General features: G+C 71.2%; 55 protein-coding genes, 1 tRNA gene, 1 pseudogene and 1 riboswitch. Of the genes and pseudogenes, 37 read left to right on the top strand and 20 right to left on the bottom strand.

Annotation, left to right across the window (positions count from 1 at the left end):
- Positions 1–199 precede the first annotated feature (199 nt).
- The 6 genes from AB0H93_RS34695 to rpmB form a co-directional block, all read right to left on the bottom strand.
- Positions 200–1,684: a diguanylate cyclase gene (locus AB0H93_RS34695; protein ID WP_358578887.1), complete on the bottom strand. Its 1,485-nt coding sequence runs from the start codon at positions 1,682–1,684 to the stop codon at positions 200–202.
- 87 nt (positions 1,685–1,771) lie between these two features.
- Positions 1,772–2,452 (bottom strand): 5,6-dimethylbenzimidazole synthase, encoded by a 681-nt coding sequence (bluB, locus tag AB0H93_RS34690; RefSeq protein ID WP_358578812.1) that lies wholly within the window; start codon positions 2,450–2,452, stop codon positions 1,772–1,774.
- A gap of 140 nt (positions 2,453–2,592) precedes the next feature.
- Entirely contained in the window at positions 2,593–2,832 is a 240-nt protein-coding gene (gene rpsR, locus AB0H93_RS34685) for a 30S ribosomal protein S18 (RefSeq protein ID WP_358578810.1), read from the bottom strand.
- Positions 2,833–2,835: 3 nt separating this feature from the next.
- On the bottom strand, positions 2,836–3,141 hold the full coding sequence (gene rpsN, locus AB0H93_RS34680; RefSeq protein ID WP_132492928.1) for a 30S ribosomal protein S14: 306 nt from the start codon (positions 3,139–3,141) through the stop codon (positions 2,836–2,838).
- 191 nt (positions 3,142–3,332) lie between these two features.
- Positions 3,333–3,500 (bottom strand): 50S ribosomal protein L33, encoded by a 168-nt coding sequence (gene rpmG, locus AB0H93_RS34675; protein ID WP_132492926.1) that lies wholly within the window; start codon positions 3,498–3,500, stop codon positions 3,333–3,335.
- Positions 3,500–3,736, bottom strand: a complete 237-nt coding sequence (gene rpmB, locus AB0H93_RS34670; RefSeq protein WP_358578807.1) for a 50S ribosomal protein L28 — start codon at positions 3,734–3,736, stop codon at positions 3,500–3,502. Before rpmB ends, rpmG begins: the two co-directional genes overlap by 1 nt.
- Before the next feature lie 97 nt (positions 3,737–3,833).
- Here rpmB and AB0H93_RS34665 point away from each other — a divergent pair, with 97 nt between their 5' ends.
- From AB0H93_RS34665 to AB0H93_RS34625, 9 genes are all read left to right on the top strand, one after another.
- Positions 3,834–5,090, top strand: a complete 1,257-nt coding sequence (locus tag AB0H93_RS34665; RefSeq protein ID WP_358578804.1) for a GTP-binding protein — start codon at positions 3,834–3,836, stop codon at positions 5,088–5,090.
- A gap of 65 nt (positions 5,091–5,155) precedes the next feature.
- Complete coding sequence (locus AB0H93_RS34660) at positions 5,156–5,407, top strand: type B 50S ribosomal protein L31 (RefSeq protein ID WP_358578802.1); 252 nt, start codon at positions 5,156–5,158, stop codon at positions 5,405–5,407.
- Positions 5,408–5,499: 92 nt separating this feature from the next.
- On the top strand, positions 5,500–5,652 hold the full coding sequence (gene rpmF, locus AB0H93_RS34655; RefSeq protein ID WP_132492918.1) for a 50S ribosomal protein L32: 153 nt from the start codon (positions 5,500–5,502) through the stop codon (positions 5,650–5,652).
- Between the two features lie 136 nt (positions 5,653–5,788).
- Positions 5,789–6,484, top strand: a complete 696-nt coding sequence (locus AB0H93_RS34650; RefSeq protein ID WP_358578799.1) for a response regulator transcription factor — start codon at positions 5,789–5,791, stop codon at positions 6,482–6,484.
- A complete protein-coding gene (locus AB0H93_RS34645; RefSeq protein WP_358578797.1) occupies positions 6,481–7,914 on the top strand; it encodes a HAMP domain-containing sensor histidine kinase in 1,434 nt (477 codons plus the stop codon). Before AB0H93_RS34650 ends, AB0H93_RS34645 begins: the two co-directional genes overlap by 4 nt.
- 179 nt (positions 7,915–8,093) lie before the next feature.
- Positions 8,094–8,885 carry a DeoR/GlpR family DNA-binding transcription regulator gene (locus AB0H93_RS34640; RefSeq protein WP_358578795.1) on the top strand — a complete coding sequence of 264 codons (792 nt, stop codon included), beginning with the start codon at positions 8,094–8,096 and terminating at the stop codon, positions 8,883–8,885.
- Entirely contained in the window at positions 8,882–9,955 is a 1,074-nt protein-coding gene (galT, locus tag AB0H93_RS34635; RefSeq protein WP_358578793.1) for a galactose-1-phosphate uridylyltransferase, read from the top strand. The genes AB0H93_RS34640 and galT overlap by 4 nt, the downstream gene beginning before the upstream one ends.
- A 106-nt stretch (positions 9,956–10,061) precedes the next feature.
- Positions 10,062–11,396, top strand: coding sequence for a trypsin-like peptidase domain-containing protein (locus AB0H93_RS34630; protein WP_358578791.1), 1,335 nt, complete (start codon positions 10,062–10,064; stop codon positions 11,394–11,396).
- Between the two features lie 256 nt (positions 11,397–11,652).
- Entirely contained in the window at positions 11,653–12,153 is a 501-nt protein-coding gene (locus AB0H93_RS34625) for a MogA/MoaB family molybdenum cofactor biosynthesis protein (RefSeq protein WP_132492910.1), read from the top strand.
- A 72-nt stretch (positions 12,154–12,225) separates the two neighbouring features.
- Here AB0H93_RS34625 and AB0H93_RS34620 read toward each other — a convergent pair whose 3' ends face one another.
- Positions 12,226–12,504 carry an antitoxin gene (locus AB0H93_RS34620; protein WP_132492908.1) on the bottom strand — a complete coding sequence of 93 codons (279 nt, stop codon included), beginning with the start codon at positions 12,502–12,504 and terminating at the stop codon, positions 12,226–12,228.
- Between the two features lie 149 nt (positions 12,505–12,653).
- Here AB0H93_RS34620 and AB0H93_RS34615 point away from each other — a divergent pair, with 149 nt between their 5' ends.
- The gene (locus tag AB0H93_RS34615; protein ID WP_358578788.1) at positions 12,654–12,839 is read left to right on the top strand and encodes a hypothetical protein; all 186 of its coding nucleotides are present in this window, start codon (positions 12,654–12,656) and stop codon (positions 12,837–12,839) included.
- A gap of 14 nt (positions 12,840–12,853) precedes the next feature.
- On the opposite strand, the gene mscL is transcribed toward AB0H93_RS34615, so the two are convergent.
- The 4 genes from mscL to AB0H93_RS34595 form a co-directional block, all read right to left on the bottom strand.
- Complete coding sequence (gene mscL / locus AB0H93_RS34610) at positions 12,854–13,318, bottom strand: large conductance mechanosensitive channel protein MscL (RefSeq protein ID WP_358578786.1); 465 nt, start codon at positions 13,316–13,318, stop codon at positions 12,854–12,856.
- Positions 13,319–13,441: 123 nt separating this feature from the next.
- On the bottom strand, positions 13,442–14,092 hold the full coding sequence (locus AB0H93_RS34605) for an SAF domain-containing protein (RefSeq protein WP_358578784.1): 651 nt from the start codon (positions 14,090–14,092) through the stop codon (positions 13,442–13,444).
- Positions 14,093–14,306: 214 nt separating this feature from the next.
- The gene (locus tag AB0H93_RS34600) at positions 14,307–14,615 is read right to left on the bottom strand and encodes an FmdB family zinc ribbon protein (protein ID WP_132492900.1); all 309 of its coding nucleotides are present in this window, start codon (positions 14,613–14,615) and stop codon (positions 14,307–14,309) included.
- A 97-nt stretch (positions 14,616–14,712) separates the two neighbouring features.
- Positions 14,713–15,309 carry a 5-formyltetrahydrofolate cyclo-ligase gene (locus AB0H93_RS34595; protein ID WP_358578781.1) on the bottom strand — a complete coding sequence of 199 codons (597 nt, stop codon included), beginning with the start codon at positions 15,307–15,309 and terminating at the stop codon, positions 14,713–14,715.
- Between the two features lie 37 nt (positions 15,310–15,346).
- Here AB0H93_RS34595 and AB0H93_RS34590 point away from each other — a divergent pair, with 37 nt between their 5' ends.
- The 5 genes from AB0H93_RS34590 to AB0H93_RS34570 all read left to right on the top strand — a co-directional run bounded on the left by AB0H93_RS34590 (position 15,347) and on the right by AB0H93_RS34570 (position 19,382).
- Positions 15,347–16,249, top strand: coding sequence for a UTP--glucose-1-phosphate uridylyltransferase (locus AB0H93_RS34590; RefSeq protein WP_358578779.1), 903 nt, complete (start codon positions 15,347–15,349; stop codon positions 16,247–16,249).
- Between the two features lie 46 nt (positions 16,250–16,295).
- Complete coding sequence (gene glp / locus AB0H93_RS34585) at positions 16,296–17,516, top strand: gephyrin-like molybdotransferase Glp (protein WP_358578777.1); 1,221 nt, start codon at positions 16,296–16,298, stop codon at positions 17,514–17,516.
- A gap of 7 nt (positions 17,517–17,523) precedes the next feature.
- A complete protein-coding gene (locus tag AB0H93_RS34580) occupies positions 17,524–18,189 on the top strand; it encodes a GNAT family protein (protein ID WP_358578775.1) in 666 nt (221 codons plus the stop codon).
- Between the two features lie 270 nt (positions 18,190–18,459).
- The gene (gene glpR, locus AB0H93_RS34575; RefSeq protein ID WP_358578772.1) at positions 18,460–19,236 is read left to right on the top strand and encodes a gephyrin-like molybdotransferase receptor GlpR; all 777 of its coding nucleotides are present in this window, start codon (positions 18,460–18,462) and stop codon (positions 19,234–19,236) included.
- Between the two features lie 73 nt (positions 19,237–19,309).
- A tRNA-Ala gene (locus AB0H93_RS34570) sits at positions 19,310–19,382 on the top strand.
- A 699-nt stretch (positions 19,383–20,081) separates the two neighbouring features.
- On the opposite strand, the gene AB0H93_RS34565 is transcribed toward AB0H93_RS34570, so the two are convergent.
- Positions 20,082–21,509, bottom strand: coding sequence for an MFS transporter (locus AB0H93_RS34565; protein WP_358578770.1), 1,428 nt, complete (start codon positions 21,507–21,509; stop codon positions 20,082–20,084).
- A gap of 22 nt (positions 21,510–21,531) precedes the next feature.
- Positions 21,532–22,311, bottom strand: a complete 780-nt coding sequence (locus AB0H93_RS34560) for an SDR family NAD(P)-dependent oxidoreductase (RefSeq protein WP_358578768.1) — start codon at positions 22,309–22,311, stop codon at positions 21,532–21,534.
- A gap of 154 nt (positions 22,312–22,465) precedes the next feature.
- Between AB0H93_RS34560 and AB0H93_RS34555 the strand changes: the two genes are divergently transcribed.
- Positions 22,466–23,053 carry a CGNR zinc finger domain-containing protein gene (locus AB0H93_RS34555; protein WP_358578766.1) on the top strand — a complete coding sequence of 196 codons (588 nt, stop codon included), beginning with the start codon at positions 22,466–22,468 and terminating at the stop codon, positions 23,051–23,053.
- 543 nt (positions 23,054–23,596) lie between these two features.
- Here AB0H93_RS34555 and AB0H93_RS34550 read toward each other — a convergent pair.
- Entirely contained in the window at positions 23,597–23,800 is a 204-nt protein-coding gene (locus AB0H93_RS34550) for a helix-turn-helix transcriptional regulator (protein WP_358578884.1), read from the bottom strand.
- Between the two features lie 416 nt (positions 23,801–24,216).
- On the opposite strand from AB0H93_RS34550, the gene AB0H93_RS34545 reads away from it, so the two are divergent.
- Both AB0H93_RS34545 and lat read left to right on the top strand, forming a co-directional pair.
- Entirely contained in the window at positions 24,217–25,071 is an 855-nt protein-coding gene (locus AB0H93_RS34545; protein ID WP_358578764.1) for a fused MFS/spermidine synthase, read from the top strand.
- A gap of 173 nt (positions 25,072–25,244) precedes the next feature.
- Complete coding sequence (gene lat / locus AB0H93_RS34540; protein ID WP_358578762.1) at positions 25,245–26,612, top strand: L-lysine 6-transaminase; 1,368 nt, start codon at positions 25,245–25,247, stop codon at positions 26,610–26,612.
- A 135-nt stretch (positions 26,613–26,747) separates the two neighbouring features.
- Here the strand turns inward: lat and AB0H93_RS34535 are convergent, their stop codons facing one another.
- Both AB0H93_RS34535 and AB0H93_RS34530 read right to left on the bottom strand, forming a co-directional pair.
- Positions 26,748–27,344, bottom strand: a complete 597-nt coding sequence (locus tag AB0H93_RS34535) for a response regulator transcription factor (RefSeq protein WP_358578760.1) — start codon at positions 27,342–27,344, stop codon at positions 26,748–26,750.
- Positions 27,341–28,534, bottom strand: a complete 1,194-nt coding sequence (locus AB0H93_RS34530; protein ID WP_358578758.1) for a histidine kinase — start codon at positions 28,532–28,534, stop codon at positions 27,341–27,343. Before AB0H93_RS34530 ends, AB0H93_RS34535 begins: the two co-directional genes overlap by 4 nt.
- Before the next feature lie 140 nt (positions 28,535–28,674).
- Here AB0H93_RS34530 and AB0H93_RS34525 point away from each other — a divergent pair, with 140 nt between their 5' ends.
- Positions 28,675–29,568, top strand: a complete 894-nt coding sequence (locus tag AB0H93_RS34525; protein WP_358578756.1) for an ABC transporter ATP-binding protein — start codon at positions 28,675–28,677, stop codon at positions 29,566–29,568.
- The gene (locus AB0H93_RS34520) at positions 29,565–30,284 is read left to right on the top strand and encodes an ABC transporter permease (protein WP_358578754.1); all 720 of its coding nucleotides are present in this window, start codon (positions 29,565–29,567) and stop codon (positions 30,282–30,284) included. Before AB0H93_RS34525 ends, AB0H93_RS34520 begins: the two co-directional genes overlap by 4 nt.
- An 80-nt stretch (positions 30,285–30,364) precedes the next feature.
- On the opposite strand, the gene AB0H93_RS34515 is transcribed toward AB0H93_RS34520, so the two are convergent.
- On the bottom strand, positions 30,365–31,819 hold the full coding sequence (locus AB0H93_RS34515) for a phospholipid carrier-dependent glycosyltransferase (RefSeq protein WP_358578881.1): 1,455 nt from the start codon (positions 31,817–31,819) through the stop codon (positions 30,365–30,367).
- A 203-nt stretch (positions 31,820–32,022) separates the two neighbouring features.
- Here AB0H93_RS34515 and rsmI point away from each other — a divergent pair, with 203 nt between their 5' ends.
- Together rsmI and AB0H93_RS34505 are read left to right on the top strand one after the other, a co-directional pair.
- Positions 32,023–32,859 carry a 16S rRNA (cytidine(1402)-2'-O)-methyltransferase gene (rsmI, locus tag AB0H93_RS34510; RefSeq protein ID WP_358578752.1) on the top strand — a complete coding sequence of 279 codons (837 nt, stop codon included), beginning with the start codon at positions 32,023–32,025 and terminating at the stop codon, positions 32,857–32,859.
- Positions 32,860–32,892: 33 nt separating this feature from the next.
- Positions 32,893–33,477 carry a cysteine hydrolase gene (locus tag AB0H93_RS34505; protein WP_358578749.1) on the top strand — a complete coding sequence of 195 codons (585 nt, stop codon included), beginning with the start codon at positions 32,893–32,895 and terminating at the stop codon, positions 33,475–33,477.
- A gap of 76 nt (positions 33,478–33,553) precedes the next feature.
- On the opposite strand, the gene AB0H93_RS34500 is transcribed toward AB0H93_RS34505, so the two are convergent.
- Positions 33,554–34,822 carry an aminodeoxychorismate synthase component I gene (locus AB0H93_RS34500; protein WP_358578747.1) on the bottom strand — a complete coding sequence of 423 codons (1,269 nt, stop codon included), beginning with the start codon at positions 34,820–34,822 and terminating at the stop codon, positions 33,554–33,556.
- Positions 34,823–35,031: 209 nt separating this feature from the next.
- Between AB0H93_RS34500 and AB0H93_RS34495 the strand changes: the two genes are divergently transcribed.
- The 13 genes and pseudogenes from AB0H93_RS34495 to AB0H93_RS34435 all read left to right on the top strand — a co-directional run bounded on the left by AB0H93_RS34495 (position 35,032) and on the right by AB0H93_RS34435 (position 51,717).
- Positions 35,032–36,057 (top strand): DUF4185 domain-containing protein, encoded by a 1,026-nt coding sequence (locus AB0H93_RS34495; RefSeq protein WP_358578745.1) that lies wholly within the window; start codon positions 35,032–35,034, stop codon positions 36,055–36,057.
- Positions 36,058–36,251: 194 nt separating this feature from the next.
- Positions 36,252–37,103, top strand: coding sequence for an alpha/beta fold hydrolase (locus AB0H93_RS34490; RefSeq protein WP_358578743.1), 852 nt, complete (start codon positions 36,252–36,254; stop codon positions 37,101–37,103).
- 305 nt (positions 37,104–37,408) lie between these two features.
- Positions 37,409–39,202, top strand: a complete 1,794-nt coding sequence (gene metG / locus AB0H93_RS34485) for a methionine--tRNA ligase (protein ID WP_132492860.1) — start codon at positions 37,409–37,411, stop codon at positions 39,200–39,202.
- Positions 39,203–39,360: 158 nt separating this feature from the next.
- Entirely contained in the window at positions 39,361–40,200 is an 840-nt protein-coding gene (locus AB0H93_RS34480) for a TatD family hydrolase (RefSeq protein ID WP_358578741.1), read from the top strand.
- 289 nt (positions 40,201–40,489) lie between these two features.
- Positions 40,490–40,738 (top strand): annotated as a pseudogene (locus tag AB0H93_RS34475) (transglycosylase family protein); the annotation flags it as partial.
- Positions 40,739–41,324: 586 nt separating this feature from the next.
- Positions 41,325–42,821, top strand: a complete 1,497-nt coding sequence (locus AB0H93_RS34470) for a transglycosylase family protein (RefSeq protein WP_358578739.1) — start codon at positions 41,325–41,327, stop codon at positions 42,819–42,821.
- 119 nt (positions 42,822–42,940) lie between these two features.
- Positions 42,941–43,810, top strand: a complete 870-nt coding sequence (gene rsmA / locus AB0H93_RS34465) for a 16S rRNA (adenine(1518)-N(6)/adenine(1519)-N(6))-dimethyltransferase RsmA (protein ID WP_358578737.1) — start codon at positions 42,941–42,943, stop codon at positions 43,808–43,810.
- A gap of 175 nt (positions 43,811–43,985) precedes the next feature.
- Positions 43,986–44,073: riboswitch (SAM riboswitch) on the top strand.
- A gap of 244 nt (positions 44,074–44,317) precedes the next feature.
- Positions 44,318–45,334 (top strand): methionine ABC transporter ATP-binding protein, encoded by a 1,017-nt coding sequence (locus AB0H93_RS34460; RefSeq protein ID WP_132492852.1) that lies wholly within the window; start codon positions 44,318–44,320, stop codon positions 45,332–45,334.
- Complete coding sequence (locus AB0H93_RS34455; protein ID WP_358578734.1) at positions 45,331–46,014, top strand: ABC transporter permease subunit; 684 nt, start codon at positions 45,331–45,333, stop codon at positions 46,012–46,014. Before AB0H93_RS34460 ends, AB0H93_RS34455 begins: the two co-directional genes overlap by 4 nt.
- 78 nt (positions 46,015–46,092) lie before the next feature.
- Positions 46,093–46,905: a MetQ/NlpA family ABC transporter substrate-binding protein gene (locus AB0H93_RS34450; RefSeq protein ID WP_358578732.1), complete on the top strand. Its 813-nt coding sequence runs from the start codon at positions 46,093–46,095 to the stop codon at positions 46,903–46,905.
- 136 nt (positions 46,906–47,041) lie between these two features.
- Positions 47,042–47,998: a 4-(cytidine 5'-diphospho)-2-C-methyl-D-erythritol kinase gene (locus AB0H93_RS34445; protein WP_358578730.1), complete on the top strand. Its 957-nt coding sequence runs from the start codon at positions 47,042–47,044 to the stop codon at positions 47,996–47,998.
- A gap of 121 nt (positions 47,999–48,119) precedes the next feature.
- Positions 48,120–49,901 (top strand): ABC-F family ATP-binding cassette domain-containing protein, encoded by a 1,782-nt coding sequence (locus AB0H93_RS34440; RefSeq protein WP_358578727.1) that lies wholly within the window; start codon positions 48,120–48,122, stop codon positions 49,899–49,901.
- Between the two features lie 163 nt (positions 49,902–50,064).
- A complete protein-coding gene (locus tag AB0H93_RS34435) occupies positions 50,065–51,717 on the top strand; it encodes a fatty acyl-AMP ligase (protein WP_358578725.1) in 1,653 nt (550 codons plus the stop codon).
- A gap of 67 nt (positions 51,718–51,784) precedes the next feature.
- Here the strand turns inward: AB0H93_RS34435 and pth are convergent, their stop codons facing one another.
- Together pth and AB0H93_RS34425 are read right to left on the bottom strand one after the other, a co-directional pair.
- Positions 51,785–52,360: an aminoacyl-tRNA hydrolase gene (pth, locus tag AB0H93_RS34430; RefSeq protein WP_358578723.1), complete on the bottom strand. Its 576-nt coding sequence runs from the start codon at positions 52,358–52,360 to the stop codon at positions 51,785–51,787.
- A 264-nt stretch (positions 52,361–52,624) separates the two neighbouring features.
- Positions 52,625–53,227, bottom strand: a complete 603-nt coding sequence (locus tag AB0H93_RS34425; protein WP_358578721.1) for a 50S ribosomal protein L25/general stress protein Ctc — start codon at positions 53,225–53,227, stop codon at positions 52,625–52,627.
- A 366-nt stretch (positions 53,228–53,593) separates the two neighbouring features.
- Between AB0H93_RS34425 and AB0H93_RS34420 the strand changes: the two genes are divergently transcribed.
- Complete coding sequence (locus AB0H93_RS34420; RefSeq protein WP_358578719.1) at positions 53,594–54,229, top strand: NAD(P)H-binding protein; 636 nt, start codon at positions 53,594–53,596, stop codon at positions 54,227–54,229.
- A 132-nt stretch (positions 54,230–54,361) separates the two neighbouring features.
- Positions 54,362–54,976, top strand: coding sequence for a malonic semialdehyde reductase (locus AB0H93_RS34415; RefSeq protein WP_358578716.1), 615 nt, complete (start codon positions 54,362–54,364; stop codon positions 54,974–54,976).
- The last annotated feature ends 175 nt before the right edge of the window (positions 54,977–55,151 follow it).

Raw genomic sequence — 55,151 nt, 5'->3', positions numbered from 1 at the left:
GGCTTCCGGGCTTCCGGGCTTCCGGGCTTCCGGGCTTCCGGGCTTCCGGGCTTCCGGGCTTCCGGGCTTCCGGGCTTCCGGGCTTCCGGGCTTCCGGGCTTCCGGTGTCGATTCTACCTTGCTGCGCAGGGGAAACCCGTCGATCGGAGATCGCAGCGCGGTGGACATGGCGATCGATCCTAATCGAGCCGGGTGCGCCTCAACTCGTGGTCGAGCTGTCCGCGGTCGGCCGGTCCCCATCGATCTCCCACCGGTTGCGCCCGGCCCGCTTCGCCCGGTACAGCGCGATGTCGGCGGCGGCGAACAGGTGCTCCAGGTTCGCCGGCCCCGCCGCGACGCCGATGCTCACCGTCGGCGCCTTGGTGAGCCGCCCGAGCACCAGCCGCCAGTCGTGCCGTTGCACCGCGGCGCGGATCCGCTCGGCGACGATCGGCCCGGCGTCGCGGGACTCCTCCGAGGCGTCGACGAGCAGCACCACGAACTCGTCGCCCGCCCAGCGGCAGATGAGGTCGTCGCCGCGGCATTCGCGGCGCAGCAGGTTCGCGACTTCTTGGAGCACCACGTCGCCCGCGGTGTGGCCGGCGAGGTCGTTGACGTCCTTGAACCAGTCCACGTCCAGCAACAACAGCCACGGCACTCGGCCGGCCGCCGCGGTGCTCTCCAGCAGCACGGGTGCGCGCCGCTCCAGGCCGAGGCGGTTGGTGAGGCCGGTCAGCGGGTCGCGCAGCGCGGCTTCGCGGGCGGCCACCGCCATGCGCTGCGCCTGCACCGCCACCCGGCGCTGCTCCAGCGCCTGCCCCAGCCCCTCCTGCAGCACGTCCACCGCCGTGCTGCTCGCGGCGACCGTTCGCCGCAGCGCGGCGGACTCGCCGACCGGGTCGGACAGCTCCTCGCAGATCGCCGCGAGGTCGAGGGAGAACTGCATCATCAGCATGGTGTCGCGGATCGTTTCGGCGCCTTCCAGGGCGCGGCTGGCGAACGTGCGGGCCTCCTCCAGCCGGTTCTGCTCGCGGCGCACCACCGCCAGCACCCAGTTCGCCACCGCGGTGGTGAACCAGTCGTCGGCGCCGCGACCCAGCGCCAGCGCCTCCAGGGCGGTCCGCTCGGCTGCGGCCGTCTCGCCGACGCCGGCCAGCGCCCGCGCGAACCCGGCCAGCGCGGAGCGCTTCACCTGCCCGGGCTTGGCCAGCCCCTGCGACTCGTCGAACAGGTCGCGGGCCAGCTCGAACTGCGCCCTGCTGGTCCCGTCGGGGCGGGTCACGGCGCGGAACACCCGCGCGTTGCCCTCCCGGCTCAGGCAGTGCGCCAGCGCCGCCTGGTCGTCGGAGTCGCGCGCGATCTGCACCGACAGCGCCATCAGCTCCAGCGCCGGGCCGCGGTGGCCGATGGTCTCCAGCAGGTAGCCGAGCATGCTGATGGTGTGCGCGGCCGCCGGGCCTTCCGGGCGGTCCACGTCGAGATCGGTCCAGCCCTCGGCGATCAGTTCCAGGGCGAGCGGGATGCGACCCAGCCGCCACGCCAGCGACGCCCGGTGCACCAGCACGGTCGGGCGGTTCCAGTGCTCGCCGACTTCGCTGGTCCCGGCCTTGATCAGCTCGTCGAACGCCGCGTTCGCCGCGGCGAAGCGGCCGGAGTCCAGCAACAGCCGCACGTGGCGGTCGTGGGCCGGCAGGTGGCCGACCATCAGCGGATCATCCTGCTGCACCGCGTCCTCGCAGGGAGCGCAACTTGTAGTGGAACCGCGTGCCGGAGCGGTTTCGTGCCGTCCAGGCTACCGGCTGCGACCTTGTCCGTACTTGTCGTAGTGCACGACCTGTTCCAGTGGCAGCCGCTGCCGCCAGCCGTGCCGCTCCAGGTCCGGCGTGTCGGCCAGGGATCGCACCGGCCCTACGCACAACCATGCCACCGGACGCACCCCCTGCGGAATGCCCAGCAGCCGGCGGAGGAACTCCTCGCGGTAGAAGCTGACCCAGCCGACGCCCAGGCCTTCGGCGGTGGCGGCCAGCCACAGGTTCTGGATGGCCAGGCACACCGAGTACAGGCCGGCGTCGGCGATCGCGTGGCGGCCGAGCACCTGCGGTGCGCCGCGGTTCGGGTCGTAGGTGACGACGATGCCCAGCGACGATTCCACGATGCCCTCGACCTTGATCTTGGCGAAGGTCTCGGCGCGTTCCCCGTCGAGCCGGGCGGCGAAGACGCTTCGCTCGGCCAGCACGTGTTCGCGGAAGGCGCGGCGGGTGGCGTCGTCGCGGACCAGGACGAAGTCCCACGGCTGGGACAGTCCGACGCTGGGCGCGCTGTGCGCGGCGGTCAGGACGCGGCGCAGCACTGGTTCGGGCAGCTCGCCGCCGGTGAACTCCCGGCGCACGTCGCGGCGGCGGTTGATCACGTCGTAGAGGTCGGCGGCGGGGGCGGTGTCGGTCAACTTGGAAGCTCGTCCGGCGATCGTCATCGTCGACCATCCTGCCGCTGGTGCCGAAGGTCGCGGGGCGAGGGGCACCGGCGGAGGGTTTTGCCTGCTCAGGTGTCGTGAGCGTGTTGGAGCGCTCTGGCGATCCAACACGCTCACGAGCATCTACCTGGGCAAATGGTTCATTTCCGGCCGTTCCCGGGGTAGGGGAGCAGGGCCATCTCGCGGGCGTTCTTGATCGCTCGCGCCACCTCGCGCTGCTCCTGCGTGGTCAGGCCGGTGACGCGACGGGAGCGGATCTTGCCCCGGTCGGAGATGAACTTCCGCAGCAGCGCGGTGTCCTTCCAGTCCACCTGGACGACGCCTTCGCGCTGGAGCAGGTTCGGCTTGCGGCGCACGCTGCGCCGGTCGTTGTGCACCACGGATCACCAACTCGACTTCGTCACGCCGGGCAGCTCGCCGGCGTGCGCCAGCTCGCGCAGCCGCACCCGGGAGACGCCGAACTTGCGGAAGTAGCCGCGCGGACGCCCGTCGACGGCGTCCCGGTTGCGCAGGCGAACCGGGCTCGCATCGCGCGGCTGGCGCTGCAGCTCGCGCTGAGCGGCCACGCGTTCCTCGGGGCTGCTGCCGGGCGCGACGATGATCTGCTTCAGCTCGGCCCGCCGCTGCGCGTACCGGGCGACGATCTCGCGCCGCTGCTCGTTGCGCGCGATCTTGGACTTCTTGGCCACTCGGCCGTTCCTTTCACTGCTCGAAGCTCGTGAGCGGCAGTTCCGGTAAGAACCGGAACGACCACTCGCGAGCAGGGGTAAGGGATGGGGAGATCGGCAGCGAGCGCGCTCGCCCGTGACTTCCGTCGAGCAAGCTGCGCAGCCGCTTCTGCCTTCCGCGAGCGCAGTCGCCACCGCGACGCTTGATTCCTTCAGCGCTCTTCGCGGAACTCGACGTGCTTGCGGGCCACCGGGTCGTACTTGCGCAGGACCAGGCGGTCCGGGTTGTTCCGGCGGTTCTTGGTGGTCACGTACGTGAAGCCGGTGCCTGCGGTGGATCGCAGCTTGACCACCGGGCGGACGTCGGTGCTCTTGGCCATCAGACGCGTTCCCCTCGCGCTCGCATCGCGGCCACCACGGCCTCGATGCCCTGCTTCTCGATCGTCTTCATCCCCTTCGTCGACACCCGCAGCCGGATCCAGCGGCCTTCGGACGGCAGCCAGTAGCGCTTCCGCTGCACGTTGGGCAGCCAGCGGCGGCGGGTGCGGTGGTGGGAGTGGGAGACCTGGTTGCCGTAGCCGGGTTTCTTCCCGGTCACCTGGCAGCGGACGGACATGACCTTCCTCTCGATAATGACATCCATTTTCATTTCGTCGCCGACGAGGGTAGCGTGTGCTCGCGTCAGATGAAAACCGTTGTCGATTGAGGTGGGGATGGGAACCGAGTCGTCCGCGAACCGGCGGACTCCGCTGATCATGGTGGCCGGGATCCGCGCGGAGCAGGTCGCGGCGGCGGCCGGAGCGGCGTGGCGGGAAGACCCGGCGGGCACCGCGCTCGTGCACCACGACCTGCGCGAAGTCACCCAGGGCGTGGTCCGGCGCCTGGTCCGGCACGGAGACACCGAGACCACCGAGGTGCTGGAGCTGGCGCACGGCTGCGTGTCCTGCACCCTGCGCCTCGACATGCTGCCGCTGCTGCGCAGGCTGTCCGCCGCGCCTGACGTGACCCGGGTCGTCGTGCAGCTCGATCCGGCGCTGGAACCCGAAACGATTTGCTGGGCGCTGCAGAACGTCCTGGTGGACGACCGCCCGCTGGTCGACGACGTCGAGGTCCGAGCCGTCGTCACCACCGTCGACCTGGCCACCTGGCTGGCCGACGCGACCGGCGAGGAGGAACTCGTCGAGCGCGGCCTCGGCGGCAGCGCGGACGACGAGCGCACCGTCGCCCAGGTCGCGGTGGGGCAGGTCGAGTTCGCCGACGCCATCGTGCTCGCCGGCCGCTCCGGCGACCGGTGGAACCGGGTGCGAACCGAGGCGGTGATCGCCCGGCTCACGCCCAACGCCCCCGCCGCGCACCTGGACGGCCTGGACGTTTCCGCGCTGCTGGCGAAGGTGCCCGCCGACGCGCGGCGTGGCGAGGTCGACGGGCCGCAGGGCCGGTTGCTGCGCGGGCAGCCGTCGCTGGACACCGACGCGGGAGTGTCGGTGGTGCTGTTCGAGGAGCGGCGGCCGTTCCACCCGGAGCGGCTGCACGAGGCGATCGACGTGCTGCTGGACGGCGTGGTGCGCACCCGCGGCCGGGTCTGGGTGGCCAGCCAGCCGGACGTCGCGCTGTGGCTGGAGTCCGCCGGCGGCGGACTCGGCGTCGCGCACGCCGGGGCGTGGCTGGCCGCGCTGGAGCCCGCCGACTGGGCGGACGTCTCGGCCGAGCGCCAGGTCAGGGCCTCGCTGACCTGGGACGACTACTACGGCGACCGGATGCAGGAGCTCGTCGTGATCGTCCACGAGGCCGATCCGCGGGACATCGTCCACGCCCTGCGCCACGCCCTGCTCACCGACGACGAGCTCGCCGCGGGGCAGCGGGCGTGGGCGAGCTACGACGACCCGTTCGGCGAATGGCACACCGATCCGTGCGGGGACGACCCGGCGGAGACCACCGCGGACGCCACCGGCGAGACCGGCAAGGCGTAACGCCCCACTCCGCACGGGGCTCGCGCCGCAGGGGACCGATTTCGAACGACCTTGGAGGAGAACTCGTGAAACCCGGGATCCATCCCGAATACCGGCCGGTCGTGTTCCAGGACCGCGCCACCGGCGACCGCTTCCTGACCCGCTCCACCGCCACGTCCGACGTGCGGACGGAGTGGGCGGACGGCAACACGTACCCGCTGATCGTGATCGACGTGACCGCCTACTCGCACCCGTTCTGGACCGGCAACCAGCGGGTGCTCGACACCCAGGGCCGGGTCGAGAAGTTCCGCCGCCGCTACGGCGACCGGACCCGCTGATCAGCAGCCGTGCGTGCTTTGCGTCGCTATGGCAACACAACACACGCACGGCCCATGAGCAGCGGAAACACCAGAACGACGAGAGGACCGACATGGCCGTTCCCAAGCGGAAGATGTCCCGCAGCAACACCCGCCACCGCCGATCGCAGTGGAAGGCGACCGCGCCCGACCTGGTGCCGATCGTCGTCGACGGGGAGCGCAAGCTGGTGCCGCGCGCGCTCATCCGGCACTTCCAACAGCGGTGACCGAACCGGCGCGCGCGATCACCCAGGGTGATGGTGCGCGCCGGAATGGCACTCGGGTGGAGATGGATGTCACGCGGTGCCGCGACGCACGGCGGGTTCTCAGCTGCTTCTCAGGGCCAGGGGTAACACTGTGCCCATGCGCATCCTCGTCGTCGACGACGATCGTGCCGTGCGGGAATCCCTGCGAAGGTCGTTGCAGTTCAACGGGTACCAGGTCGAGCTCGCGGCGGACGGTCAACAGGCATTGGACTTCCTGGCGGGCAACCGTCCGGACGCCATGGTGCTCGATGTGATGATGCCCCGCCTGGACGGCCTGGAGGTCGCGCGCCGCCTCCGCAGCACCGGCGACGATCTGCCGATCCTGGTGCTCACCGCGCGCGACGCCGTGTCCGACCGGGTCGCCGGGCTCGATGCGGGCGCCGACGACTACCTGCCCAAGCCGTTCGCGCTCGAAGAGCTGCTGGCCCGGCTCCGCGCCCTGCTGCGCCGCGCCAGCCCGCCGGATGCGGGACCGGACGAGCTGCCGCCCGCGCTGCGCTTCGCCGACCTGGAGCTGGACCCGGGCACCCGCGAGGTCCGCCGCGGCGAGCGGCCGATCAGCCTGACCCGCACCGAGTTCGCCCTGCTGGAACTGCTGATGGCGCACCCGAAGCAGGTGCTGACCCGCAGTCGCCTGCTGGAGGACGTGTGGGGCTACGACTTCCCGACCTCGGGCAACGCCCTGGAGGTCTACATCGGGTACCTGCGCCGCAAGACCGAGGCCGAGGGTGAGCCGCGGCTGATCCACACCGTCCGCGGCGTCGGCTACGTGCTCCGCGAGACGCCGCCGTGACGGTTCCCGCACCACCCCCGCCGGACCTGGAGCCGCACGAGCGTCCGAAAGGCCGGTTCCAGCGCGTCTCGCTGCGCAACCGCGTCACCTGGCTAGCGGCGGTCTGCGTCGCCGGCGCGGTGGCGTTGGTGTCCGTCGCGGCCTTCGTCACCGTGCGAGACAGCCTCTACCAGCAGTTGGACGACAACCTCGTCGAGCGCGCGGTGGAGGCCGCGGAGGGCCCGCTGGTGCGCACCGCCGACCTGCAGCAGGTGCCGGTGGCGTTCTTCGTCGCCCAGAACTTCAAGATCAGCGTGCTGTCCGCGGACGGCGTCGTGGTCGGCCCGGCCGACCGGCCGCCGATGAGCGTCGACGAGCTCGCGGTCGCCAAGGGCGAGACCCGGGAATCGCTGCGCACCGATCAGCGCACCAACAGCCGGGTGGTGGCGGTGCCGACCGGGCAGAACGCCGCGCTGGTGATGTCCACGTCGATGGACCCGACGCAGCGGACGCTCGCGCAGCTGAGCGTGGTGCTGGTGGTGATGGGCGGCGCCGGGATCCTGCTCGCGGCGGCCGCCGGGACGGCGGTGGCCCGCGCCGGGCTGCGGCCGGTGCAGCGGCTCACGGCGGCCACCGAGCGCGTCGCGCTCACCGGCGACCTGCGGCCGATCCCGGTCGGCGGCGACGACGAGCTGGCCCGGTTGACCACCAGTTTCAACCGGATGCTCGGCGCCCTGGCCGAGTCGCAGGAGCGGCAGCGGCGCCTGGTGGCCGACGCCGGGCACGAGCTGCGCACCCCGCTGACCTCGCTGCGCACCAACCTGGAGCTGCTGCTGATGGCCTCGGCCCGGCCGGACGCGCCGGAGCTGTCCGAGCAGGACCGGGCTGAGATGTTCGCCGACGTCCAGGCCCAGGTGATGGAGCTGTCCGCGCTGGTCGGCGACCTCGTCGAGCTGGCCAGGGAGGACACCCCGCAGGCCGTGCACGAGCCGGTGGACCTGGTCGACGTCGTGGAGCGCGCGTTGAACCGCGCGCGCCGCCGCGCCCCGCGCATCGAGTTCGACGTCCGCCTGGAGCCGTGGGTGATGATGGGCGACGCGACGGCGTTGGAGCGCGCGGTGCTGAACCTGCTGGACAACGCCGCGAAGTGGAGCCCGGACGGCGGCCGGGTGCGGGTGGACCTGCATCCCGAGCCGGCCGGCGGCACCACAGTGCTGGAGGTCGCCGACAGCGGTCCCGGCATCGCGGCCGGGGACCGGCCGTACGTGTTCGAGCGCTTCTACCGGTCCTCCGACGCCCGGACCCTGCCGGGCTCCGGGCTGGGCCTGTCGATCGTCAAGCAGGTCGCCGAGCGGCACGGCGGCACGGTCTGGGCCGGCGAGGCCCCCGAGGGCGGCGCGCTGCTGCGCATGACGCTGCCGGGTAGTCCCCAGTACATCGAACAGCAATGAACAGCAATGCTCCGGGCGCTGCCTCGGAGTGACCACCATCCGCCGGTAGCCCGGTCGGGTAGTGTTGGTTCTTGTTTGCTTGGGCTGCGCAGGTGTGCTCGTGAGTGATCGTTCCGGAAGAACCGGAACGATCACTCACTAGCCCGCGCGGCCGTTCGACGGTCTGAGGGGACGGTGCTGTGCTCGCGCGGCAACGCCAGGAAGTGATCCTCGACGAGGTGCGGCGCACCGGAGCGGTGCAGGTCGGCGAGCTGGTGCTGCGGCTCGGCGTGTCGGACATGACGATCCGCCGCGATCTCGACGCGCTCGCCCGGCGCGGTCTGGTGGAGAAGGTCTACGGCGGCGCCACCTCGACGATCGGCCGCAGCACTGATGAGCCGGGCTTCGAGGCCAAGTCGGTGCGCCAGCTCGCCGAGAAGGAGGCGATCGCGCGGCTGGCCGCCGAGCAGGTCCGGCCGGGCACCGCGATCGGCCTGTCCGCAGGCACGACCACCTGGACGCTCGCGCGCCACCTCGACGATGTCGCCGACCTGACGGTGGTGACCAACTCGGTGCGGGTCGCCGACGCCCTGCAGCAGCGCGGCCGCACCGACCGCACCGTGGTGCTCACCGGCGGCGTCCGCACCCCGTCGGATGCGCTGGTCGGGCCGGTCGCCGTGCAGGCGCTGCGCTCCCTGCACCTGGACCTGGTGTTCCTCGGGGTGCACGGGATGGCGCCGCGGGCCGGCTTCACCACCCCGAACCTCAACGAGAGCGAGACCAACCGGGCGCTGGCCGAGGCGGCCGGGCGGCTGATCGTGGTCGCCGACAGCGCCAAGTGGTCGACCGTCGGGATCTCCACGATCGTCGACTTCGACGAGGTCGATCTGCTGATCAGCGACCAGGGGCTGCCGGCCGACGCGCGCGAGCTGCTGGCCGAGCACGTCGAACTCCTGCTGGCCGATCAGCGGGGTGTGGAGGAGGAGCGGTGAAGCGGACGGCGCGACGCCTGGCCGACGGGCGGGAGATCATCTACTTCGACGCCGACCCGGCGCGGGAGCGGCTGGCCGAGGACACCCGGGCGCTGCCGCCGCAGGCCCCGGCTTCGGAGATGCGGCGTGACCCGCTGACCGGCGAGTGGGTGGCGATCGCCGCGCACCGGCAGGCGCGGACCTACAAGCCGCCGGCCGAGCTCTGCCCGCTGTGCCCGAGCGTGCCCGGACGGCCCACCGAGATCCCGGAACCGGACTACGACGTCGTCGTCTTCGAGAACCAGTTCCCGTCGTTCGCGCAAGGCATTCCCGGCGATGAGTCCACTGTGGATGGAATGCCGATGGTGCCGGTCGCGCCCGCGCGGGGCCGCTGCGAGGTGGTGTGCTTCACCGCCGACCACGACTCGTCGTTCGGCGCGCTCAGCCCGGCCCGGGTGCGCACCGTGGTGGACGTCTGGGCGGACCGCACCGCCGCGCTGGCCGAAACGCCCGGCGTGGAGCAGGTGTTCTGCTTCGAGAACCGCGGCGAGGAGATCGGCGTCACGCTGCACCACCCGCACGGCCAGATCTACGGCTATCCGTTCGTGACGCCCAAGACGGAGAAGATGCTGCAGGTCGCCGAGAAGTACCTGGCGCAGCACGGGCGGCACGTGCAGGGCGACGTGCTCGCCGCCGAGCGCGCCGCGGGCGAGCGGGTGGTCGTCGACTCCGAGCACTGGACCGCGTTCGTGCCGGCGGCCGCGCGGTGGCCGGTCGAGGTGCACCTCGTGCCGCGCCGCCAGGTGCCGGACATCGTCGCGCTCTCCGACGCCGAGCGCGACGACTTCGCCGTGACGTACCTGGACGTCCTGCGCCGCCTCGACGGCCTCTACGACCGCCCGCTGCCCTACATCGCGGCCTGGCACCAGGCGCCGGTGCGCACCGGCCGGGAGCTTTCGTGGCTGCACCTGGAGGTCTTCTCGGTGCTGCGCTCGGCGGACAAGCTGAAGTACCTCGCGGGCTCGGAATCCGGCATGGGCGTGTGGATCAACGACGTCACGCCGGAGCAGATCGCTGCCCGGCTGCGGTGAGCGCGGCCCCTCGACCAGTCGCAAATCACAGTTCCCCGACCGGTTTTCAGGCTGTCGCACAGCCTAGTCTCAGGCACTTCTCAGCCGTCTGGAGCAGAGTGGAGTCATGACCGATCACCCCCCGGGCTACTCCGGCGATCAGCCGGACGAACCGAAGCCGCAGGCGGACGGGCCCGTCGCGGGCACCGGCGACACGCCACCTGCCGGGGTTCCGCAGCAGCCCTACCAACAGCCGCAGCAAACGCACGCCCAGGCCGCGCAGCAGCCCCAGCACGCCGCGCAGCCGCCGCATGCGACGCAGCAGTTCCCGCACGCGCAGCCCTGGCCGTCCGGCGGCTACACCGCCGCCGCCCCGGTGCCGCAGCAGCGGAACAGGCACGTCGGGCTGATCGCGGGCGCAGCGGTCCTCGCGCTGGTGGCGGGCCTCGTCGGCGGTGGCATCGGCGGGTTCGTCGGGTACCAGCTCGGCGGTGACAAGGGCGCCGTGACGTCGCTGGACCAGTCGCGTCCGGCGCGCAGCGCCAGCACCGCACCGGCGGGCTCGGTGCAGCAGGTCGCGGAGAAGGTGCTGCCCAGCGTCGTCCAGCTGCAGCTGGTGACCGCGCGCGGCGGCGGCGAGGGCTCCGGGATCGTGATCAGCAGCGACGGCTACATCCTCACCAACAACCACGTCGTCGAGGGCGGCCAGAACGGCCGGCTCACGGCGCTGTTCCACGACAACCGCTCCGCGCCGGTGCGGATCGTCGGCACCGACCCGAAGTCGGACCTCGCGGTGGTGAAGGCCGACATCACCGGCCTCACCGCGGCCGATCTCGGCCGCAGCGACGACCTGCCGGTCGGCGCGCCGGTCGTGGCCATCGGCTCGCCGTTCGGCCTCTCCGGCACCGTGACCAGCGGCATCGTCAGCGCCAAGGACCGCCCGGTGCGAGCGGGTGGCGAGTCGGGCAGCCAGGACACCGTGCTCAACGCCCTGCAGACCGACGCCGCGATCAACCCCGGCAACTCCGGCGGCCCGCTGGTGGACATGGACGGCAACGTGGTGGGCATCAACTCCGCGATCTACAGCCCGGGGTCGAGCCAGGAGAAGGCCGGCTCGGTCGGGCTGGGCTTCGCGATCCCGATCGACCAGGCCAAGCGGATCTCCACCGAGCTGAAGGACACCGGCTCGGCCACCCAGACCACGCTGGGAGTGGTGATCACCAACTCGCAGCAGCAGGCGGGCGCGCAGGTCCGCGACGTCACCCCGGGCGGGCCCGCCGAGCAGGCCGGGATCCGGTCCGGCGACGTCATCACGAGGATCGGCGACCGGGCGGTCCTGGACACCGACTCGCTGATCGCCGCGGTCCGCTCGCACGCGCCCGGTGATCGGCTGCCGATCACCGTCACCGGCCCGGGCGGGGACCGGACCGTGGACGCCACCCTGGCCGGTCAGAAGGGGTGATCCGAACGCGCGGCCGCTCGTCGGCCGCGTTCCGCGTCGACCGTGCCGGGTCCGCTCTGCCCCCACCGGGCGGCTCGGCGCGGTCGGCGGCGCAGGCTTCGCAAAACGGTCGAAAACCGCTCGGGGGCATTGCAGAACTGGGAGGAACATGTCCGACGAAACAGGCACCGTGGTTCCGCGGCGGGCCGTGCGAATGGTCGATCTCACCGGCTCGTTGGATCTGAACGGGGCACTCCTTGGCACTACGGTTACCGGCATGGAACGCAGCGCGCAGCGGTTGGGCCGGGCCCTCGTCGTCGTGGTGGACGACCGGGTCGCCCAGGGCGAGCAGGAAGACAACATCGGTCCGCTGGTGACCGAGTTGCTGGAGGAAGCCGGTTTCATCGTCGACGGCACCGTCGCGGTGGCCGGGGAAACAGTGGACATCCGCAACGCGCTGAACACCGCGGTGATCGGCGGGGTCGACGTGGTGATCACGGTCGGCGGCACCGGGGTGTCGCCGCGGGACGTCACGCCGGATGCGACGGCGGGCGTGCTGGACCGCCCGATCCCGGGCATCGCGGAGGCGCTGCGGGCCTCCGGCCTGGCGGCGGGCGCGGTCGAGGCGGGCGTGTCGCGCGGCCTGGTCGGGGTCTCCGGCAGCACGCTGGTGGTGAACCTGGCAGGTTCCCGGGCCTCGGTCCGGGACGGCATGGCCACCCTGACGCCCCTGGTGACCCACGTGATCGAACAACTCTCGGGCCTGGAAACGGCCTGACCAGGGTGAGAACGGCGGTGGCGGCTCCCGCTGGGGCCGCCACCGTCGTGTTTCACGGGCTTTTCGTTCGGGTCAGGGGGTTTTCGGCGGTTCCGCGCCGCCTTCCGGGCCCTTCTCGTCGGGGCCCTTCGGGGGCTGGCCGTCCGGGTGGTGGTCCCGCTTGATCATGCCCTCGACCTTGTGGCTGACGTTCTCGATCTTGTCGTGGTACTTCCCGCCGGTGGCCTTGTCCAGGCTCGACTTGGCCGCGTCGAGCCCCTTCGCCGCGCTCGGACCCGCCTTCTCGGCCAGTTCCTCGGCCTTGCCCTTGGCCTGGTTGGCCAGTTCCTTGGCCTTGTCCAGGAAACTCATCTCTCGCCTCCCGTGGCTTCGACACCCGGTGAGCCACGCCTGGCGCCGCTCCCGCAGCCTTGACGTCTAGCAGTCTTAACTGTAACCGACTTCACACCTGCGTCCGGCGGTCCGCACGCGCACTCGCGGCGATGGGGGACGATGGAGGCGTGACCGCGAACGATTCCGGCAAGACCTCCGATCCCGCCGAGCGGGAACGGCGGCGCAAGCTCGCCGAGATCTTCGGCGACGTCCTCCCCGAGACCACCTCCGACGACCGCCCGGACCGGGCCCCCGCGGGCGACGACGAGCGCTGGTACCGGGAGAACCGGCCGCCGCACCACGACGCGCGCTGAGCCCGGCCGCAGGCTCACTTCTGCTGGCCGTTGCCGTTGCCCGAGACGCTCGTCTTCTCGTTCACGGCGAGGCCCTCGATCTTCGGCAGGCCCTGCTCGTGGCGCAGCAGGTCGCGGATCTCCTGCAGCAGCTCCACGTCGGTCGGGTCGGCCGGGTCTTCCTCCTGGCCCTTCTTGCGGCGCTCGGTGAGCTTCTTCATCGGCAGCACGAACAGGAAGTACACGACGGCCGCGGTGATGAAGAACGTGATCACCGCGTTGATCACCGCGGCGAAGTCGATGATCGACGCCTCGTTGCCGTCGCGCAGCTGGATGCTCAGGCCGGTGACGTTGCCGCCCCCGGTGGCAGCGATGAGCGGCTTGATGATGCTGGTGGTGAACGACGTGACCAGCGCGGTGAACGCGCTACCGACGACCACGGCGACGGCCAGTTCGATCACGTTGCCGCGCATCAGGAAGTCCTTGAAGCCCTTGAGCACGCTGGGAGCTCCTCTCTCCAGATCATGGGTGTGTCCGGGCGAACGCCGGTTCGAAAGATGCGACGTTCGGGACCCGGATGGATGACGCGCCGAATCGATAGGGATCGGGCGCGTGACGCGTACTCAGCGGAGGGTAACGGTGACCGATTGGCTCAGGGCGGCCGCGGCGACCGTCGCAGCGGCCTGCTCCGGTAGCCCCACGAAGATGAGTCTGCCCTGGTCCCGATGGCCCTGCGGGGCTTGCACCGCGACGACCCGGACGTCCTCCGCAAGCACCGAAGCATCACCCGATCGAGTGAGGTTTGTGACGAGGTCCACTCGTCTGCCGGGCACCAGGAAGTCCGCCACCTCGGGGTCGGCGAGGCGGATCGGCGCGGCCGCCGTCCCGCCTCCGCCGGAGGCCACCGCGGGGCCGTTGAACCGGGCGTCGGTCAGCGGCTCACCGCTGCGCGCGGCGCTGCCGAGCACCCGGCCCTCGGCGGTGGCGATGTCGCGCAACGCGCCGTCCGGCACCAGGTCGGCGGGCAGCTCGCGGCGCGCCACGTCCGCCTTTGACAGGACCCGGCCGGGCGGCAGATCGCGGGCGGCGACGAGAACCGCGACGCGTGACTCCGGCGGTCCGTGACGTGGCTGCACGGCCAGTCCGGCGGCGAGCAGCAGTAGCGCCACGGCGGCCGCCCTGCGCAAGGCGTGCAGGCGAAAGCCCGGCCGACCAAGGAAAAGCGCGCCGATGCGGTGCGGCACTGTCGAGTTGAGACGGTCCTTCGGTGCCATGATCCACTCCTCGCTCGCGGCGGTCGACGAACTCCGAAGTTAGGGAGTCGCCGGCCCGGGCGGGAGGGGGAAGCGGAAATCTGTGGACAAACCGGTCCTCTGTGGACAACTCGGCTCACCCGGACGGATTGCTCCCGCGGCGGAGGGGATCACCCTGCGCGCACACGAAAATCGCCGACCGCGGTGACTGCGGTCGGCGAACCGGAGGCGGGGATCAGGAAGCGGCGGCCGTGGTGGTCGAGGAGCTGCTGCTCGAAGACGACGAGCTCGACTCGGAGGACTTGCTGCTGCTCGACGACGAGGAGGACGACGAGCCGTTGCTCGTGGTCGAGGACGACGAGTTCGACGACCGGTTGTCGGTGCGGTAGAAGCCCGAGCCCTTGAACACGATGCCCACGGCGTTGAACAGCTTGCGGAGCCGGCCGGTGCACTTCGGGCACTCGCTGAGGGAGTCCTCGCTGAACGACTGCACCGCCTCGAACCGGTGATCACATTCGGTGCAGGCGTACTGGTAAGTGGGCACGGCCGTGAACCTCCGACATCTCGTCCTGGCACTCGAACTGCAGGAGTGCTAATACGATAATGCGTCACGTTGGGTGCCCAGCGCAAACACTCCTATGTCACATGGGTAGCGCCACGATCCCACGACCGGGTGTCAGCACGCCCGTCATCCGCACGTCGTGCGGTTCCCCGGGCAGTTCGGCGACGAATTCCTCGTCCCGGACGACGCCGATACGCGGCGCGTTCGGCGCGGCCAACGGCAGCGACCGGTCGTAGTGACCGGCGCCACGCCCCAGCCGAACGCCCCGGTGGTCCACGCCCAGCGCGGGCACCAGCAGCGCGTCGGCCTCGCCGATCGCGGCCGGGCCCAACCGCTCGCCTGCCGGTTCCAGCAGGCCGAAACCCGCAGGTCGCAGCGAATCCGGGCCGGTGAACTCCGCCCACTCCAGCGGCCCGTTGCGGACCACGACCGGCAGCAGGACGCGCAGCCCGGCGTCGCGCAGCGCGTCGAGCGTGCCGGGCGCCCCCGGCTCGCCGCCCACCGGGACGTACGCCGTGACGGTCCGCGCCTGCTGTCCGTCCAGCCAGCGCAGCAGCGCCTCCTGCAGCGCCGTGGCCTCGGACGATCGAGCGTCCTCGGCGACGTTCCGGCGCGCTTGGAGCAACGCGCGGCGCCACTCGGACTTGGTAGTAAGCGATTCGTCCAGTGAGCTCACAAGTCCACTCTAGGGCTGCCCGATAGGCTCCCTGGCCATGAGCAGCCCGACGAGCACGCCCAAAGCGTTCCGGACCGCCATCGTGCCCGCAGCCGGTCTGGGAACCCGGTTCCTGCCGACGACGAAGGCGGTGCCGAAGGAGTTGCTCCCGGTCGTCGACACCCCCGGGATCGAGCTGGTGGCTGCCGAGGCCGCCGAAGCCGGTGCGCAACGCCTGGTCATCGTGACCTCGCCGGAGAAGCGGGCGGTCGCCGAGTACTTCCGGCCGCAACCCGAGCTGGAGCAGACCCTGAAGGACCGCGGCAAGGACGAGTTGCTGGCGAAGGTCCGCCGCGGGCCGGCGCTGATCGCCGCGGAGACCGCGGTGCAGGAGCGGGCCCTCGGCCTCGGCCACGCAGTGGGCTGCGCGGAACCGAACCTGACCGATGACGACGACGCGGTCGCGGTGCTGCTGCCCGACGACCTCGTGCTGCCGCGCGGCGTGCTCACGCGGATGGCCGAGGTGCGCGCCCGCTTCGGCGGCAGCGTGCTGTGCGCGTTCGACGTGCCGCGCGAGCAGATCTCCGCCTACGGCATCTTCGACGTCACCGACACCGATGAAGACGATGTCAAGCAGGTCCGCGGCATGGTCGAGAAGCCGGCGCCCGACGAGGCCCCGTCCACCTTCGCCGCCGCCGGTCGCTACCTGCTGGACCGCGCGGTCTTCGACGCGCTCAAGCGCATCGAGCCAGGTGCCGGAGGCGAGCTCCAGCTCACCGATGCCGTAGCGTTGTTGATCTCCGAAGGACACCCGGTGCACGTGGTGGTTCATCGCGGTGGGCGACACGACTTGGGAAATCCTGGCGGTTTCCTCAAAGCTGCGGTGGACTTCGCGCTGGAGGATCCAGAGTACGGGCCGGACTTGCGAGACTGGCTCGTCGAACGGATGAGCAGGAGCTAACACGCTGCGCCAGGCCACGGCTCGGGCACGTGGGAAGAGGTCAGCCATGAGGTCAGTGGACGAGCAGCTCGCACGCGTACTCACGGCGGCCGTCCGGCCCGCGCCCGTCCGGGTCGCGATCTCCGAGGCGCAGGGCCTGCTGTGCGCCGAAGAGGTCGTCGCCGAGCAGGCGCTGCCCGGATTCGACCAGGCCGCGGTCGACGGTTACGCGGTGCGCAGCGTCGACGTGCAGACGGCCGACGAGTCGACCGTGCTGCCGGTCGTCGGGGAGATCCCGGTCGGGTCGCGGCAGCCGCGCAGGTTGCAGCCGGGGCAGGCGGTGCGGGTGGTCACCGGTGCGCCGCTGCCGACGCTGGCCGACGCGGTGGTGCCGCTGGAGTACACCGACGAGCACCCGGCGAAGGTCACGGTGCGGCAGGCGGTGCCATCGGCGGCGTTCGTCCGCCGCACCGGCGAGGACGTGCAGACCGGTGACGTGGCGGTGCGCCGCGGCGCACCGATCGGCGCGGCGCAGGTCGGGCTGCTGGCGGCGGTGGGCCGCAACAAGGTGCTGGTGCACCCGCGGCCGCGGGTGTCGGTGATCTCGGTCGGCGACGAGCTGGTGGACGTCGACCGCACGCCCGGGCAGGGCCAGGTCTACGACGTCAACTCCTACGCGCTGGCCGCCGCCGCGCGCGACGCCGGCGCCGAGGTGACCCGCGTCGGCATCGTCAACAGCGACCCGCGCCGGCTGCGCGAGGTCGTCGAAGGGCGGCTGCTGCTGTCCGAGATCGTCGTGATCGCAGGCGGCGCGGGTGGCGCGGCGGGCAACGAGGTCCGGGCGGCCCTGGCCGACCTGGGCGAGCTCGACGCGACCCGGGTGGCCATGCAGCCCGGCTCGGTGCAGGGCTTCGGCCGGCTCGGCCCGGACGAGATCCCGACCTTCGTGCTGCCCAGCAACCCGGTGAGCGCGCTGGTCGTCTTCGAGGTGCTCGTGCGGCCGTTGATCCGCGCCGCGCTCGGCAAGATCAACCCGCACCGCCGCACCGTGTCCGCCGAGCTGCTCACCCCGATCGGCTCCGCGAAGGGGCGTCGCGGCTTCCTCCGCGGCCAGCTGCTGCGCGACCCGAAGAACGGCTCCTACCTGGTGCAACCGCTGGGGACCTCGGGCTCGCACCTGCTGGCGTCGCTGGCCGAGGCGAACTGCCTGGTGGTGGTCGACGAGGACACCACCGAAGTCGCGGCGGGCGAAGACGTGCAGGTCCGGTTCCTCTCGCAGCGCGCGTGAGCCACCGATGCAGCCCGCCGACGCCGATGGGTTCCCGATCGGCCGCCACCCCGGCTGGCCGGCGCGCCTCGGCCCGCTGATCACCGCGCGGGGCGCCGTCGCGCTGCGCCCGCCCCGGCTGCGCGACGGCTCCGCCTGGAGCCGGATCAGGCTGCAGGACCGTGTCTACCTGCAGGAATGGGAGCCCACCGCGGTCGGCGGCTGGCAGGAGCGGAACGCGCGGATGGCCTGGCCCGCGCAGTGGAGCGCGCTGCGCGGCATGGCCCGCCGCGGCCAGGCGCTGCCGTTCAGCATCACCGTCGACGGCGATTTCGCCGGCCAGCTGACCGTCGGCAACATCGTCCGCGGCGCACTGCGCTCCGGGTGGATCGGCTACTGGGTGGCCGCGCGGCTGGCCGGCGGCGGGATCGCCACGGCTGCCGTCGCGCTGGCGGTGGACCACTGCTTCGGCGCGGTCGGACTGCACCGGCTGGAGGCCACGGTGCGGCCCGAGAACCAGCGGAGCGTGCGGGTCCTGGAGAAGTCCGGCTTCCGCCGCGAAGGGCTGTTCCACCGGTACCTGGACGTGGCGGGCGCCTGGCGGGACCACTACGTGTACGCCCTGACCATCGAGGAGATCCCCGGCGGCGCGGTGCACCGGCTGATCGAGTCCGGCGGCGCGAGACGGCCCTGAACGCCGAGATCTTGATCACGCACCGTCACCGCGGAACCCGCGATCATCGGCCGAAATTGGTCCGAACGGACGCAAGATCGTAGTCATTCGGCGGTGCGGAAGCCGACACGCCGGTGTCGATGTTGCCGCTGGCTGCTCTGAACGTGCGGTTTTCTTGTCCCTGGGGAACCACTGTGACTCGGCGTGGCTCCGAGACAGAAGTGGCTGATGTGATTAGCGTGGCGATCGCAGACTTGTGTGCTGCCGGTGGCCAGGGGGAGGTGGCGAGGCATGCCCAGCTCGTTGATCTTCGCTGCACTGGCGGCGGCGTGGCTGGTGGTACTGGTTCCGATGTTCGCCCGCCGTCGCCAAGAAGTGTCCAAGACCACCGATTCCGCGCTCGCCGCACGAGTTGTGCGACGAGGCAGCGGGCGGCGACCGGCGACGCCCGGAGCCGCGACAACCGACGAGGTGGAGGAGGCTTTCGGGATGCCTGACACCGACCGGGACGAGGCCCTCGAAGAGATCGAAGAGCACGAGGCCGACGGCTCGTGGCGACGCGTGCACAGCGACGACGTCCGGGCCGGGCGCCGGTACCGCCCCGGCCGCGGTGGCTTCGATCCGGAAGCCGCCGCGCTGGCCGCGCGCGTGAAGTACGCCCGTCGGCAGCGCATCGTGCTCGTCATGCTGCTGCTGGCCGTGACGACCGCGCTGCTGGCCGCCATGGTGTGGCCGGTCCTGTGGTGGGTGCACGGCATCACCGACCTGTCGACCGTGGGCTACCTCACGTACCTGCGCCGCCAGGTCCGCATCGAAGAGGACGTCCGCAGCCGGCGGCTGGCCCGGATGAGCGGTGAGCACGGCGAGTACGACGGGTACGACGACGCCGAGATCGACGACCAGCTCGTCGACGAGTACGACGAGGACGACGACCGCGAAGACGGCCGCCCCGCGGACCGTCGGCCGGACTCGAGCGCCGTGCGCGTGGAGATCGACGACGAGGACCCCATGTTCGATGAGCTGGACGAACGCACCTGGGAGCCCTACCGGCGAGCCTCCGGCGAGTAGGCCTCGACCCCTTAGAGGGGGGTGCTGCGAAGGCTGTTTCGGGCCTTGCTAAGCTTTCGTCAGCACTCAACAAGGGGCTGTAGCGCAGTTGGTAGCGCGTCTCGTTCGCATCGAGAAGGTCAGGGGTTCGATTCCCCTCAGCTCCACGCAATAGAAGGCTCGTGCTCGCGGAGAGCACGAGCCTTTTGCGTTCCGCGTAACACTGGGGGGCCGAGCCCCCCAAACCCCCCACGGTGCGGTGGATTCTTCGCGTCGGCTCCTTGCGGTGGGGAGCGTTCCCGGCCTGCTCACCTACCAGCCGTCCGATGTCGACTCCGAGACTTGCTGGGCTGCGGCCGATTGTTCGTGGTGTGGTGGGGATCCTGCGGAGGAGGGTCTCCGCGTTGAGGCGATGGCTCTTGTCGGCACCGCGACGGAGTTCGCGTTCGAGAACGTCGTGAAACTCCGGGATCTTCGGGCGCTGCGCCTCAACGGCATCGAGGCGAGCCTCGACTTCTCCTTGCTGCGAGCTGGAAGCGGCGAACTCGACGGCCTCGCCGCCCTGCGCGGCTATCCGGCCGTGCTTCGCTACGGAAACCCTGCGCTGCGATGTCCGACTGGTTGGGAGAACGCACCGGCCTGTACTTCATCCTGCCCTGCGCAACGGCTACGTCGAGTCGTTCAACGGCCGCGTCCGCGACGAATCCTCAACATTTCTGGGCACTGGCAGTCCGGTCTCCCGCGGGACGGTGCCGCCGACCACCTCGCCTGGTTCGGCCTTTCCAACCGAGGTACGAGAAGGGCGACAGGGGCGAATTGCCCGCGGTTGCGGGAGATCAAGCGTCGCTGAGGCGGCACCCCGGCACTCATCTCCGCCGCAGGGTGAGCAGGCTGAGCGCGATCGCCGCGACGTACGCGGCCGCGGCGACGGTGAATGCGAATCCGTAGCCGTCGGCCGTCGCGACGGCGGCGTCGGTTCCGCCGCTGGTCAGTCGGCTGGTGTGGGCGCCGGCGATCGAGACCAGCAGGGCGAACCCGATCGTCGGCCCGCCCTCCATGGCCGTGTTGAGCACCCCGCCGGCCAGCCCGGCCTGCTCGTCGGGCACGTCGTTCATCGCGGCCGCGGTCGCCGCCGAGAAGATCAGCGCGGCGCCCACGGGGAAGACGACGAGCCCGGCCAGGAGGGTGCCGACGTACGGCGAGGCGACGTCGAGCCGCCCCAGCAGGGCCAGCCCCGCCGCGCCGCCCGCGAATCCGATGGCGGTCATGCGGCGCGCGCCCGCGGTCACCGCCAGCCATCCGGCGAACAGGCCCGTGGCGAACATCGCGATCCCGTAGGGCAGGAACGCGATGCTCGTCATCAACGGCGAGAACGCCTGCTGCTGCTGGAAGTACAGCGGCAGGAAATAGGTCGTGGTGAACGTGCCCGACGAAGCCAGCATCACCCCGAGCAGTCCCATCAACCGCTTGCGGGAGCGGAAGAACGACAGCGGAACCAGGGGATGCTCGGCGCGCGCCGCCCACAACGCGAACGAGCCGAGCGCGACCAGACCGGCCAGCAGCGGGACGAGCACGCCCGCGGCCGCCCACCCCTGCTCCGCCGCTTCGACGAGCCCGTAGCAAACGCCGCACAATCCGGCCGTGACCAGCGCTGCGCCGAGCACGTCCACCCGGATTCGGCGCGTTGCCGGGGCGGGCGGCATGACGCGCGGCAGCAGCACGAGCACGAGCGCGACCACCGCCGCGGGCACGACGAAGGCCCATCGCCAGGACACCCAGTTCGCCACGACGCCGGACAGCAGGATGCCGGACGTGGCCCCGACGACGGGCAATCCGCCCCAGATCGCGATCGCCCTCGCGCGGCGCTGCGGATCCCGGAACACGATGCCGGCCAGGGCCATCGCCGCGGGAGCCGTCAGCGCCGCGCCGATGCCCTGCCCGAAGCGGGCCAGCAGCATCACCGCGAAGCTCGTCGCCGCGGCGTTGGCCACCGACGCCAGCCCGAACGCGACCATGCCGACGACGAGCGCGCGGCGGAGCCCGAGCAGATCGGCCAGCCGGCCGCTGAGCAGCAGCAGCCCGCAGAACGACACCGCGTAGGCGTTGTTCGCCAGCGCCAGTTCGGCCCGGTCGAGGCCCAGGTCGCGCTGGATCGCGGGCAGCAGCACCGAGATCAGCGTCATCGCGGCGATGAGGGTGATCTGCACGGTGCCGAACACGGCGAAGGACACCCCGGGGCGCCGCTGCCAGAGCGGGAGGTGCGCTGCCGCGGGTGCCGCGATGTCCTGCTGCACCAGGTTCTCCTTCGTGATCGCGTCAGGCTTCCTTGAGCATTCCGCAGTCCAGGACGATGTCCGAGCCGTTCATGTTGGGCACCCGGCCGGAGGCGAGCAGGACGACGAGCGTGGCGATCTCCTCGGGCTCGGCCAACCGCCCGGTGTTCAGGCCGGTGGCCTGCGGCACCTGGGCCAGGAACTCCTCGTGGCTGACGCCCAGGCTCTTGGCCAGGCCCCCGGCCATTTCGTCGGGGGAAGTCCAGACCGCGGTGCGGGTCGGCCCCGGCGAGATCGTGTTCACCCGCACGCCCCGCTCGCCGAATTCCTCGGACAGGGCCTTGCCGAAGTTGACGAGCGCGGCCTTGGCGGCGGAGTAGTCGATCAGGCGCGGCAGCGCGAGCCGGGCGTTGACCGATCCGATGTTGACCACCGCGCCGCGGCGCTCGATCAGGCTCGGCAGCGCCGCGCGGGTGGTGCGGACGGCGCTGAAGAAGTTCAGCTCGAAGGCCTGCTGCCAGTCCTCATCGCTGATCGCCAGGAATCCGTCGGTCCGCCCGGGCGACCCGCCGACGTTGTTCACCAGCAGGTCGACGCCGCCGAGCTCGGCTAACGCCCACTCCGCGAACTCGGCGTTCTGCTCCGCCGACGTCAGGTCGGTCCGGCGGACGAGGGGCGTGGCTTCCAGCAGTGCGTCGCTGGTGGTGCGGGAGCCCGCCGCGACCCGCACCCCTTCCGCGGTCAGAGCTTGGACGACGGCCAGTCCGATTCCCCTGCTGGCGCCCGTGACCAGCGCCGTCTTACCCGCGAGCTTGAACTCCATGCCATTCCTTCCGAACGGTGAATACACCAGTGAATGATTACACTAGTGCACGCGAATGAAGGCTGTCCATCGCACAGGTGCGCGCCGCGACGGGCGCCGTCGAGGGGAGGTGCGGCGGCTAGGATCGACCGACCAGCGGGAATGGAGGGACGCCGTGAGCACGCATGCGTTCGAGGACTGGTCCGTCCACCGCGGCGCTCCGGCCGAGGTCGCGCTCGCGGTGGACTTCGCGAACACCGTCGACCAGCGGGACTTCGGCCGGTTCACCCCGCAGGAGTCCCTCGTCACCGCCGGCGACCTCGCCGACTGGCTGCGGGACCGCGGCTTCGCCGTGGACGCGTGCTCCGAGAAGGACTTCGCGCGGGCTTTGGCCCTGCGTTCGGCGATCCGCGAGATCGCCGCCTCCCACCAGCCCGGCGTTGCCGTCCGGGGTGACGGGCCGGACCTGTCGGCCGCGCTCGACTTCCCGCTGCGGCCCCGCCTCGACGAGACGGGCGCGGTCCGGCTGCGGGCCGTCGAGGACGGCGTGCGCGGGGCGCTGGCGGACATCGCCTCGGCGATCGTGATCGCCGAGGCAGAAGGTTCCTGGTGCCGGGTCAAGATGTGCTCGGCGCCCGACTGCCGCATCGTGTTCTACGACGGCGCCAAGGCCCGCAACAGCAGGTGGTGCGCCACGGCGGGCTGCGGGAACCGCATGAAGACCCGGACCTACCGCGCCCGCCGCCGCGCCGACGGCGCTTGACAGCTCGTTCTGCGGACGAGCGCGGTTCACCTCGTCGGGACGCTCCAATGTGGACAGGGTGGATCTCGTTGCGGGCCGCGGCGATCGAGTCGGAGGGGATGGCGGCGGCCCGCGCCGAACCCGACGTCCACCAGCCACGACTCCGGCGCGTCGACCCGGATCACCGTGTGCCCCAGCGCGCGCCGCACCGATTCCGGTGTCGCCAACGATGTTCCGCCGAACTTCGGAATCCGAGGTTGTGCACGCACGTCGACCATCCGATTTGCGCAGGAGGGTGCGCACCGCGACGGCCGCGCCGGCGAGAAATCACCGGATTTCCGGAACGCGGCCGATCGAAGTGCGATCAGGATTCACTCCGACCGCGCCACTGCGGCCTGAATTCAACGTAGGGCCGCCGCAACACCGTGTCCCTGCGGTATTCCGCAGGATTCGGCGAATCTCTCCCGGCGGCGTCCGGAGAATGCGGCGAACCCGCCACTCGACGTTGGGTGGCGGGTTCGGGTGCCGAGGACGGCGGTGCGCCGGGATTGCGTTGCGCGCAGTTCACCGCGGGTTCGAATCTCGTTCCGAAAGGCGGGTCAACGCGTCGGGCAGCTGCACCCGGCGCGATATTCCCAGCTTGCGGTAGATATTTGTGATGTGAAATTCGACGGTTCGTTGTGCTACCCGCATCTCGCCGGCGATCTCGCGGTTCGACCTGCCGTTGACGATCGACTCGGCGATACGCATTTCATGAGCGGTGAGTATGATGGGACCACCCTTTCCTGTGGAACCCCCACGAGTTGGCCGTCGTGCAATCTACCGCGCCGCGAGGAAAGGAATCCATTGCCGTCGCCACGCGTACCCGAACGGAGCAGCTGACTTTGACGGCATTGCTTCCCAGGGGCGTGTTTCGCGTGTGCATCCGGCTGAATAAATTCGACCGCGGGGCTTATCGGGAATGCGCTGGGCGGTTCCGGTATATGTAGCGAACATTACCGGCGCCGTTTTCGGGAGCCCGGCGGCGGCAGCGTCCCGGGGCGCCGAACAGCGCGGCCGCCGCGCTGCTTCGCCTGGCCGCCCCGCCGTCGCATCCCGGGCTCGATGGCGCCGGGTGTCGTCGTGGCGGGGCTAGGATCGAGGTGCTGCTTCCGGCCGGCGGGTTCAGCCGAGGGGAGGCTTCCGTGGGGACGCGCGAACGGGTTGAGGCGGCCGTCCGGTTCGGTGTCGCCGAGCTGATCCCCGATCGCCTCCGGGCCGGCGGGTGGACCGTTTCCGTCGACGGCGTCTCCCAGTCCTATGTGGATCTCGATGATCCGGCCCACCTGAAGATGCCCTACACGGACTGGATCGCGCAGGCGATCGACCGGCACTGGCCGCCGGGTGCCGTGTCGGCGCTGTTCGTCGGCGGCGGTGGTTTCGCGTTGCCCCGCTACCTCGCCGCGACGCGGCCCGGCTCGGAGCAGCTCGTGTTCGAGCTCGACGGGAAGCTGGTCGAGCTGGTGCGCGAGCACCTCGGCCTCGACGAGGTGCCGGGCCTGGAGGTTCAGGTGCAGGACGGCCGGGCCGGCGTCGAAGGTGCGCTGGACGGCAGTGCCGACCTCGTCGTGCTGGACGCCTTCCAAGGCGGGGACGTCGTCACCGGGCTGGCCACCGTCGAGTTCTTCGCCGAGGTCTCCCGGGTGCTGCGGCCCGGCGGATTGTTCGCGGCGAACCTGTGGGATGCCGCCGAACTCGGTTTCGCCCTGCGCGCGATCGCCGCGGCCTGCGAGGTGTTCCCGCACGTGCTGGTCTTCGCCCACCCCCGCGTGCTGGCGCGGCGTCAGTCCGGCAACGTCGTCGTCGTCGCTTCGACGCGCCGCCTCCCGGCGGCGGAACTGGCCGACTGGGCGGTCTCGGCACCGGAGCGGGTCTACTGCCTGACGCCGGAACGGCTGGCCGACGTGTGCGGAACCGCCGCGCCGCTGACCGAGGCCGATCCGCTGCTCGACCCAGTGCCGCCCGTTCGCGGCTGGTGGTCCGGCTCCCGCCTCGCCTGACCGTTCGAGTTCACCCAGCAGTGGTTCACGGCCCACGCATGCCGCAGCGAAAGAAAATCTTTCTCCGAAGCGCAGTCTTTACTGAAGGATGTTGCTTCGCTGTGGAATCCTGATGTAATTCTTATTGACAAGTGATGCTCGACACCGCACCACACGGCGCCGGGAGGCCGAACATGACCGCTCAGCACGAGACCGTTCGCGACGTCGTACCGACCGAAGTCCCGAGCCAGCGACACGCGGCGACCGACGTCGTCGCGGCGCTGAAAGCGCACGTCACCGGCGACCTGATGGACATCGTCGTGGACCTCGACGCCGGCGACGGGTGCCGGCTCCGCGACGCCCGCGACGGCACCGAGTACCTCGACATGACGATGTTCTTCAGCTCCGCGCCGCTCGGGCACGGCCACCCCGGCCTGCGCACGTCCGAGTTCGAGGCGGACCTGGTGCGCGTCGGGCGCGTCAAGCCGTCCAACCCGGACTTCGCCACCGCCGAGCAGGCCCGCTTCGCCGAGACCTTCCGCCGCGTGGTCGGCGTCCCCGAGCTGCCGCTGCTGTTCTTCATCGACGGCGGCACCCTCGCGGTGGAGAACGCGCTGAAGGTCGCCTTCGACTGGAAGACCAAGGTCAACGCGCGCAACGGGATCGCGGTGCGCGGCAGCCGCGTGCTGCACCTGGAGCGGGCCTTCCACGGCCGCAGCGGCTACACGCTCTCGCTGACCAACACCGATCCGTCGAAGATCCGCGACTACCCGATGTTCGACTGGCCGCGCATCCCCAGCCCCGCGATCGAGCCGGGCGAGCGGTGGGACAGCGCCGAGCTGCTGCCGGAGGAGACGATCGCGCTCGACGCCGCCCGCGCCGCGCTGCGCCGGTACGGCAGCGAGATCGCGTGCTTCGTGTACGAGCCGATCCAGGGCGAGGGCGGCGACCGGCACCTGCGGCCGCAGTTCCTGCAGGCGGTGCAGGAGCTCTGCCGGGAGCACGACGTCCTCACCGTCGCCGACGAGGTGCAGACCGGCGCGCTGACCGGGCGGGCCTGGGCGCACGAGGCGCTCGGGCTGGAGCCGGACCTGGTCGCCTTCGGCAAGCGCCTGCAGGTGTGCGGGGTGATGGGCGGGCGCCGCGTGCTGGAGGTCGCCGACAACGCCTTCCGCGAGGCCAGCCGGATCAGCTCCACCTGGGGCGGTTCGCTGGTCGACATGGTCCGCGCGACCAGGATCCTGGAGGTCGTCGAGCGCGAGGGCCTGTTCGAGCACAGCAGGCAGATGGGCGAGCTGCTGCTGGGCGAGCTCCGCGACCTGGCGGCGGAATTCCCGTCGGTGATCCGCGACCCGCGCGGCCGCGGCCTGATGTGCGCGATCACCTTCCGCGACCCGGCCAAGCGCGACCGCGCGCTGGCGATCGCCCGCGACAGCTACCGCACGCTGTTCCTGCCGTCGGGACCGGACGCGCTGCGCTGCCGTCCGCCGCTCTCGGTCCGGCCGGAGGAGATCGTCGACGCGGTGGCCGCGCTCCGGAAGACCCTGGCCGACTTGGCCTGAGAGGGCGGGACCCGCGCGTGGTCGTTCCCAGCCGGGGCGACCGCGCGCGGCTTCATTCACTTCAGGCGCCGCCGTTTTCGCGCGAAATCGCCGCCCACTCCTCACGTCGAGGGCCGTTTTCGCGCGAAAGCGACCTCAGATCCAGCCCTCTTCCCAGGCGCGGCGGGCAGCTTCGTGCCGGGTTTCGACGCCGAGCTTGGTCATCGCCGCCGACAGGTAGTTGCGGACCGTGCCGGGCGCCAGGTGCACCGCCGCCGCGATGGTGGCGATCGTGCCGCCCTGCAGGGTGTGCCCGAGCAGTTCGAGTTCCCGGTCGGTGAGCGGGCAGGCGCCGCCGGTCAGCGCGCTGGCCGCGATCTCCGGGTCGATGTAGCGGGCGCCGGCGTGCACGTCGCGCAGGATCACGGCCAGCCGGGACGCGGGCGTGGTCTTGGGCACGAAGCCGCGGATGCCCGCGGCGAGCGCCCGCTTCAGCACCCCGGGGCGGGCGTGCCGGGTGACCAGCACGATCGGGAGCTGCCCGTCGAGGCGCTGCGCGGCCTGCACGCCGTCGAGCTCCGGCATCTCCAGGTCGAAGACCGCGATGTCCGGCGCGTGCTCGCGGACCGCCCGGAGCGCTTCCGACCCGTTGCTGCACTGGGCGACCACTTCCAGGTCCGGCTCCAGGTCGAGCAGCGCGGCGAGCGCGCCCCGGATCAGGTCCTCGTCGTCGGCCAGCACCACTCGGATCACGAAGTCCTCCCGGGTTCGTCGGCGGAACCGCGCAGCTCGAACCGGTCCGCCACCCGGTTCGCGTCGACCCGCCCGCCCAGTGTGCCGAACCGCTGGCGCAGCCCGTCGATGCCGGACCCGGCGTCGCCGTTGGGCGGGTTCGGGCGGTCGTTGCACAGCACGACCTGCGTGCGCGGGCCGTCGACGGCGATGACGAGTTCGCAGTTCTCGGCGCGCGAATGCCGGAGGATGTTGGTGGTGCCTTCGCGCACCAGCGCGCCGAAGAGCGGTTGCAGCGGCGGTGGAACCGTCGCCGCGTCACCGCGCACCGTGGTCCGGACGCCGGCGGCCTCCAGGATTTCGCGCGCGTTGTCGAGTTCCGTGATCAGGTTGCTGCGCCGGTAGCCCTGCACGACCTCGCGGGTGTCCTTCAGCGCGGTCCGCGCGAGCTCGGCCACTTCGGCGGCCTGGGCGCGCGCCCGGTCGTCGTCGGCGCCGACCAGGCGCTCGGCCAGCTCCGCCTTCAACGCGATCGCCTGCAGGTGGTGGCCCTGGATGTCGTGCAGATCGGCGGCGAACCGGAGACGTTCCTTGGCGACGGCGAGCTCGGCGCTGACGGCGCGGGCCCGGTCCAGCTCCAGCACGATGTCCCAGAACCAGACGGCGGCGAAGACCAGCGAGATCACCGCGGCCACGGTGACCACGGCGGTGAAGCCGGTGAGGACGGCGAGCATCGGGTGCGGCATCCGCGGCAGGGCCGCGAGCCCGGCGACCGTGCTGATCAGCAACGTGGCCGCGACGGCCAGCTGCCAGCGGAACCGGTGCGGGCCGGCCGCGATGTGCGCCGCGGCGAGCCCGCTGACCAGCACCGACCAGATCACCCCGCCGCCGTCCTGGCTCAGCGCGTACGCCATGGCGGCGAGGGAGAGCACGAAGACCACACCGTGCAGGACCGGGCGCGACGTGCCCTGGCCGAGACCGCGCATCAGGCTGATCGACAGGATCGTGCCGTCCACCGCGATCGCGACCAGGACCAGCGCCAGGACGACGATCTCGGGAGTGCCGTAGAAGCCCTGCCGCGCGCCGGCCACGAGGTTGAGCACCGGGAACAACGCGTAAATCGGCATCAGCGGCACGAGCGACCACCACGTGTAGCGGCGCAGTCGCACGATGCGGCGCGGGTCGAACTGGACGGGGTCGGGTTCGCTCACCGGTCCAGCATCCTGCATCCGTCCCGCCCCGCTCGCCGATTCCGGCATGACATCAGTCATCAATTTTCCTGACAGGACTCGCGATCGCGGCTGACGGAACGCTCTACCGGCGCGAACGCGATCCGGCGAGCCTTGACGGCATGACGACACCAGTGATCAGCGTCAACGGACTGCGTTGCCGCTACGGCGATTTCGAGGCGGTCCGCGGGATCGACTTCGACGTGCACTCCGGTGAGCTGTTCGCGCTGCTCGGCACCAACGGGGCGGGCAAGACGACGACGCTGGAGACCATCGAGGGGCACCGGGCGCCGACCGCGGGCGCGGTGCGGGTCTTCGGCAAGGACCCGCGGCGGGATCGCTCGGTGCGCCGCCGGACCGGGATCATGTTGCAGGAAGGCGGTTTCGCCAGCGATCTGACGGTCCTCGAAACCGCCCGGCTCGGCGCCGCGCTGACCTCGCGCAAGTCCGATGTGGACGAATCGCTGGCGGCGGTGGGGCTGGCGGCCCGGCGCGCGACGCGGGTGAAGCAGCTCTCCGGCGGCGAGCGGCGCCGGCTGGACCTCGCACTCGCCCTGCTCGGCGATCCGGACCTGCTGTTCCTGGACGAGCCGACCACCGGCATGGACCCGGAATCCCGCCGCGCCACCTGGGAAATGGTGCGCGCCCGCCTCGCGCGGGGCACCACGGTGCTGCTGACCACGCACTACCTGGAGGAGGCCGAACGGCTGGCGCACCGGCTGGCGATCATGCACCAGGGCCGCATCGCGGTGTCCGGCAGGCTGGTCGACGTGCTGGCCTCCCAGCAGGCGCGGATCAGCTTCGACCCCGGCGACCGCGTCGAGCTCCCGCCGCTGGCCGGGACGGCGACGTGGACCGGCACCCGCGTGGAGGTCCGGACCCCGGCCCTGCAGCGCGACCTGCACGCGCTGCTGGCCTGGGCCGACGGGCGCCTGGACCTCGCGGGCCTGCGCGCGCACCAGGCGTCGCTCGAAGACATCTTCCAATCCGTCCGCCAGGAGGTGGCCGTCCCATGAGCACAGCCGTGCTCGCATTGAGCAGCGCCGAGTGGAAGCTGCTGATGCGCAACAAGACCGTGGCGCTCAGCGCGACGCTGATGCCGCTGCTGCTCGGCCTGCTCCTGGGCACCAGCGTGCCCGGCAGCGCCGACCTGCGGGTCTGGTCCGCGACGCTGACCACGCAGCTGCTGGCGGTGCAGGGCCTCACCGTCTACTTCACGGTGACCACCGCGCTGACCAGCCGCCGCGAGGACCTGTACCTGAAGCGGCTGCGCAGCAGCGAGCAGTCGGCCGCGACGATCCTGACCGGGCTGCTGAGCCCGGCGGTCCTGCTCGGGTTCGGCCAGATGATCGTGCTGTTCGGGATTTCGGTGGGCCTGGGCGCGCCGCTGCCGGCGAGCCCGGTCGCGCTGGTGCTCGCGATGATCCCGGGAGTCGCGCTCGCCGTCGCGGCGGGGGCGGCGACGAGCGGCCGGACGTCCACCGCGGAGCAGGCGCAGATCACCACGATGCCATGGCTCATCGTGCTGCTCGGCAGCGCGGTGTGGGCGTCGATGAGCACCTCGCCGACCGTGGTGCTGCTGCCCGGCGGGGCCTTCGGGGACCTGGTGCACCGCGCGATGTCCGGGGTGGACCTGCTGGGCGGGCTTCCGGCGCTCGGCGTGCTGGTGGCCTGGACCGCGGTGCTGGGCCTGCTGGCCCGGACCTGGTTCCGCTGGGAGCCACGCGCCTGATCCTGTTTCCGCTGGTCACGAGCCGTGAGTGTGGTGGGGTGCCAGAGCACCCCAATACGCTCACGGCCTCGTAGCTGCGGTCAGCGCCAGGAGGGGAGCCAGAGCTCGGCCTGCCAGTGCTCCTGGGTGATCGGCTCGCCGTTGAGGATCGGCCACAGCCACACGAAGTTCGCCACCACGAGCCCCACGTACAGCGACACCGCGAGCAGCCCCGTCTGGCGCCGCTCCAGGTGGTCGCGCGCCGTGCCCAGCACCTCGCCCAGCACCAGCACGATGCCCAGCACCAGGAACGGCGCCAGCGGCGTCGCGTAGAAGAAGTACATCTGCCGGTCCAGGTTGGTGAACCACGGCAGGTAGCCCGCGCCGTAGCCGACCAGGACCGCGGCGTAGCGCCAGTCCATCCTGCTGGCCGCCCGCCAGACCGCCCAGCCCGCGACGGGCAGCGCCAGCCACCACATCGCCGGCGTGCCGATCAGCATCGTCGCCCCGACGCAGTTGGACCGGCCGCAGCCCGAGATCCCCGACTCGTAGTAGTAGAGCATCGGGCGCATGCCCATCGGCCACGCCCACGGCTTCGACTCCCACGGGTGCGGGTTCTTCGGCGTGACCAGGTGGGTGTGGAAGTCCAGCACGTTGAGCTGGTAGTACAGCAGCGACCGCAGCGCGTCGGGCAGCGACCCGAAGCCGACGTCGTCGGCGGTGATCACGGCGTGCCGGTCCGTCGCCGTCTCGCTGGCGAACCAGCCCGCCCAGGTCGCGAAGTAGACCAGCAGCGGGATCGCCACCAGCGACCACAGCGCCGGGGCGGTGTCGCGCACCAGCGCCGCCCGCCACGGCCGCCGGACCCCCGCCGCGCGCCGCGCCAGCGCATCCCAGACGACGCTGAGCAGGCCGAACGCCATGATGTAGTAGATGGCGTTCCACTTCACGCCGCAGGCCAGCCCGAGCATCAGCCCGGTGCCGAACCGCCACCAGCGGAACCCCAGCCGAGGGCCCCAGCCGCTCGCGTCCAGCCGGCCCTCGACGCAGACCTGCCACAGACGGCTGCGCACCTGGTCGCGGTCGACCAGCAGGCAGGCGAACGCGGCGAGCAGGAACATCGCCTGGAACACGTCGAGCATCCCGACCCGGGACTGCACGTGGCTGAGCCCGTCGCAGATCAGCAGCACGCCGGCCACCGCGCCGAGCAGCGTGGACCGGGTCATGCGGCGCGCGATGCGCACGACGAGCAGCACCATCACCGTGCCGCAGAGCGCGGCCATGATCCGCCAGCCCCACGGGTTGTAGCCGAAGAGCCACTCGCCGATCGCGATCAGCTGCTTGCCGACCGGCGGATGCGCGACCAGCTCGTAGCCGGGGTTGTCCTCGTAACCGCCGTTGCGCAGCATCTGCCACGCCTGCGGCACGTAGTGCTTCTCGTCGAAGACCGGGGTGCCCTCGTTGGTGGCGCGCCCGAGGTCCCACAGCCGCACGAGGCCCGCGACGACCGTGACCGCGATCGTCACCAGCCAGCCGCGCAGCCGGTCGGTGGGCATCGTCACGTCGAGCAGCGGACGCGGGTCGGTCTCGCCCGGCTGCCGGGCCGGTGGCCTGCGGCCGACGTTGACGAGTTCGTCGGCGCTGCGGCCACCGGGATTGGGGACGAGGACGCTCACAGCCCCCGATCGTAGGAGACCAGCCGCGAACTCGGTGGCCCGCCGCCCCGGGCGGCGCGCCCGCGGAAATACGCTGTGCGGTTATGGACTCCGGCACGCTCCTGCTCGCCGCCACCCCGCTCGGCGACGCCCGCGACGCTTCGGCGCGCCTCGTCGACGCGCTCGGCTCGGCCGACGTCATCGCCGCGGAAGACACCAGGCGGGTGCGCGCGCTCGCCAGCGCGCTGGGCGTCACGCCCGGCGGCAAGGTGGTCAGCTATTACGAGGGCGTGGAAGCGGCGCGCGCGCCGATGCTGCTGGACGCCCTGCGCGAGGGCCGCACGGTGCTGCTGGTCACCGACGCCGGGATGCCCAGCGTGTCCGACCCCGGATACCGGCTGGTGGCGGCCTGCGTCGCCGAACAGCTGCCGGTGACCTGCCTGCCGGGGCCGTCCGCGGTGACCACCGCGCTCGCGGTGTCCGGGCTGCCGTCGGACCGGTTCTGCTTCGAGGGGTTCCCGCCCCGCAAGCAGGGCGAACGCCGCCGCTGGCTCGGCCGGCTGCTCGCCGAGGAACGCACCTGCGTGTTCTTCGAGGCGCCGCACCGGCTCGCCGATACCCTGGCCGACGCCGTCGAGGTGCTCGGCGGCTCGCGGCGAGCGGCGGTCTGCCGCGAGCTGACCAAGACCTACGAGGAGATCCGACGCGACAGCCTCGCGGAGCTCGCCGCCTGGGCCGCCGAAGGCGTGCGCGGCGAGATCACGGTGGTGCTCGGCGGAGCCGAGCCGCCGGCGGCCACCGACCCGGCGGAGCTGGTGGCGCAGGTGGAGGAGCGCGCCGCCGAAGGCGTGCGGCTGAAGGACGCGGTAGCGGAGGTCGCGGAGCTCGCGGGCGTGCGGAAGAAGGAGCTGTACGACGCGGTCCTCGCCGCCCGGCGGTAGAGACCCGGCTGGGTTTCCGGGCAAGATCGAATGATGCGATGTGCGGTGCTGGGCCTGCATTGGCAGGTCAACGTGATCGAGCCCGAGGGATTCTTCGGCGGGATGCTCGCCGAACCGGTGGCCCGCAGCGGCGTGGTCGAGCGCGCCGCGCGGTTCCACCGGGAGGCCCGCGAAGCCGGGGCCGAGCTGGTGTTCACCCGGTTCACGGTGCCCGTCGGGGAGGGCGAGCTGGTGCGCAACACGGCGTTCATGCGCGCCGTCGGCGATGCGCAGGAGGCGTTCCGGCCGGACGCGCCAGGCTCCGGGCTGATCGCGGCGATGGCGGACGCGGGCGGCCGGGTGGTGGACAACCAGCGGCTCTCCGGCCTGGCGGGCAACGACCTCGTGCCGTGGCTGCACGAGCAGGGCATCGACACCCTGCTGATCACCGGCGTGGCCACGAACCTGACGGTCGAGCAGACGGCCCGGCACGGCACCGATCTCGGCTTCACCGTGCACGTGGTGCGCGACTGCGTGGCGGCGGCCGACGAAGCGGTGCACGCCGCGTCCCTGGCGAACCTCGACCTGGCAACGGCGGGCGGCCTGACCGCCGAAGAGGCCCTCGCCTTCCTCGGCTGACGCGCCCGAGCGCGGCTGCTTCTGCGCGGCGATTTCGCGCGAAGTCGCCAGCCCCACCAAGCTGCGTCGCCTGCGGCTAGTGGTCCAGCAGGGACAGGACCGGGGCGGCCTTGGTGAGCACTTCCTGCCATTCCCGGTCCGGGTCGGAGTCCGCCGTGATCCCGCCGCCGACGCCCAGGTGCAGCACGCCGTCGGCGAATTCCAGGGTGCGGATGGCGACGTTGAGCTCCATGCCCGCGACGGGCGAGACCATGCCGACCGCGCCGCAGTAGACGTCGCGCGGCTGCGACTCCAGCTCCGCGATCAGTTCCAGCGCCCGCGCCTTCGGCGCGCCGGTCACCGACGCGGGCGGGAACGCCGCCGACAGCAGCGCCGAATTCGGCAGCTCCAAGGGGATTTCCGCCCGCACGTCCGACACCAGGTGCCACACGCCGGGGTGCGGCTGCACGTCCAGCAGCCGGGGCACCGTCACGCGGCCGACCTCGGCGACCCGCCCGAGGTCGTTGCGCGCCATGTCCACGATCATCACGTTCTCCGCAACGTCCTTTGTGGACGCTCGGAGCAGTTCGGCGTTGCGGTCGTCCTGCGGTCCCCGCCGCGGCAGCGTGCCCTTGATCGGGCTGGAGCGCACCACCCGGCCGTGCCGGGCCAGGAACAGCTCGGGCGAGAACGACGCGACCGCGCCCCACGACCCGGCCACGTAAGCCGCCCGCGCGGGCTGGAACCGCGCACTGCCGGCGGCGAACACCTCCAGCGGATCGCCCCGGAACGGCACCGCGAACCGGCTGCAGATGTTCGCCTGGAAGATCTCGCCTCCGGCGATCTCCTCCACGCATCCGCGCACGGCTTTGCCGTGCTGGTCGGCGTCCGGTCTGCCGACCGGCCCCGCCTCCCAGGAGGCCTGCGGCGGATCGCCTCCGGCGACCACCTCGGCGAGCTCCGCGACCAGGCCCGGTTCTGCGGCGCCGAGCGCCTCGAACCACCACCGCCCGTCCGGGTCGAGCCGCAGCACGTGATCGGCCCAGCCCCACGCGGCGAGGGGCAGCCGGCGGGGTTCTGCGTGCCGGCCCGGGTCGGTGAGGCCGTAGCCGAGGTAGCCGATCCAGCCGCCGCCGACCGGGCCGGGTCGGTCCTGGCACGTCGACGTGTCGGTGGTGGTGAAGGCCAGCTCCGGCGCGGTGGCGTCGATCCGCACCGACGGGGCGAGGACGGCGGAGCCGCCGAACCAGTCGCCCGTCAGCGCGGCCGGCGGCGGCAGCCCGCGGCGGCGCGCGCGGGCCGCGAGGCGCCGCAGCACCTGGGCTGCGCTCGCCTCGCCGTCAATCGGACGGGTGAAGACCGGCACGCCGACAGTATGACCGCGCACCGAGCCGGGACCACAGCCCCGGTTACCGCTGTTTGCGCTGGTCAATCAGGTAGGGCATTGCTCGGGGAGTGGCCGAGGTCATGTCCCGGCCAGGATCCCGAGCCGCCGGGCAGCGCCGCGAGCTCACAGCGACTACCTGCGTGAACGCCTTTCCCTCGCGACGTGGCCGCCGTGCGTACGGTGGCCGCATGGTGCGTGTGATCGGTGCGACCAGGCTCACGAGGATCACCGGCGAGGACTCCTGCAACAACACGGCCAGCCGGTTCGGCATCCACGCGACGGACCTCGGGATCATGTGGGACGACGGCCGGGGCGGCGTGCTCGCGGCCTTCGGCGACACCTACGGCGATGGTTGGGGCGGGCACGGCGCGGGCCCCAAGAGCGCCGACTGGCGGTACAACGTGATCGCGCGGTCCACCAACACCGATCTGGACGCGGGCCTGAAGTTCGACTCGGTCCTGTCGCGCGAGGACGGCATGGCCGGGCAGGCGCTGCCCGGCGACCGGACCGGGGTGCGCGAGCACACCGTGATCCCGACCGCGGGGATCGCCATCGGAGGCCGCAACTACCTGCACTACATGTCCGTGCGGCGGTGGGGGATGCCGGGCGTGTGGCACACGAACTACGGCGCGCTCGCGTACTCCGACGACGGCGGGGCGACCTGGACGAAGTCGGAGACGGCGGTGTGGCGGAACTCGCGACAGCCCTGGCTGAGCCGGTTCCGGCGCCGCGACCCCGGCGGTCATCCGTTCCAGATGATCGGTTTCGCCGGCGTCCTGGACGGCCGCGCCCACCTGCTCGGCACCCCGAGCGGCCGGTTCGGCGCCGGACATCTCGCCCGCGTCGGCGCCGACGACCTGCTCGACCCGGCGGCCTACGAGTACTGGACCGGCACCGGCTGGGGCGACGACCCGCTCGCCGCCGCGCCCGTGCTGCCCGCGCCGGTCGCCGAGCTGTCGGTGCAGTACAACCGGCACTTCGACCGGTGGTTCGCGGTGCACCTCGACGAGCAGCGCGCGGCGATCGTGCTGCGCACGGCGCCGGAGCTCACCGGGCCGTGGACCGGCGGCGAGGTCGTGGTCTCCGGTGCCGACTGCCCGGGGCTCTACGGCGGCTTCCTGCACCCGTGGGCCGTGGACCGGCCGACGATCTACTTCACCCTGACCCAGTGGGGCCCGTACAACGTCGACTTCTTCCGCGCCGACCTCGCCTGACCAGCCGCCGCATCGAACAGCGCAGAACCGTGCGGACTTCTTGTCGCTGTAGCAGCACAAAGTGCGCACGGGCCTTGAAGCCGCGTGTGCTCTTGCCTGCTGGGCCGTCGGGATGATGTTGCGGTCCGCTGCGTCACTTCCTGGTTCCGAGCCCGTTGTGCATCGAAAAACCGCACGACGAGGCGAGGTTGAAGATGCGCATCAGAGGTGTCCTGGCCGCCCTCGCGGCCCTGCTCGCGGTCACCGCGGCGGCGACGCCCGCGACGGCCCAGCCCGACGCGGCCGCCGCGCCTTCCGGCGTGAACGACTGGAGCTGCCGGCCCAGCGCCGAACACCCGACGCCGGTGGTCCTGGTCCACGGCCTCGGCGGTGCCGCCACCACGAACTGGGCGTACCTGGGGCCGGTGCTGGCCGACCAGGGCTACTGCGCCTTCGCCCTGACCTACGGCCTCCCGCCCGGGGTGCCGCCGCTCACCGGCGGATTCGCGCCGATGGAGGAGAGCGCGCCCGAGCTCGCCGACTTCGTCGACCGGGTGCTGGCCGCCACCGGCGCCGAGAAGGTCGACCTGGTCGGCCACTCCGAGGGCACCGTGATGCCGCAGTACTACCTGAAGTTCCTGGGCGGTGCCGAGAAGGTGCAGCGCTACGTCGCGATCACGCCGCTCTACGACGGCACCACGCTGCAGAACACCTCGGAGCTGCTGGACCGGCTGGCCGAGGAGCTGCCGGTCGTCGGCCAGATCCCGGACGAGCTGTGCGGTTCGTGCCGCCAGTTCTTCAAGGACTCCGAGTTCATGACGAAGCTCAACGCCGACGGCGCCGCGGTGCCCGGCATCGAGTACACGACGATCATGACCAAGTACGACCAGCTGGTCACCCCGTACACCAGCGGCCACCTGGACGCGCCGAACGCGACCAACATCGTGCTCCAGGACGTCTGCCCGCAGGACTTCTCCGAGCACGTCGCGGTGGCGTTCAACCCGCACGTCGGGCGCATGGTGCTCAACGCCCTCGACCCGGCCGGAGCCCAGCCCGTGCGGTGCTGATCCCGGTCGTCACCTGCCGCTCACGACTAGAGGTTTGATGTTGAGTGCGGAAGGGGCGGGTGTTGTTTTTGAAGCGGCGCAGCCGCTTAGCCCACCTACGCAACCGGCACCGCTGCGGGTTCTCAGACGTCGTCTGGCGAGGACAGCCCCGACGCGTCGTATCGGACATACGTGTGTCGGGGATCCCACAGCCAGGCGGCGTCTGAGGTTCCGCCACCCGCACCGCCACGCAAAGCGAGTTCTCTGACAAGCTCTAACGAGAACCGGTTCGAGGTCACGACCCCTCGAACCGTAGGCTAAGCACCATGAGTGCCTCTGTGTTGACCGCTGTGGCCTGGCCCTATGCGAACGGTCCACGGCACATCGGCCACGTCTCCGGTTTCGGTGTGCCCTCGGACGTCTTCTCTCGCTACCAGCGAATGGCCGGCAACCGGGTGCTCATGGTGTCCGGCACCGATGAGCACGGCACGCCGATCTCGGTGCAGGCCGAGAACGAGGGGCTGACCACCCGCCAGCTCGCCGACAAGTACAACCGGGTGATCGCCGAGGACCTGCAGGGCCTCGGCCTGTCCTACGACCTGTTCACCCGCACCACCACGGGCAACCACTACGAGGTCGTCCAGCAGATCTTCCTCGCGCTGTACCGCAACGGCTACGTGCTGCCGAAGACCACCACCGGCGCGATCAGCCCGTCCACCGGCCGCACGCTGCCCGACCGCTACATCGAGGGCACCTGCCCCATCTGCGGCTACGACGGCGCGCGCGGCGACCAGTGCGACAACTGCGGCAACCAGCTCGACCCGGCCGACCTGATCAACCCGGTGTCCCGGATCAACGGCGAGAAGCCGGAGTTCGTCGAGACCGAGCACCTGTTCCTGGACCTGCCCGCGTTCACCGAGTCGCTGGGCAAGTGGCTGTCCACGCGCACCGGCTGGCGGCCCAACGTCCTCAAGTTCGCCCAGAACCTGGTCGACGACATGCGGCCCCGGGCGATCAGCCGGGACCTGGACTGGGGCGTGCCGATCCCGCTGGACGGCTGGCGCGACCAGCCGATGAAGCGGTTCTACGTCTGGTTCGACGCGGTGATCGGCTACCTGTCGGCCAGCGTCGAGTGGGCCCGCCGGACCGGTGACGCGGACGCCTGGAAGCAGTGGTGGACCGACCCGGCCGCCCAGGGCTACTACTTCATGGGCAAGGACAACATCACCTTCCACGCCCAGATCTGGCCGACGCTGCTGATGGGCCACAACGGCCAGGGCGACCGTGGCGGCGAGGTCGGCCCGTACGGCGAGCTGAACCTGCCGGACGAGATCGTCTCCAGCGAGTTCCTCACCATGAGCGGGTCGAAGTTCTCCACCTCCCGCGGCACGGTGATCTACGTGCGGGACTTCCTGCGCGAGTTCGGCCCGGACACCCTGCGGTACTTCATCTCGGTCGCCGGGCCGGAGAACCAGGACACCGACTTCACCTGGGACGAGTTCGTCCGGCGCACCAACTTCGAACTGGCCAACGAGTGGGGCAACCTGGTCAACCGGTCCATCTCGATGGCCGCGAAGAACAACGGCGCGGTGCCCGCCCCGACCGCGCCCCAGGCCGCCGACGAGGAGCTGAAGGCGTTGTCCCGCAACGCCTTCGACACCGTCGGCGGGCACCTGCAGCGGTCCCGCTTCAAGGCCGCCTCGCAGGAGGCCATGCGGGTCGTGTCGGCGGCGAACAAGTACCTGTCCGACCAGGAGCCGTGGAAGCTCAAGGAGGACCCGGACCGGCGGGACGCCGTGCTGCACACGGCGCTGCAGGTGGTTTCCGACGCCAACACGCTGCTCACCCCGTTCCTGCCGCACTCGGCGCAGAAGGTGCACGAGCTGCTCGGCGGCACCGGGGTCTGGTCGGCACAGCCGGAGATCCGCGAGGTCACCGACCTGGACGACCCGAGCATCGAGTACCCGGTGCTGATGGGCGACTACGCCGGCGAGCAGGCGGCATGGCGGTCCACCGAGATCGAGGTCGGCCGGCCGCTGCAGAAGCCGACGCCGCTGTTCGCCAAGCTGGACCCGAAGCTCGGCGAGACCGGCCCGGAATGGGCCCCGATCGAAAGCTGACCACCCGAGGCGAGGGGCACCCGTGAAACCCGCGGGTGCCCCAACCCTCGTTGGACCACAGTTTCAATTGAAACTGCGGCCAGACCGCGGGTGGAATCGCAGTTTCAATTGAAACTGCGGTCGACCCACCTGAGTGCCGCCTGCGTTGGAGGGGTGCGATGAGCAAGCGGGACCGGAAGCGGGAGCTGCCGCCGGTGCCGGAGGCGCTGCCCGCCTCGGCGGTGGACGCGCACACCCACCTCGACGCGTGCGGCGCGAAGACGCCCGACGAGGTGCGCGCCATGGTGGACCGCGCGCAGGCCGCCGGGGTCGGCCGGGTGGTGACCGTCGCCGACGACATCGCCTCCGCCGAATGGGCCGTCGAGGCGTCCACTTGGGACGACCGGGTGTTCGCGGCGGTGGCCCTGCACCCCACCCGGACGAAGGACTTCGACGACGCCGACCGGCAGGTGCTGGAGCGGCTCGTCGCGCACCCCCGGGTGGTCGCGGTCGGCGAGACCGGGCTCGACTACTACTGGGACTACTCGCCGCCGGAGCCGCAGCAGGAGGCCTTCCGCTGGCACATCGACCTGGCCAAGCGCGTCGGCAAGCCGCTGATGATCCACGACCGCGAGGCGCACCAGGACATCCTGCGGATCCTGGCCGAAGAGGGCGCCCCCGAAACCGTGGTGTTCCACTGCTTCTCCGGGGACGCCGAGTTCGCCCGGTCCTGCGTGGACGCCGGCTACGTGCTGTCCTTCGCCGGGACGGCGACCTTCCGCAACGCCAACGCCAAGGCGCTCCGGGAGGCCGCGCAGCTGGTGCCGCTGGACCAGTTCGTGGTGGAGACGGACGCCCCGTTCCTGACCCCGCACCCGTTCCGCGGACGCCCGAACGAGCCGTACTGCGTCAATTACACCCTTCAGGATCTTGCCGAACTCCGTGGCATGACGCTTGAAGAACTCGTGGTAGCGACCACGGCCACGGCCGAGCGAGTGTTCCGGCTCGATCAGGCGTAACCCCGCCCGCACTCCTTTCACTCGCAGTTCTTTGATATTGCGCGCCGAATCGCGCCCGCTTGCAGTCCGCGACGCCGTCCCTACCGTCCACTTCGGAAGCCGGGATGGGGGCCAGCACCCCGAAATTCCGCCCCGCTGGGCGGAGAACCTCCTACCCGGAGGCACGGCAGTCAGGATTGCGATGAAGTTCGGTTTGTTCGCGAAGGCGACGGTAGTGGCGAGCATCGTGGTCTGCGGTGCGGCGCCGATGGCGGCGGCGTCTCCGAGCGCGCCGCCGGCCGCGCGGGCGGGCGTCTGGGACCGGCTCGCGAAGTGCGAGTCGGGCGGCAACTGGGCCGCCAACACGGGCAACGGGTACTACGGCGGCCTGCAGTTCAACCGCCGGACCTGGGCCGCGCACGGTGGCAACCAGTTCCACAAGTACCCGCACCGGGCGTCGCGGGAGCAGCAGATCGTCATCGCGGAGGCGCTGCGCGTCGCGCGCGGCGGCTTCGGCGCCTGGCCCGCGTGCGCGCGGAAGCTGGGCCTGCCGCGATGAGGTGATCAACTCGCCGCGGGGGCACAGATCCCTCGGGTGAGGGGAGGGAAGGCCCGGCCCGAGCGCGTTGAGTGCTCGGGCCGGGCTCGGTTCCCGGCCCGGAAACCGCGTGCCGGTCGTGGAAACCGCAGGTGTCGGGGGCGTGTGATATGTCACCCAGGAGCCTGGTCGCCCAGTTAACGGGGCGCCGACGGTACCCCCGAACGGACCAAATGCGGGCGATCTCGCTTACTGATCGTGCTCGGTTGCTCGGCAAATCAGTGTAACGCAGATCACAAGCTAGATCGGGGTTCTTGGCTGTCTGCATTGATCACGCTAGAGTCTCGGCCTCGTAACCGATGACAACCAGTCATGGGGAACGCCCGTAAGTCTCGCCGGTGTACGTCGGGGAAGCGGGCCGTGGGCAACGGAGCTCTCGGTCGGCTAGGACGGCGCTTGGCTGCGGGAGTCGGATACAGACACGAAGCACGAAGGTTGTGTGCACGCGAGGAGCGAGGGAGTTGAGCGACGACATGGGTCTCGCCCGGCGCCGCCTCCGCTCCGCATCACGCGAGCGCGACTTCCGCCTTCGGGAGGTAACGACCCTGTGAACGGACGCGGCGAGCCCAGCTATCCCGGCCATGCCTACCGGTCGGACGACGGCTACTGGGCCGAATCCTTCGAGCCTACGACGGACTGGTTCACCCCGGTCCAGGCCGAGCAGCACACCGCAGTGGGACTCCTGGACCGCCCGGAGCCGCAGCGGTACCCGGCCGAGGACCACCCGAGCTTCCCGCCGGGCTCGCTCGAGATCACCCCGGCGGACATCTACGACGTTCTCGGCCCGGACGCCGAGGACATGCTCGCGACCGCCGAGATCGACGTCGACGAGGTCATCCGGCTGATCAACGCCGAGACCACGGTGCTGCCGCCGCTGGTCATCCCGGACGCGTTGCCGGAGGCGGAGGAGGACGACACCCCGCCGCAGGAGGTCGTCGACGCGATCGCCACCTGGAAGCGGCGCTTCCTCAAGGGCGCGGTGGCCGGCGTGCTGCTCACCCTCACCGGCACCGGCGGCGCGGCCGCCGCGATGGACAAGTCGGTGACCGTCGAGGTCGACGGGCACGAGCGCACCATCAGCACCTACGAGGGCACCGTCGCCGACGTGCTCGAGGACGAGGGCATCGCCGTCGGCCAGCACGACGCGCTGAGCCCCTCGCCGCAGGCCAAGGTCAGCCACGGCGACACCATCACCCTCGACCGCGGGCGGCTGCTGAAGCTGACCGTCGACGGTGAGCCGCGCGAGGAATGGGTCCGCTCGGTCACGGTGGACCAGGCGCTGCGCCAGCTCGGCGTGCAGGCCGACGGGGCGTGGGTCTCCGCCGACCGCACCATGGCCGTGCCCGAGCAGGGTCTGGACCTGGTCGTCAAGACCAGCAAGAACATCACCGTCATCGACGGTGGCAACGAGCCGCGGCAGCTGACCACGACCGCCGTCAACATCGACGAGCTGGTCAAGGAGCAGAAGCTCGAGATCGGCCCCGAGGACACGATCACGCCCGGCGGCGACCAGCGGCTGGTCACCGGCGCCGAGATCCGCATCGACCGCACCGGCAGCACGGTCATCAACGTGACGATGCCGGTCGCGCCCCCGGTGCAGGAGATCGTCGACAACACGATGTTCAAGGGCGAGGAGCGGGTCGAGTTCCCCGGCGTGCCCGGCGAGAAGATCGTGTTCACCCGGGTCACCACGCGCAACGGCGAGGAGACCGGCCGGGAAGCCGTCGGCGAGAAGATCACCAAGGAAGCGCAGCCCAAGGTCGTGCGCGTCGGCGGGAAGCAGCCGCCGAACAGCGGGGTCTGGGACAAGCTGGCGCAGTGCGAGGCCGGCGGCAACTGGGCGATCAACACCGGCAACGGCTACTACGGCGGCCTGCAGTTCAACAAGTCCACCTGGGACGCCTACGGCGGCGACCAGTACGCGCCGTACCCGCACCAGGCCAGCCGCGAGCAGCAGATCGCGGTCGCGGAGAAGGTCCGCGCGGCCCGCGGCGGCGGCTACGGAGCCTGGCCGGGCTGCTCCTCCAAGCTCGGCCTCAGCTGAGCATTTCCCGTTGTCCCGAAGGGCGCCTCTCGCCGGATGAGCCGGTGGTAGGTGCCCTTCGTGGTTCTGCTGGTCGGGGTGCGGGGACGGTGGCTTCCGGGCGCGGGTAGTTTTTCCGTGTGGACGACCAGCAGGCGACTCTGCTCGGCCCGGCCGACGTGCGCCGGTTGGCCGAGGAGCTCGACATCCGCCCGACGAAGAAGCTCGGCCAGAACTTCGTGCACGACCCGAACACGGTGCGCCGCATCGTGGCCTCGGCGTCGGTCACGGCGGACGACGTCGTGCTGGAGGTCGGACCCGGCCTGGGCTCCCTGACGCTCGCCCTGCTCCCGGCCGCCGGTGCCGTGACGGCCGTCGAGATCGATCCGGTGCTCGCCGCGCGGCTGCCGCGCACCGCCGCCGAGTTCGCCCCGGCGCTGGCCGGCCGGCTCACCGTGATCGAGGCCGACGCCCTGCGGGTGACCGCCGCGGACTTCCCGGCGCCGCCGACCGCGCTGGTCGCGAACCTGCCGTACAACGTCGCCGTGCCGGTGGTGCTGCACCTGCTGGCCGAACTGCCGAGCCTGCGGCACGGCCTGGTCATGGTGCAGTCCGAGGTCGCCGACCGGATGGCAGCCAAGCCGGGCAGCCGGGTCTACGGCGTGCCCAGCGCCAAGGCCGCGTGGTACGCCGACGTGCGGCGCGCGGGTCCGGTGCCGCGCAAGGTGTTCTGGCCGGTGCCCAATGTGGACTCCGGGCTGGTGTCGTTCGAGCGCGTCGAACCGCCGTCGACCGCGCCGCGCGCGGAGGTCTTCCGGGTGGTGGACGCGGCGTTCGCCCAGCGGCGCAAGACGTTGCGCGCCGCGCTGTCCGGCTGGGCCGGGTCCGCGGCGCGCGCGGAGGAATTTCTCCGGGCCGCCGGGGTGGATCCGTCGATTCGCGGTGAGCAGTTGGAGATCGCCGACTTCGCGCGCATCGCGGAGGCCGCGGCTACCGAGAGCGGCCGCTGAACCACCCGTCCGGGCGCTTGCCAACCGAGGTCGATCCACTACTCGGAGTCACCGAGAACACCTGCGGTGCCAGGAAAATTCCCGCTCGTCCGGGTGTGTGATTTGGCGGACGATTTCGGAAAGTGACGACTATCAACTTGCGCTGGAATCCGCCAGTGGGGTCTACTATTCGGGAAATCCATCCCGAGCGGCCGAGAGACCTGGCTCCGCGACGCCGCAGCAACCACCCGATGGGCAGGTGCTAACGCCAGGACCGATGGAGTTGTTGTGGATTCCAACGCGCTGTTAGCCAGCCCGCCTGCGGGTCAGACCCGAGCTCAGCTGGCCCGATCCCGGCAGAACCACATCCGGAGGCTGCTGACGCAGCGTCGCGTCATCGACCACGGGCGTCGCACCACCACCGCCTGTCGTCGCGAGATGTGACCCAGCTCTTCCTCCCTTTCCGAAGTTCCTTGGCCTGCCGCCCTGTCGTGCGCGCGGCCGTCGCGAGCTGATGTGGAGCCGATCGTGATCACAGTCGAGAACCTGACCAAGTCCTTCCAGCACAACAACGGAACCGTCCGCGCCCTCGACGGCGTGTCGATGGAGGTTTCGGCCGGTGCGGTGTGCGGGGTGGTCGGTCCGAGCGGGGCCGGCAAGTCGACCCTGGCCCGGTGCATCGCGCTGCTGGAGAAGCCGGACGGCGGCGCCATCCGCGTCGACGGCACCGACCTCGTTTCCCTCGGCGGCAAGGCGCTTCGCGCGGCGCGTCGCCAGATCGGCGTTGTGCCGCAAGGCGATTCGCTGCTGCGCCAGCGCACCGCCGCGGGCAACGTCGCGTTGCCGCTGGAAGCGGCCGGTGTCAGCGGCCCGCAGCGGCGCACCCGCGTCGGCGAGCTGCTGGACCTCGTGGGCCTGACCGACAAGGCCTCCGTCTACCCCGACCAGCTCTCCGGCGGGCAGCGCCAGCGGATCGCGGTGGCGCGTGCGCTGGCCGCCAAGCCGTCGGTGCTGCTGGCCGACGAGCCGACCTCGGCGCTCGACCCGAGCACCACCGACTCGGTGCTCACGGTGCTGGACCGCGCCCGCGCCGAACTGGGCGTCACCGTGCTGGTGGTCACCCACGACATGGCCGTGGTGCGCAAGATCGCCGACGACGTCGCGGTGCTGGAGGACGGCCGGGTGGTCGAGCACGGCAAGGTCATCGACCTCGTCGCCGAGCCCGGCAGCCGGGTGGGCGACACGCTGCTGCCCGGCACCGACCAGGGCGATTCGCTGCGGCCCGGCGGCCGGCACGACGTCGTCGCCGAGGTCGTGCTGGTCGGCTTCGCCGCGGTCGGCGCGTTGCTGCCGGAGGCCGCCGGCCGGTTCGGGGTCGAGCTCGCGATCCTGGGCGGCGGGTTGACCAGGCTGGGTGACACGCCCGTGGCTAAGTTCAAGGTCGGCCTGACCGGCGAGCGAGCCGAGGCGGCCCTGAAGTGGATGGTCGAGCGGGACGCGCATGTGCGACGCGCCCCGGTGTGCGTTGACGGAGCTGCTGCGTGAGTGATGTGACCCCCTGGTCGGAGGTCCTTGGAATTCTTGGTGAAGCGACGATCGACACGCTCTACATGGTGTTGGTGTCGACCCTGCTGGCGGTGCTGGGAGGCCTGCCGCTCGGGGTGCTGCTGCACCTGACCTCGCCGGTCGGCCTGAACCCGAAGCCGGTGCTGTACCGGGTGCTCGGCGTGGTCGTCGACGTGGTGCGTTCGGTGCCGTTCGTCGTTCTGCTGGTGGTGCTGGCGTCGTTCACCCGGCTGGTGATCGGCACGTCGATCGGCAGCACCGCGGTGATCGTGCCGCTGACCATCGGTGCCATCCCGTTCTTCGCGCGGCTGACGCAGAACGCGTTGCGCGAGGTCAGCTTCACCGTGGTCGAGGCTGCGATCACGACCGGATCGAGCAAGCTGCGGATCGTGTGGACGGTGCTGCTCGGCGAGGCGCGGGCCGCGCTGGTCGGCGCGGTCGGCGTCACCGCCGTGGCGCTGGTCGGCTACGCCGCGATGGCCGGCGCGATCGGCGGCGGCGGGCTGGGCACGACCGCGATCCAGGACGGCTACCAGGGCTACGACGACCGGATCCTGTGGGGATCGGTGGTCGTGCTCGGCGTGCTGGCCTTCGCGATGCAGCTGATCACCGACCGGACCGCGAAGCTCGTCGACCGGCGCCGGACCGCGACGAGCTGACCTCGTGGGCGACGCCCACCCGAACCTCTTCCTGCTTGGGACGACCTCCCAACCACTGTCCAGAAAGGACGAACTCTGATGCGTTTGCGTTTTGCCGCCCTGGTGGCCGCGGCCGGCGTGGTGCTGGCCGCGTGCGGAGGTGGCGGCGGCCAGGCCTCCTCGGACCCGAACGCCCCGCTGCGAGTCGCGGTCAGCCCGACGCCGCACGGCGAGATCCTGCAGTACGTCAAGGACAACCTGGCGAAGCAGGCCGGGCTCGACATCGAGATCGTCAAGTTCGACGACTACAACCGGCCGAACGAGGCCGTCGCGCACGGCGAGCTGGAGGCGAACTACTTCCAGCACCAGCCCTACCTGGACGAGTACCGCAAGCAGCGCGGCGGCGACTTCGTCTGGATCCAGGCCGTGCACCTGGAGCCGCTGGCGGTGTACTCCAACAAGGTCAAGTCGCTGCAGGAGGTCCAGGACGGCGCGACGGTCACGCTGTCCAACGACCCGGCGAACCAATTCCGCGGCCTGAAGCTGCTGGAGCAGGGCGGCCTGATCAAGCTCAAGCCGGACGCCGCGGTGGGCACCCGGTTGGAGTCGGCGATCGCCGAGAACCCCAAGAACATCAAGTTCAAGGACCTGTCGCCGGACCAGCTGCCGCGCTCGGTGGACGACGCCGCCGCCGCGGTGGTCAACGGCAACTACGCGATCAAGGCGAACCTGCAGAACCCGGTCCTCGTGGAGAGCCCGGAGAACAACCCGTACGCCAACGGCCTGGTGACCAGCCCGGCGCTGGAGAAGGACCCGCGGATCCAGAAGCTCGCCGAGCTGCTGCGGTCCCAGCAGGTCAAGGACTTCATCAACCAGAAGTACGGCGGCGTCGCGGTCATCCCGGCGGCCTGATCGCAGCATCCGCGCCGGAGGGCGCTTCCGAGCGAGTTGATCGTTCGGGGGCGCCCTTCACCGCATTTTCCGGTCCTGTACGCAGGGAAGTCGGCGGCGGGGTTTCCTCTACACGTACGCTCTAAGAGTGCTCTCCGTGGTTCCTACACCCATCACCGTTCGCGTCCCGGCCAAGGTGAACCTGCACCTGTCGGTCGGTGACCCGCGCCCGGACGGCTACCACGAGCTGGTCACCGTCTTCCAGGCGCTGTCGATGACCGACGAGGTCACCGTGCTGGTCGCCGAGGAACCCGGCATCGACGTGCACGGCGATGGTGCGGACTCGGTGCCCACCGGCCCCAGCAACCTGGCTTGGAAGGCCGTGCAGTTGCTCGCCGAGCACAGCGGGCGCGATCCGGAAGAGCCCGGGGTGCGGCTGTCGATCAACAAGGGCATCCCGGTCGCCGGCGGGATGGCCGGCGGCAGCGCCGACGCCGCGGCGACGCTGCTGGCGCTGAACCACCTCTGGCGGCTGGAGCTGGGCCGCGACGACCTCAGCGAGATCGCCGCGAAGCTGGGCAGCGACGTTCCGTTCTCGCTGCAGGGCGGCACGGCGCTGGGCACCGGCCGCGGCGAGCGGCTCGTGCCGGTGCTGGCGCGGCACACCTTCCACTGGGTCATCGCGCTCGATCGCCGCGGGCTGGGCACGCCCGGCGTCTACACCGAACTCGACCGGCTGCGGGCGGAGTCGAAGCCGAACCGCGTCGGGGAGGTCGAGCCGCTGCTGGAGGCGCTGGCCTCCGGCGACCCGCGGCAGCTCGCCCTGCTGCTGGGCAACGACCTGCAGGCGGCGGCCGTGTCGCTGCGCCCCGGGCTGCGGCGCACGCTGCGCGCGGGAGTGCAGGCGGGCGCGCTCGCCGGGATCGTCTCGGGCTCGGGCCCGACCTGTGCCTTTCTCTGCACCGACGCGGATTCGGCGGTCCGGGTGGCGGCCGAGCTCTCCGGCGCGGGCGTGTGCCGCACGGTCCGCGTCGCCCACGGCCCCGTCCCGGGGGCCCGAGTGGTCTCCGATGAGCCCGCCCACCGGCCCACCCCGCCCCAGGTCCACGCCTGAAGTGCAGTTTCAATTGAAACTGCGCGCCTAGGACTCCGGTCTGCAGTTTCAATTGAAACTGGGGCCGGGGAACCGCAGCCCGTGATCACGCAACGCAGTTGATGGAGTAGACGAACACCCGATGGTGAACCTGGTCAATCTGGAATCGGTCAGCAAGAGCTATGGCGTGCGCCCGCTGTTGGACGGCGTCTCGCTCGGGGTCTCGGCGGGGGAGCGCATCGGGGTCGTCGGCCTCAACGGCGGCGGCAAGACCACGCTGCTGGAGGTGCTCGCCGGCCTCGCGGAGCCCGACAGCGGCCGGGCCAGCCAGAGCCGCGACCTGCGGATGGCCGTCGTCACGCAGCGCACCGAGCTGCCCGCCGACTCCACGGTGCGCAACGCGGTGCTCGACCCGCACGGCTTCAGCGCCGAGCACGAATGGGCCGCCGACCCGCAGGTCCGCTCGGTGCTCAGCGGCCTCGGCATGACCCGCCTGGGCCTGGACACCCCGGTCACCGACTTCTCCGGCGGCGAGCGCCGCCGCGTCGCGCTGGCCGCCGCGCTGGTGCGCGATCTGGACCTGCTGGTGCTGGACGAGCCCACCAACCACCTGGACGTCGAGGGCGTGCACTGGCTGGCCGATCACCTGCTCGAGCGCAAGTGCGCGCTGGTGATCGTCACCCACGACCGCTGGTTCCTGGACACCGTCTGCAACCGCACCTGGGAGGTCGTCCAGGGCCGCGTGGAGCAGTACGAAGGCGGCTACGCCGACTGGGTCTTCGCCCGCGCCGAACGCGCCCGCATCGCCCAGCAGGCGGAGGAGAAGCGGCAGAACCTCGCGCGCAAGGAACTCGCGTGGCTGCAACGCGGCGCGAAGGCCCGCACCTCCAAGCCCCGGTACCGGATGGAGGCGGCGGAGGCGCTGATCGCCGACGTGCCGCCGCCGCGCGACACCGTCGAGCTGGTGGCGTTCGCCAAGCGCCGCCTCGGGAAGACGGTGCTGGAGCTGGAGGACGTCGACCTCCGGATCGCCGACCGCACGCTGCTGGACGGCGTCACCTGGCGCATCGGTCCCGGCGACCGGATCGGCCTGGTCGGCGTCAACGGCTCCGGCAAGACGACGCTGCTGAAGCTGCTCGCCGGCGAACGCGAAGCCGACGCGGGCAAGCGCATCGAGGGCAAGACGGTGCGGCTGGCGCACCTGACCCAGGAACTGCACGACCTGCCCGGGCACTGGCGGGTGCTGGAGGCGATCGAGAACGTCGCCGAGCGGGTCACCCTCGGCAAGTACGAGCTGTCCGCATCGCAGCTCGGCGAGCGCTTCGGCTTCGGCAAGGGACGGCAGTGGACGCCCGTCGAGGACCTCTCCGGCGGCGAGCGCCGCCGCCTGCAGCTGGCGCGGTTGCTCATGGCGGAGCCGAACGTGCTGATCCTCGACGAGCCCACCAACGACCTCGACATCGACACCCTGCAGCAGCTCGAAGACCTGCTCGACACCTGGCCGGGCACGCTGGTGGTCGTCTCCCACGACCGCTACCTGGTGGAGCGCGTGTGCGACAGCGTGCACGCGCTGTTCGGCGATGGCAGCCTCACGCACCTGCCGGGTGGCATCGACGAATACCTGCAGCGGCGTCAGTCGCTGCTGGAAGCGGCCGAAGGCAGCGTCGGCAAGCAGGCGACCGACGCGGCGAAGCCGCGAGGGCTCTCCGGAGCGGAGGAGCACGCGGCGCGCAAGGACCTCGCGCGCTGCGAGCGTCAGCTCGACAAGCTCGCGGAGCGCGAAGCGCGGCTGCACGAGAAGCTCGCGGAGGCCGCGACAGCGCCGGAGCGACTGGCGGAGCTGAACGCGGAGCTGCGCGGGCTCCAGCAGGAGAAGGACGAGGTCGAAATGCGCTGGATGGAGCTCGCCGACCAGCTCGGCTGACCTGACCTCGCCTGGGATCGGGCGGTTTCCTCGCGCCCGGTAGGTGCGGGAGGGCTCCCGATTTCGCCTGGAATCGGGATCTTCGCCCTTGCGGGGGCGCTCGATGAGTGCGCGTTGTGGCGAAACCTGTGCGCGCGATCACCGTGCTCGTAAGCTGCGTCACATGAGTCGGTTCGTGGAGACATTGGTGGCGTCCGCGCGGGAGAACTCCGGTCCGCAGGCGCGGGGGCTCACGACGGGCGAGCCCGAGCAGCCGTGGTTCCGGACGTGGGCGGAGGTGCACGCCGACGCGCTGCGGATGGCCGGGGCGCTGGGCGACGACCTCGGGCCCGGTCGGGTCGCCGCGATCCTCGCCGCCGATCCCGGCCTGATCGCTCCCGCCGTGCAGGCCGTGTGGCTCGGCGGCGGCAGCGTGACGATGCTGCACCAGCCGACGCCGCGCACCGACCTCGCGCACTGGGCCGAGGACACCGTCCGGGTGCTCAAGATGATCGGCGCCCGGCTGGTGCTGCTGGGCGCCCCGTTCGAGGACCTGGCCGGCGTGCTGGAGGAGAACGCGATCGGCTGCCGGAACCTGGCCGGGCTCACCGACGGCGAACCGCTCGCCGCGCCGGTCGACGTCGACGAGGACGCGACCGCGCTGCTGCAGCTGACCAGCGGCTCCACCGCCGACCCCAAGGCCGTGCGGATCACCCACGGCAACCTCTACGCCAACCTGCGGGCGATGGTCACCGCCGCCCAGCTCGATCCCGCGCACGACGTCGCGGTGTCCTGGCTGCCGCTGTTCCACGACATGGGGATGGTCGGCTGCCTGACGGTGCCGATGGCGATCGGCATGTCGGTGGTCAAGGTCACCCCGGCCGACTTCCTGACCCGGCCGCTGCTCTGGCCCGAGCTGATCAGCCGCTACCGGGGGACCGTGACGGCCGCGCCGAACTTCGCCTACGCGATCGTCGGTCGCCGGATGGCCCGCGCCGACGACGGCGACTTCGACCTGTCGAGCCTGCGGTTCACGCTCAACGGCGCCGAACCGATCGATCCGGCGGCGGCGCAGGCGTTCACCGACGCGGGGGCCAGGTTCGGGCTGAGCCCGGACTGCATGGTGTGCGCGTTCGGGATGGCCGAGGCCACGCTCGCGGTGTCGTTCGCGCCTCTGGGGCGCGGGCTGGAGGTCGACACCGTCGACGCGGATGCGCTGGAGCAGCAGCGGCGGGCCGAACCGGCGGCGCCGGACGTCGAGCGGGCGCGGCGGTTCGCGTTGCTGGGAAACCCGTTGCCGGGCTTGGAGGTCGACGTCGTCGACGACTCGGGCCGGCGGCTGGAGGAGCGGCAGGTGGGGCGGCTGCGGATCCGGGGCGAGGCGGTGACGCCGGGCTACCTGACCATGGACGGCCCGCTGTCCACGCAGGACGATGACGGCTGGCTGGACACCGGGGACGAGGGCTACCTGGTCGACGGCCAGGTGGTGATCTGCGGGCGCCGCAAGGACGTGATCATCATGGGCGGCCGCAACATCTACCCGGTGGACATCGAGCGGGCCGCCTGCCAGGTCGAGGGCGTGCGCGCGGGCAACGCCGCCGCGGTCCGGCAGGACGCCGGGAGCCGGCGCGAGCGGTTCGCGGTGGTGCTGGAGTCGCGCCTGGCGGGCGACGAGTCCGCGGAGAAGGCGCTGCGCAAGGAGGTCGCGGCGCGCATCGTCGACGCGGTGGGCGTGCGCCCGTCGGCGGTCGTCGTGCTGCAGCCGGGCTCGCTGCCCAAGACCCCGTCGGGGAAGCTCAAGAGGGCCGCCACGGCCGCGCTGGTCCCCACCGAATGACCTTTGTGGACGGCCACGCTGAAGGGCCACGCACCGAGCTCGGTGCGGGGCCCTTCAGCTCGCGGGATCAGTGGAAGCGGTTCTGGGCGGCCTCGAGGCCGTCGGTGACCAGGGCCTCCACCGCGTCCGCGCAGAGGTCGATGAAGTACGCGAGCTCCTTGCGCTCGGCACCGGAGAAGTCCTTGAGGACGTAGTCGGCCGGGTCCATCCGGCCGGGCGGGCGGTCGATCCCGAAGCGGACCCGCAGGTAGTCGCGGGTGCCGATGGACTTGCTGATCGAACGCAGCCCGTTGTGGCCGTTCTCGCCGCCGCCGCGCTTGAGCCGGATGGTGCCGAACGGCAGGTCGAGCTCGTCGTGGATCACGATCACGGATTCCGGCGGCGCCTTGTAGAACTTCACCGCGCCGGCCACCGGGCCGCCGGAGAGGTTCATGAACGAGCGCGGCTTCACCAGCACGGCGCGCGCGCCGGCCAGCCGTCCCTCGACGACGTCGGCACCGGCCTTGTGCGCCTTGAACTTCCCGCCGATCCGGTCGGCGAGCTCGTCGGCGACCAGGAATCCGATGTTGTGCCGGTTCCCCTCGTAGCGCGGCCCGGGATTGCCGAGTCCGACGATCAGAGCGACCGAGTCCGGGGTGCTCACGGGAAGAAGTCTCCTGCTCTGAGGACTGTGTCGAAGGTGGCTTGCGCGGCGGTGCGGGTGGCGGCCCCTGCGGGAATTATGGCCGCCTTCTCGCTGGGGATCCCCGACGCCGATTCACCACGTCGGGGCGAGAAGGCCCCTGAGAACCCGCGGCGGTGCAAGCCGGGTCCTACGCCGCTTGCGGAACAGACCCTGGATGGCACGCAGCGCGCCGCCCCGATCGGAGGGATCGGGACGGCGCGCGGTGCGCCCGACGTCGGAGGCTCAGGCCTCTTCGGCGGTCTCGCCTTCGGCGGCCTCAGCGGCTTCCTCGGCCATCGAAGCCGCGGCCTCGGTGACGTTGACGACCAGCGCCTCGGGGTCGGCCTGCAGGATGACGCCCGCGGGCAGCTGGATGTCGGAGGCGTGGAGCTGGGTGCCGATCTCGGCACCGGCGATCGACAGCTCCAGCTGCTCGGGGATGTGCAGGGCCTCGGCCTCGATCTCGACCTCGGTGATCTCCTGGCTGACCAGGCCGCCGGGGCCGGCCTCGCCGACCAGCACGACCGGCACCGCGACGGTGACCTTCTCGCCGCGCTTGACCAGCAGCAGGTCGACGTGCTCGATGTAGTTCTTGATCGGGTGCGTGGTGATGGTCTTGGTGAGGGCGAGCTCGCTGTCGCCACCGGACACATCAAGCGTCAGCACCGCGTTGTGCCCGTTCTCGCGGATCGCGCGGGCGAACTCCACGGAGGGCAGGGACAGGTGCTTCGGGTCGGAGCCATGACCGTAGAGCACCGCGGGGATCTTGCCGGCGCGGCGGGTGCGGCGGGCCGCTCCCTTGCCGAACTCGGTGCGCTGCTCGACGGCGATACGTACCTCGGACACGGTGGTGCACTCCTCATGACGTCGGGCGGAACGTGAATTGGTCGCTGGCCTGCGGCGGTGGGGCGCGCTACTGGCGTGATTACGACGCGGTGCCGAACGGGCACCCGGGGTGTGAGCGACATCAGTGCGCCAACCAAAGTGGTCGGCGGCCACCGTGCCACCGCGCCGATCACGCCGGGCGAACGTCCCGACCTCGCCGAGGCAACCCGAATAGTCTAAACGGTGCTTGCATAGTCGTTTTCGCACGGGTGACCCCACCCGGTTCCGGTCGTGCTCGCCCAATGGTTACCCGCAGGAACTCAGTGCACGTTGAAGTCACCGGTAACCGGTGGTTAGCGTCGGTGACCAGCACAGAAGGAGGATGCGATGCGACTGGTCCTGTTCGGCGCGACCGGCTACGCCGGCGGCGCGATCCTGCGGGAGGCGAAGCGGCGCGGCCACGAGGTGATCGGCGTGGCCCGGAACGCCGAGTCGTTGGCCGAGTCCGGGAAAGCGGGTTCGCTGCACGACGAGCAGTTCGTGCTCGACGTGACGGCGGGCGCTGACGCGCTGCTGGTGGCCATCCCGGCCCGGCCGATGCCCGACGGCACGAAGCTGATCGACGCGGTGCCCACGCTCTTCGCGGCGGCCGAGCGGCACGGCCTGCGGATCGGCGTGGTCGGTGGCGCGGGGAGCCTCCGCGTGTCCGAGGACGGTCCGCGGGTGATCGACACGCCCGGGTTCCCGGACGAGTTCAAGCCGGAGGCCGGCGCGCACGCCGAGGTGCTCGCGGCGCTGCAGCAGGCGCCCGACGAGGCGGACTGGTTCTACCTCAGCCCGGCGGGGACGTTCGGGGCCTACGCTCCGGGCGAGCGGACCGGCTCCTACCGGCTCGGCGGCGACGTGCTGGTGACCGACGCCCACGGGAACTCCGCGATCGGCGGCGAGGACTACGCGATCGCGTTCGTCGACGAGCTGGAGAAGCCCGCGCACCGGCGGCGGCGCTTCACGGTCGGCTACTGATCGTCCGTGAGGTCGGTCACAGCGGGCCGGTTCCGGAATATTTGAAACCTCAAACAATGTTGGGATGGAGGATCCGCCCGCGCCCGGTGTGCGGGCGATCCCCGGAATCCCGACCGCTCCAGGAGTGAGTTCATGACCGCGATCGACCAGGCCGAGCAGCTGGTGCTCGGCGCGGACGCCCAGAACCTGCTGTTCCGCGATGCCCGCACCGCCAACAGCTTCAGCGACGAGCCGGTCACCGACGAGCAGATCCAGGCCGTCTACGACCTGGTCAAGTGGGCCCCGACGTCGATGAACCAGCAGCCGCTGCGCATCGTGCTGGTGCGCTCCGACGAGGGCAAGCAGCGCCTGCTGCCGCACCTGATGGAGGGCAACCGGGCCAAGACCGAGAAGGCCCCGCTGGTGGCGATCCTGGCCGCCGACACCGACTTCCACGAGAACCTGCCGCGGGTGTTCCCGCACGCGGAGGGCGTCCGGGAGATGTTCGCCGGCAACGACGAGCTCCGGCTGACCAACGCGAAGCTCAACGCGAGCCTGCAGATCGCGTACTTCATCCTCGGCGTGCGCGCCGCTGGGCTGGCGGCCGGTCCGATGACCGGTTTCGACAAGGCGGGCCTCGACGCGGAGTTCTTCCCGGGCGGCAAGCAGGAGGCGCTGGTCGTGGTCAACATCGGCAAGCCGGGCGAGAACCCCTGGTTCGACCGCCTGCCCCGCCTCGACTACGACGAGGTCGTCACCACCATCTGACCCGGCACGCCGATACCGGCACGAGTGGTCCGCACGCGGTCCCCACGAGTGGTCCGCAATTTCCATTGAAATCGAAGATCCAATTTCAATGAGGTGATCTCAGTGGATTCGGTTGTGTTCGTGGTGGGTGAGGGTGAGTGCGGCGCGGACGATCGCGGTGATTTTGCGTGGGCTG

It is taken from the genome of Saccharopolyspora sp. NPDC050642 (genome assembly GCF_040654735.1).
GTDB lineage: Bacteria > Actinomycetota > Actinomycetes > Mycobacteriales > Pseudonocardiaceae > Saccharopolyspora > Saccharopolyspora elongata.
This window is presented reverse-complemented; position numbering and strand designations above follow the sequence as displayed.

Coding starts and splice junctions, on each gene's coding strand:
- AB0H93_RS34480 (WP_358578741.1), top strand. CDS start 39,361: ATGAGCAAGCGGGACCGGAAGCGGGAGCTGCCGCCGGTGCCGGAGGCG.
- glpR (WP_358578772.1), top strand. CDS start 18,460: ATGCCCAGCTCGTTGATCTTCGCTGCACTGGCGGCGGCGTGGCTGGTG.
- AB0H93_RS34665 (WP_358578804.1), top strand. CDS start 3,834: ATGGGAACCGAGTCGTCCGCGAACCGGCGGACTCCGCTGATCATGGTG.
- AB0H93_RS34560 (WP_358578768.1), bottom strand. CDS start 22,311: ATGGAGTTCAAGCTCGCGGGTAAGACGGCGCTGGTCACGGGCGCCAGC.
- AB0H93_RS34630 (WP_358578791.1), top strand. CDS start 10,062: ATGACCGATCACCCCCCGGGCTACTCCGGCGATCAGCCGGACGAACCG.
- AB0H93_RS34580 (WP_358578775.1), top strand. CDS start 17,524: ATGCAGCCCGCCGACGCCGATGGGTTCCCGATCGGCCGCCACCCCGGC.
- AB0H93_RS34515 (WP_358578881.1), bottom strand. CDS start 31,819: ATGCCCACCGACCGGCTGCGCGGCTGGCTGGTGACGATCGCGGTCACG.
- AB0H93_RS34650 (WP_358578799.1), top strand. CDS start 5,789: ATGCGCATCCTCGTCGTCGACGACGATCGTGCCGTGCGGGAATCCCTG.
- AB0H93_RS34505 (WP_358578749.1), top strand. CDS start 32,893: ATGCGATGTGCGGTGCTGGGCCTGCATTGGCAGGTCAACGTGATCGAG.
- AB0H93_RS34520 (WP_358578754.1), top strand. CDS start 29,565: ATGAGCACAGCCGTGCTCGCATTGAGCAGCGCCGAGTGGAAGCTGCTG.
- rsmI (WP_358578752.1), top strand. CDS start 32,023: ATGGACTCCGGCACGCTCCTGCTCGCCGCCACCCCGCTCGGCGACGCC.
- AB0H93_RS34695 (WP_358578887.1), bottom strand. CDS start 1,684: ATGGTCGGCCACCTGCCGGCCCACGACCGCCACGTGCGGCTGTTGCTG.
- AB0H93_RS34450 (WP_358578732.1), top strand. CDS start 46,093: ATGCGTTTGCGTTTTGCCGCCCTGGTGGCCGCGGCCGGCGTGGTGCTG.
- rpmG (WP_132492926.1), bottom strand. CDS start 3,500: ATGGCCAAGAGCACCGACGTCCGCCCGGTGGTCAAGCTGCGATCCACC.
- AB0H93_RS34625 (WP_132492910.1), top strand. CDS start 11,653: ATGGAACGCAGCGCGCAGCGGTTGGGCCGGGCCCTCGTCGTCGTGGTG.
- rpmB (WP_358578807.1), bottom strand. CDS start 3,736: ATGTCCGTCCGCTGCCAGGTGACCGGGAAGAAACCCGGCTACGGCAAC.
- lat (WP_358578762.1), top strand. CDS start 25,245: ATGACCGCTCAGCACGAGACCGTTCGCGACGTCGTACCGACCGAAGTC.
- AB0H93_RS34415 (WP_358578716.1), top strand. CDS start 54,362: ATGACCGCGATCGACCAGGCCGAGCAGCTGGTGCTCGGCGCGGACGCC.
- glp (WP_358578777.1), top strand. CDS start 16,296: ATGAGGTCAGTGGACGAGCAGCTCGCACGCGTACTCACGGCGGCCGTC.
- AB0H93_RS34605 (WP_358578784.1), bottom strand. CDS start 14,092: ATGGCACCGAAGGACCGTCTCAACTCGACAGTGCCGCACCGCATCGGC.
- AB0H93_RS34620 (WP_132492908.1), bottom strand. CDS start 12,504: ATGAGTTTCCTGGACAAGGCCAAGGAACTGGCCAACCAGGCCAAGGGC.
- AB0H93_RS34420 (WP_358578719.1), top strand. CDS start 53,594: ATGCGACTGGTCCTGTTCGGCGCGACCGGCTACGCCGGCGGCGCGATC.
- AB0H93_RS34525 (WP_358578756.1), top strand. CDS start 28,675: ATGACGACACCAGTGATCAGCGTCAACGGACTGCGTTGCCGCTACGGC.
- metG (WP_132492860.1), top strand. CDS start 37,409: ATGAGTGCCTCTGTGTTGACCGCTGTGGCCTGGCCCTATGCGAACGGT.
- AB0H93_RS34495 (WP_358578745.1), top strand. CDS start 35,032: ATGGTGCGTGTGATCGGTGCGACCAGGCTCACGAGGATCACCGGCGAG.
- AB0H93_RS34435 (WP_358578725.1), top strand. CDS start 50,065: ATGAGTCGGTTCGTGGAGACATTGGTGGCGTCCGCGCGGGAGAACTCC.
- bluB (WP_358578812.1), bottom strand. CDS start 2,452: ATGACGATCGCCGGACGAGCTTCCAAGTTGACCGACACCGCCCCCGCC.
- AB0H93_RS34490 (WP_358578743.1), top strand. CDS start 36,252: ATGCGCATCAGAGGTGTCCTGGCCGCCCTCGCGGCCCTGCTCGCGGTC.
- rpmF (WP_132492918.1), top strand. CDS start 5,500: ATGGCCGTTCCCAAGCGGAAGATGTCCCGCAGCAACACCCGCCACCGC.
- AB0H93_RS34590 (WP_358578779.1), top strand. CDS start 15,347: ATGAGCAGCCCGACGAGCACGCCCAAAGCGTTCCGGACCGCCATCGTG.
- AB0H93_RS34440 (WP_358578727.1), top strand. CDS start 48,120: ATGGTGAACCTGGTCAATCTGGAATCGGTCAGCAAGAGCTATGGCGTG.